The following is a 57425-nucleotide window of genomic DNA, read 5'->3' on the forward strand; positions in this document are numbered from 1 at the left end:
CCACCCTCGAGGCGAGTTCCGCACAAGTGAGCGGCCGCAGGCCACATAAGACACGCCGCGAAGCGGCCTTCCGCACCGAACGCGGAGGACCTGTCTGAGCAGCGAGGGTGGGCACCGAAGGCTCTGCGCCGCCACGTCAGCACTCGCCGCGGCACGAGCCGTTGAACCGATGCCCTCGGCCTCACAATCTTTAACTTGAACGCCTAGTCGTACTTAGTCATGAAAAACCCCCGGAGACTGGACGGTCTCCAACGTCCGGGGGTCAGTTCACAGTAGGCCATTTACGAAAGGTTGTAGCCGCGCTCTTCGTGCAGTGCCAGGTCGAGGCCGATCTGCTCCTGCTCCTCGTCGACACGCAAGCCCATCGTTACCGCGATGCCCTTGAAGATGGCATAGCTGAGTACGGCACTGTAGACGACGGTGAAGGACACACCCTTGAACTGGATCCACAGCTGCAGGCCGAGGTCCGTGACGGTGCCGAAGCCGCCGAGTGCCGGTGCGGCGAGTGGTCCGGTAAGCAAGGCGCCGATGATGCCGGCGATCGCGTGCACGCCGAAGACGTCGAGCGAGTCGTCGTAGCCGAACCGGCGCTTGAGGGTCGTGGCGCTGAAGAAGCAGACCACGCCGGCGACCAGACCAAGCACGAGTGCCCCGCCCGGGCCGCAGGTACCCGCAGCCGGGGTGATGGCGACCAGCCCGGCCACGGCGCCCGACGCGATGCCGAGCACGCTGGCCCGGCGGTGGATCATCCACTCGATGGCGGTCCAGCCGATGGCTGCCGCGGCGGTGGCGATCTGCGTCACCAGCATGGCCATCCCTGCGCTGCCATTGGCGGCGACGGCGGAACCGGCATTGAAGCCGAACCAGCCCAGCCACAGCATGCTGGCGCCCACGAGGGTGTAGCCGAGGTTGTGCGGTGGCATGGCGGTCGTCGGGTAGCCGCGACGCTTGCCGATGACCAGGCAGCCGATCAGGCCGGCGATGCCCGCATTGATGTGCACCACGGTGCCGCCGGCGAAGTCGAGCACGCCGAGATCGCCGAGGAAGGAGCCCGGGCCACCCCAGACCATATGCGCAACGGGCAGGTAGACGACGGTGAACCACAGCGCGGTGAAGACGAGCAGGGCGGAAAACTTCATTCGTTCGGCGATCGCGCCGACGATCAGCGCGGGCGTGATGATGGCGAAGGTCATCTGGAACATCACGAAGACGGCTTCGGGAACGGTCTGGTAGAGACTGCCGGGCGTGAGGCCGGCCAGCATGCCGTGTCCGAGACCGCCGATGAAGGAATGCAGGTTGGTCGTGCCGGCCGTCATGCCGGTGTTGTCGAAGGCCAGGGAGTAGCCGTAGACCACCCACAGGATGGTGACCAGGGCGGTGATCGCGAAACACTGCATGAGGACGGAGAGCAGGTTCTTGGCGCGCACCATGCCACCGTAGAACAGGGCCAGGCCAGGGATGGTCATCAGCAGCACGAGCATCGTCGCGGTGAGCATCCAGGCGGTGTCGCCGGAGTCGAGTCTCGCCGGAACGGTCGCCTGGGCGAAGGCGCTGCAGGGGATGAGCGCGAAGGCGGATGTGGCGGCGAAAAGGCGTGCGAAGTTAGAGCGCATCGGCGTCGACCTCCTGCGTGCGGATCCGGATGGCCTGTTCGAGGTCGATGACGAAGATCTTGCCGTCGCCGATTTTTCCCGTGCGTGCGGCTGTGCTGATCGCCTCCACGGCGCGTTCGAGCTGCTCGTCGGTCACGGCGATCTCGATCTTCAGCTTGGGCAGGAAATCGACGACGTACTCGGCGCCGCGATAAAGCTCGGTGTGTCCGTGCTGCCGGCCGAAGCCCTTGACCTCGGTCACGGTCATTCCCTGCACCCCCGCCTCGGCGAGGGCCTCCCGAACGTCGTCCAGCGTGAACGGCTTGATGATCGCGTTGATCCACTTCACTACCGTTGCTCCCCATGGTTGGACTGGGGGAGAGGGAGCAGGATGCGTGCCAGCGTGCATGGAGACGCCGGAAGCCTTGTGCGGTGCGGCATAAGGGAGAAAACGTCGGCGGGGATACTTCACCTATGCACCGAATTGGTCGATACATTTCCCCATAATGGGGCTAATGTTGTGAAGCTCCTTGTGGGAGCCGATTCATCGGCGATGGTTGTAGGAGCCGATTCATCGGCGATAGATGTGGGAGCCGATTCATCGGCGATAGGGTGCTCGCGACACGCTGGCCCGCTGCCGCGGGATCGCCGATGAATCGGCTCCCACAAGATCCCTTGGCCTCCAAAGATCCATTGGCCTCCACAAGATCCCTTGGCCTCCACAAGATCCATTGGCCTCCACAAGATCCATTGGCCTCCCACAAAGGGCCTTCGGATTGCACAGTCGGGCGGAAAACAGTACCATTTTGGTCCGGTATTGAATGTCCCCCTTCCTCGATGCTCCGTGTCAGCCGATTGACCGATTACGCGACCGTGGTGATGACCTGCATCGCCGCGCACCCTGCCGACGTTCTGAGCACCGCCCAGATCGCCGATGAGGCGCGCCTGGAGTTGCCCACGGTGTCGAAGCTGCTCAAGCTGCTCGGCCACGCGGGGTTGGTGGAATCGTTTCGCGGGGTCAACGGCGGCTACCGGCTGGCGCGGCCGGCCGAGGCGATCAGCCTCGCCGACATCGTCGAGGCGATGGAGGGGCCGATCGGGATGACGGAATGCAGCGTGGCCCAGGGCCAGTGCGACCGTCAGTCCCAATGTGGCGTCAGCGACAGCTGGCGCTCGGTTTCCGGGGCTATCGGCGGCGTGCTGCGCGCCATGACCCTGGCTCAGATGCTGGCCGGGCGCCCGACGGCGCCGGCAAAGGACGCGGCCCCGGTCGCGCAGGCGAACGCATGAACGAGAGTGAGAACATGACACGCGACGTGGCAGCCCCGGTACGCGACAACGCCGAAGTGGTAGAGGCGCTCAATCGTCGCTACGAAGCCGGCTTCGTCACCGATATCGAATCCGACAGCCTTCCGCCCGGCCTGAGCGAGGACATCGTCCGCCAGCTCTCCGCGATCAAGGGCGAGCCGGAGTGGATGACCGAGTGGCGCCTTTCCGCCTACCGGCACTGGCTCACCATGCCCGAACCGGATTGGGCCAAGCTCGACATCGCGCCGATCGACTATCAGTCGGTCAGCTACTACTCGGCGCCGAAGGCCGGCCCGAAGTCGCTCGACGAGGTCGATCCCAAGCTGCTTGAAACCTACGAGAAGCTCGGCGTGCCGCTGCACGAGCGAGCGCGGCTGGCCGGCGTGGCCGTCGATGCGGTCTTCGACTCGGTCTCGGTCGGCACCACCTTCCGCAAGGAACTGGCCGAAGCCGGCGTGATCTTCTGCTCGATGTCCGAGGCGATCCGCGAACACGGCGATCTCGTGCGCCAGTACCTCGGTAGCGTGGTTCCCACCGGCGACAACTACTTCGCCGCGCTCAACTCGGCCGTGTTCTCCGACGGCAGCTTCGTCTTCATTCCCAAGGGCGTGCGTTGCCCGATGGAACTGTCGACCTACTTCCGTATCAACGCGATCAACACCGGGCAGTTCGAGCGCACGCTGATCGTCGTCGAGGACGACGCCTACGTGTCCTACCTCGAAGGCTGCACGGCGCCGATGCGCGACGAGAACCAGCTGCATGCGGCGGTGGTCGAGCTGGTCGCGCTCGAACGCGCGCAGATCAAGTACTCCACGGTGCAGAACTGGTACCCGGGCGACGAGAACGGCGTCGGCGGCATCTACAATTTCGTGACCAAGCGCGGCGACTGCCGCGGTGCGGATTCGAAGATATCCTGGACCCAGGTCGAGACCGGTTCGGCGATCACCTGGAAGTACCCCAGCTGCGTGCTGCGCGGCGACCGATCGGTGGGCGAGTTCTACTCGGTGGCGCTTACGCATCACCGCCAGCAGGCCGATACCGGCACCAAGATGATCCACATCGGCAAGGGTACCAAGTCGAAGATCGTCGCCAAGGGCATCAGCGCCGGGCGCAGCTCGAACAGCTATCGCGGCCTGGTGAAGATCGAGAAGGGCGCCGATGGCGCACGCAATTACACGCAGTGCGATTCCCTCCTCATTGGCAAGAAATGCGGCGCGCACACCTTCCCGTACATGGAAGTGAAGAACCCGAGCGCGATCGTCGAGCACGAGGCCACCACCTCGAAGATCTCCGACGATCAGCTGTTCTACTGCCTCTCCCGCGGCATCGGCGAGGAAGACGCCGTATCGATGATTGTCGACGGCTTCTGCAAGCAGGTGTTCCGCGAGCTGCCGATGGAGTTCGCCGTGGAAGCCAAGAAGCTGCTCGAGGTCTCCCTCGAAGGCGCGGTGGGCTGAGCATGGGCATCGCCGGCTCCGCCCCGGGCCTGACCGATCTGCGCGCGCTGCTGGCCGCGCTGGATCCCGAACTCGACCCGGTGCCCAAGCGTTTCCTGCACGCCTCTCATGAGAAGGCGCGCGAGCGCATGGCCGACGCCCTGATGATGTTTCGCGAGGCCGAGGGCACCACGCTCATCGTCGATGTCGACGAAGAGACCCTCGGCAACGAGCGCATGCTCTGGGCGCGCATCACCCTGCGCGTGCAATCGAGTCTTACCGCGGTGGGCCTGATGGCCGCCGTTTCCGCCGCGCTGGCCAAGCGCGGCATTCCCTGCAACCCCGTATCCGCGTTCCTGCACGATCACCTCTTCGTGCCCTGGGATCGCCGCGACGACGCGCTCGACGCGCTGTCGCACCTCACGCCCTGACGGACAGCACCATGCACATGCTTACGATCGACAACCTCCATGCCCGCGTCGAAGGCAAGGAGATCCTCAAAGGCCTCTCGCTCACCGTGAAGCCCGGTGAAGTGCACGCGATCATGGGACCGAACGGCGCGGGTAAATCGACCCTGGCCAACGTGCTTTCCGGGCGTGACGGTTACGAGGTCACCGAAGGCTCGGTGCATTTCGACGGGCGTGACCTGCTTACGCTGGAGCCGGAAGAACGCGCCGCGGTCGGCATGTTCCTGGCCTTCCAGTACCCCGTGGAAATTCCGGGCGTGAACAACACCTACTTCCTGCGTGCCGCGCTCAACGCGCAGCGGAAGTACCGGGGCGAGGAAGAGCTGGATTCGATGCGCTTCCTCAAGCTGGTGCGCGAGAAGCTCAAGGTGATGCAGATCTCCGACGACCTGCTCCACCGCGCGGTGAACGAAGGCTTCTCCGGTGGCGAGAAGAAGCGCAACGAGATATTCCAGATGGCCGTGCTCGAGCCGAAGCTGGCGATCCTCGACGAGACCGATTCCGGTCTCGACATCGACGCGCTGAAGCAGGTCGCCGAGGGCGTCAACGCGCTGCGCTCGCCGCAGCGCTCCTTCCTCATCGTCACCCATTACCAGCGCCTGCTCGACTACATCGAGCCGGACTTCGTTCACGTGCTCGCCGGCGGCCGCATCGTCGAGAGCGGCGACAAGAGCCTCGCCCTGAAGCTCGAAGAACAAGGCTATGCCTGGCTCGCCGACACGCACCCGGAGCTGCGCAAGGCCGATCTCGCCGGAGCGCCGGCATGACTCCCGTGCCGTCCCCGTTCGTGCGGGCGGCGCTGGATGCCGCCGCGACCGTTCCGTCCAGCGGCATCGCCTGGCTCGATGCCGCGCGTCGCGAGAACCTGGCGTCGCTCGCCGAGGCCGGCCTGCCCGAGTCGCGCAACGAGTCCTGGAAGTACACGCCGCTTCGCGCGCTGTCGCAGCGCGCGTTCTCGCTTGCCGATGCCGGCGTGGCAAACGGGATCGCGGTGGATTCCGCGGCCTACGCGTTGCCGGGTGTCGACGGCGCGCGTGCCGTCTTCGTCGACGGCGCGTTCCGTGCCGACCTTTCTTCGCTCGACGCCGGGACGGGCGTTTCGCTGGCACCGCTGGGCGTGGCACTGGCCACGCAGCCGGAACCAGTGCGCTTCGCGCTGGCCAATCGTTACCGTCGTGGCGCCGCCGATGCGTTCGCTCACATGAATGCGGCGCTGGCCCTCGACGGCCTGGTGCTGCGCATCGCCGACGACACGGTCGTCGCGAAGCCGGTGCACCTCGTGCACGTTTCGAGCGGCGCACAGGCGGACACCGCGTGGCATGTGCGCGTGCTGATCGACGTGGGCCAGGGTGCCCGCGTCGAGGTCGTCGAGCATTTCGTCTCCCTGGGCGAGGCCACCCAGCTGGGTACGGTCGTTTCCGATGTCGTGGTGCGTGAAGGTGCCACCCTCGGGCTGGCCGTGTTGCAGGATGCTTCTGCCGGGACGACCCTGGTCCGTCGCGGCCACGTGCGCGTCGAGGCGAAGGGCACCGCGACCGTCCACGCGCTGGAGCTTGGCGGAACGCTGGTGCGCCACGAACTCACCGGCGAACTCGTCGGCGATGGTGCCCGTTTCGATTCGCGCGGCGTGTTCGCCCTGGGCGCCCGTCAGCACGTCGACACCCAGCTCGAGGTGCGCCACAACGCGCGTGACACCACATCGGACGCGCTCTGGCGCGGTATCGCCGATGGCCGCTCGCGCGGGGTGTTCCGTGGTGCCATCGTCGTGGCGCAAGGTGCCGACGGCAGCGACGCCGCGCTGAGCAACAAGAACCTGCTGCTTTCGGCGCAGGCCGAAATCGACACCAAGCCGGAACTCGAGATCTACGCCGACGAGGTCAAGGCCGCGCATGGCGCGACCATCGGCCAGCTCGACGAGCGTTCGCTGTTCTACCTGCGTTCGCGCGGGATTCCGCTGGCGCAGGCACGCAGCCTGCTGACCCTGGCGTTTTGCCGTGCGGCGCTCGAATCGCTGCCGAACGAGGCCTTGCGCGAGCATTTGGGCGAGCTGCTGGTCGCACACCTGCCCAGCGGCCCGTCCGCCCCGTAACCCCGATACCCGACACCGAATACCGGAGCCAAGCCATGAACGCCAAGCCCGAGCCAGCGGTGTTGCCGCTCGACATCGAGCGCATCCGCGCCGACTTCCCGCTGCTGTCGCGCACCGTCCACGGCAAGCCGCTGATCTACTTCGATAACGCCAACACGAGCCAGAAGCCCGTGTCGGTGATCGAGGCGGTGGATCGCCACTACCGCCAGCACAATGCCAACGTGGCGCGTGCCGTTCACCAGCTTGGCGAAGAAGCGACGGCCTCCTACGAAGGCGCACGCGATGCCCTGGCGCGTTTCGTCAACGCAACCTCGCGCGACGAGGTGATCCTCACCTCGGGCACCACGCAGGCGATCAACCTGGTCGCGTACAGCTATGCGCTGCCTCGCCTGAAGCCCGGCGACGCGATCCTCACCACGGTGATGGAGCATCACGCGAACATCGTGCCCTGGCAGCTCGTCGCCGAACGCACGGGCGCGACCGTGAAAGCGGCGCCCATCGACGCCAATGGCGACCTGATCGTCGAGAAGTACGTCGAGATGCTCACGCCCGAGGTCAAGCTGGCCTGCGTCGGCCACGTCTCCAACGTGCTGGGCACGGTCAATCCCATCCGCGAGATCGCCCGCGAGTGCCGCAAGCGCGGCATCCCGTTGCTCGTCGACGGTTCGCAGGCAGCGCCGCATCGTCGCATCGACGTGCAGGCGCTGGGCTGCGATTTCTACGCCATCACCGGGCACAAGATGCTCGCGCCCACCGGCACCGGAGCGCTCTGGGCGAAGCGTGAGCACCTGATGGCGATGCCCCCGTTCTTCGGCGGCGGCGAGATGATCCGCGAGGTGCGTTTCGACGGCACGGTGTTCGCCGATCCGCCGCATCGCTTCGAGGCCGGTACGCCCAATATCGCCGGTTTCGCGGGTATGGCCGCGGCGATCCGCTACATCGAGGACATCGGCTTCGACCGCCTCAAGGCGTACGAGCAGGATCTCCTGGCCTATGCCACGAACGCGATCGAGAACCTGCCGGGCGTGCGGATCTTCGGTCGCGCGAAGGAGAAGGAGCCGGTCGTTTCGTTCCTGCTCGAGGGCGCGCACGCGAACGACATGGCGACGCTGCTCGACCTGCAGGGCGTGGCCGTTCGCTCGGGTCATCATTGCGCGCATCCGCTGATGCACTTCTTCGGCGTCCCCGCGACGCTGCGCGCCTCGCTGGCTTTCTACAACACGAAGGCCGAGGTCGACGGCTTCATCGAGGCGATCGGCAAGGTGCGCAAGCTCCTTGTCTAGACAGAATAAGCCCCTTTGCTCATGACCCCGACACACACCTTCCGCACCGCCACCGTCGCCGACGCCTCGTCGATCGCCGCCCTGGTCGAGTCCGCCTATCGCGGCGACGCCAGTCGCGCCGGATGGACCACCGAGGCCGATTTCCTGCATGGCCGGCGCACCGATATCACCGAGATCGAGGAACTGTTGACCGGCGAAAACGGCCGCTTCGTCCTGTTCGAGCGCGACGGTGCGATCGGGGCCTCCTGTTATATCGAGCGCCAGGGGCGGGTCTGCTATTTCGGCATGTTCTCCGTGCATCCACCCCTGCAGGGCTCCGGTATCGGTCGGCAGGTGATCGAGGAAGTCGAACGTATCGCCCGCGAGGAATGGGCCTGCGAGCGCATCGAGATGACCGTCATCGACATCCGCGCGGAACTCATTGCCTGGTACGAACGCCGTGGCTATCGCCGCACCGGTCGCACCAAACCCTTTCCCTACGGCGACGAACGTTTTGGCCTGCCGCAGCGCGACGACCTTCGCTTCGAGTACCTGGTAAAGGAATTGCACCGATGAGCGCATGGATCCGTGTCGGCACGCGCAGCGAACTCCTGCCGGGCGAGTTCAAGGTGGTATGGGATGGCGATACGGCCATCGCCGTCTACAACATCGACGGTGCGCTCTACGCCATCGAGGATGTCTGCACGCACGACGGCGGCGAGCTGGCCGGTGGCCCGGTGGTCGGCTTCGAGGTGGAGTGCGTGCGCCACGGCGCGCGATTCGACTTGCGCACGGGCGAGGTCACCTGTCCTCCGGCCTACGAGCCGGTCACGGTGTTCCCGGTCGACGAGCGCGATGGCGCCATCTGGACCCGCGACGATCGCTGAGCGGGCCCGCGTAGTCTGGCTTCAGCCTATGGCGCGCAACGCATTCACGCCCTAAGCTTGCCGCGGCGACACTCGTACTGGGGAATCCATGCTTTCGACCGACCGTCGGCGCACCGCGCTCGCGTTCGCGCTCCTGTTCGTTCTGTACCAGGCGGCCGAAGGCATCGGCGCGCGCCTGCTCGGCAGTGTGTCCGTCCAGGCCGTCTTTCTTCTCGCCATGGTCGTCGGTGCCTGGCCGTTGGGTCGCTGGCTGGGCTTTCGCGGCTACGAGGCCTATGCGCTGGAATGGCGACGTGGGGCGCCGCTGCTGTTGGTCGGTGGCCTCGCGCTCGCGTTGCTCATGAAGTACGTCGCTGTCTGCGTTGGCATGGCACTGAACGTCTATGCGGCGCGCGCGCCCGAGTCGACGCCGGCGGCCGCCGTGTCTTTCCTCTCGTCCATTCCCTGGGCGCTCGTGGTGACCTTCGTGCCCTCATTGGCCGAGGACATCCTCACGCGAGGGTTCCCGTATCGCGCCGTTCGCGTCCGTTGGCAGCCCTGGGTGTTCGTTCTCGCATCCAGTGCGCTTTATGCCCTGAACCCTATCTACCGTTGGGGACAGGGGCCTTCCGAGTGGGCGATGCTCTTCTGCTACGGCCTGGCCTACGCCACGGCCGTGGCACGTACGGGCTCGTTATGGCTGGCTGTCGGTTTGCACTGGGGATGGAACCTGGCCAACGTGCTGATCGGGGACATCCTGCCGTACGAGGCGCTGTCGACGTCGTGGTCGCCGTTCCTCTCGGCGGCGGCGCACCTGGTCATGATGGGCGTCTTGTTCGCGATCCCGACATCGTTCGAGCGCGACGGAATGGATGCCGACCTGGCCTGACCCTCGGCTCAGAAGTGGTACACGAAGGCCAGGGTCTCGGTGACCTGGCGGGTCGACCCGAAGTGGCTCACCAGGGGGCTCGAGGCAGCACCGCCGAACAGCTTTCCGTAGGTCACCGCCAGAGCGAAGCCGGTCTGCCGGGAGGTGGGAATGAACGCGTCGTACTCGATGTCCGCGGCTTGGCCGCCAGCGCCCGGGCGCCATGCGCGCGTGCCCAGATTGGCTGCCTCGGTGGGCGTGACGCCGAAGAAGCGACGCATGGCCGGACCGTTCATGCCTTCCACCTGCAGCTCGATGGAATGCTGGATGTACCAGATGTCGGGCAGTTTATAGTCGGCGTAAAGCGCCACGTACGCACCGGCGCCGTTGGTGTCGTGCGCCACGTGGCCGCCTACGCTGAAAGCCTTCGTGAAGGCGTATTCGAGATAGCCGCCGCCCTGGAACCGTGGCGACAGGGATGCCACCTTGCCACCCAGGGAGCCCAGGTCGTTACGCGTACGGCCCCATAGCCAGTTGGCGTACAGGCCGCCGTGCCAATGCTCGGCGTGGATCAGGTCGACCGTGAGGCCATCCGCCGTCGAAAGTTCGCCGAGACCGGGCATATCGATGTCGACATACGGCATACCCTGGTTGCGCCGGTCCTTCGAGCCCTGCCAGGCGGGCATGCGCTGTGCGCCTGCGCCGAACGCGTAAGTCGGCGTGGTTTCGTCGTCGGCGTGGACGGCTGCGGAGGCTGCCAGCAGGAGCAGGGCGGCGAAACACGAACGTCGCATGTGAAGAGCCGGGAACAGGATGGCCAGAGCATGCCACAATTCGGCTTAGCTCACGCTTTCATCACCGGGAAAGGGGTTCGAAAGGGAGTAGACGTAGCCTGCGCAGCATCCTGAAAAAAGGACGAATACGTCGTGCTGAGCTCAACCAAATGGAACATCCTCTGCGACTTCGACGGCACGATCGCCGTCGAGGACGTCATCGACTCATTACTGGACCGTTTCGGTCGCCCGGGTTGGGAAATCCTTGAGCGCGACTGGCGTGCAGGCGTGATCGGTTCGGCCGTGTGCATGGCCGGGCAGGTGGCCCTGCTCGACATGAGCCGCGCCGAACTGGAACGTCATCTCGCCGGTCTGCACATCGACCACGGTTTTGCCGGATTCGTCAAGGCGACCAGGGAGCGCGGCATCCCCATGGAGATCGTCAGCGACGGTCTGGACCACGCCATCCACGCGATCCTCGCCAGTCACGGCATCGACAGCCTGCCGACCGTGGCCAATCACCTGAACCAGACGGACACCCGGGCGTGGAATCTCACCTCGCCGTACAGCGTGGCCGGTTGCCGCAGCGGCACCTGCAAGTGCGCTCGCGCCGAAGTGGCCAAGGCGCGTGGCGGCAAGACCCTGCTGATCGGCGACGGCGCGTCCGACTTCTGCGCCGCCGATCGCGTGGACTTCGTCTTCGCCAAGAACCGTCTGATCGAGCACTGCCGTGCCGCCGGCATTCCCTACGTGCCGATCGCCAGTTTCGACGAAGCCATCGAACTGCTTCCCGCCCTGATCGACGGCACTCTGCTGCCGCAGACCGTAATGCCCATTATCGCGACGAGCGTCCAGGAAATTTCCGCATGACCATCCTCTCCAAGACCCCGCAGGTCGTCATCGACGACGCCACCCTGCTCGCCGACGAGGCGAAGTACTGCTCCTTCGGCGACACCGTGCACTATGTCGATCCGCCGAAGATCTTCCGTCACGCGGAAGGCAGCTACATCTACGACAGCGAGAACATCCCGTTCCTCGACCTGCAGATGTGGTACTCGGCCGTGAATTTCGGCTACGGCAACAAGCGCCTCAACGACACCCTGAAGGCGCAGATCGACCTGCTGCCGCAGGTTGCCAGCCAGTACCTGCACCAGGGCAAGATCGAACTGGCCAAGACCATCGCGGTCGACGCCAAGGAGAAGTTCGGTCTCGACGGTCGCTGCCATTTCAACGTCGGCGGTGCGCAGGCGGTGGAGGATTCGCTCAAGCTCGTGCGCAACGCGCGCGGCGGCAAGAGCCTGATGTTCGCCTTCGAAGGCGGCTACCACGGGCGCACGCTCGGCGCCTCGTCGATCACCTCCAGCTACCGCTACCGCCGCCGCTTCGGCCACTTCGGCGAGCGCGCGCAGTTCATCCCGTTCCCGTATCCGTTCCGCCGCCCGAAGGGCATGACGCCGGAAGAGTACTCGGACGCCTGCGTGCGCCAGTTCGCTCGCCTGTTCGAAACCGAATACAACGGCGTGTGGGATCCAAAAGTGGGCGAGGCCGAATACGCCGCGTTCTACGTCGAACCGATCCAGGGCACCGGCGGCTACGTGATCCCGCCGAAGAACTTCTTCATCGACCTGAAGAAGGTGCTCGACAAGTACGGCATCCTGATGGTGGTCGACGAAATCCAGATGGGTTTCTGGCGCACGGGCAAGCTCTGGTCGATCGAGCACTTCGGCGTGCAGCCCGACGTGCTCGTGTTCGGCAAGGCGCTGACCAACGGCCTCAACCCGCTGTCGGGTATCTGGGCGCGCGAAGAGCTGATCAACCCGGAGATCTTCCCGCCGGGCTCCACCCACTCCACGTTCAATTCCAATCCGCTCGGCACCGCGCTGGGCCTGGAAGTGATCAAGATGGGCTACGAGCTCGACTACGGCACGCGCGTGGCCGAGAAGGGCAAGCACTTCCTCGACGGTCTCCGCGACCTGCAGAAGCGTCACAAGGAAATCGGTGACGTCGACGGCCTGGGCCTCGCCCTGCGCGCCGAGATCTGCACCGACGACGGGTTCACGCCGAACAAGGCGCTGCTTGACCGCATGGTCGACATCGGCCTCGCCGGCGGGCTCACCCACAATGGCAAGAAGATCGGTCTCGTGCTCGATGTAGGCGGCTGGTACAAGAACGTGATCACGTTCGCCCCGTCGCTCGATATCTCGCACGACGAAATCGACCTGGCCATCGCGTTGCTCGACCAGCTGTTGACGCTGGCCAAGCGCGGCTGATAACCGGCAGCCTTGCGGTGGCGTTTGTGAACCAGCTCGAGCCGGATGCACTGCTCGGGCATTTCCAGCGCCATCCGCCGCGGGGGTTCACCCCATTCCCCGCGGCGGATGGCGCGCCACTTTTCGTGGCGCCCTTCGATCTACTCACCACCGCCGACGCCGACTTGCGCCGGCGCGTGGCGCGCCTGCCGTTGCAGGCCATGCTCAAGCGCCTGCTCACCCCGCGTACCTGTTTCGCGGGCACGACGGTGTCGGAATACTCCCTGTTCGTCGCCGCCAGCGATCCGGCCGCGGTCGCCGCAGACTGGGCACGCGGGCCCGGACGCACCTATCCCTTATTGATCGTGAAGGACCTCGCGCTCGACTCGCCGCTGACCAGTGCGAGCGATCGAGCGTGGACCGCACGCTTCGTCGACGCCGCGCGCGAGAGCGGCTACCTGATCGTCGAAGGCCAGGCGCTGGCCTATGTGCCGATCGACTTCACCTCGACGGACGACTACCTGTCGCGACTGTCGTCGTCGCGTCGGAAGAATCTTCGTCGCAAGCTGCGTTCGCGCGACCGGCTGCAAGTGGACGTCGTGCCGACCGGCGATGCTTTTGCCGAGGAGAGCGTGGTCGATGCGTACTACGCGCTGTTCGAGAACGTGTATGCGCAGAGCGAGGTGCATTTCGACAAGCTCACACGCGAGTTCTTCGCCGCTGCGCTGCGCGAGCCCGGTGGAGTGGTCTTCACCTACCGCGCGGACGGCGAACTGATCGGCTGGAACCTTTGCTACGAGCACGCGGGCAAGCTGCTCGACAAATACGTGGGGTTTGTCTACCCCGCCGCGCGTGAGCTCGACCTGTACTTCGTCAGTTGGTTCGTCAATCTCGAGTACGCGCTGTCGCGTGGGCTCACGCACTACGTGGCTGGGTGGACCGATCCCGAAGTGAAGGCCTCGCTGGGTGCGCGGTTCCATGTGACGCGACATGCGGTCTTCGTGCGCAACCCTGTCCTGCGCGCTATCCTTCGCCGCCTCGCTCATCGTTTCGAGCCAGACAGCCAGTGGGAGGCTCGCCATGATGCGGCAACCGATCGTTCTTGATGTAGACGGTTCCGTCGGGCCGCTGGCCGGACGCCTCGTGCTTCCGCTGCGTGACTGGGAGGAATCGATTCGCTTCGGCTGCTCGCTCGGACGCCTGCGTCGCTTCGGCACCATGCTGGATGAAACGATGCCGCAGGTTCACGGCACCGTCTTCCTCGGTAGCGGCGACTTCCACCACCTGACCTGGCCCCTCGTGGCGCGCGTGCGCGGGAGCGAGCGTTTCCAGGTCGTGGTCCTGGACAACCATCCGGACAACATGCGTTTCCCGTTCGGGGTGCATTGCGGTTCCTGGGTGCGCCGCGTAGCCATGCTTCCGCGTGTGAGTCACGTTCACGTGATTGGCATCACCTCGGCCGACATCGGGCGTGGTCATGCGTGGGAGAACTACCTGGGCCCGCTGCGCGCCGGCAAGCTGACCTACTGGTCGACGGGCGTGGACACCGGCTGGGCCGCGAAGGTCGGTCTCGGTCACGCGTTCCGCTCGCACGCGACGTCGGCGGAGATGGTCGATGCCTTCGTCGCCATGCAGGCGAACAGCTCCGAGCCCGTCTATCTTTCGATCGACAAGGACGCCTACGCCGCCGACGTGGCCCGGACGAACTGGGACCAGGGCACGCTGAGCGAAGCGGGTGGCGCGGCAATCCTCGACGCGGTGCGCGGTCGGGTCGTCGCCAGCGACGTTACCGGCGAGATCTCCCGGTACCGATACACGTCATGGTGGAAGCGTCGCCTGAGCGCGATGGATGGCCAGGAAGAGATCGACGCGATGCGTCTGGCCGAATGGCAGGCCGAGCAGCATGCGTTGAACGAGCGGCTTCTCGCGTTGATCTGAGCGCGCCGCGCCCGGCGCTCACCAGCGCCGTAACGCCAGCACCGCATTCAGCCCACCGAACGCGAACGAATTCGAAAGGGCAGCGCGTACGTCCAGGCGGCGTGCGCTGTTCGCCACCACGTCGAGGTCGCACTGCGGGTCCGCTTCGGTGAAGTTGATCGTCGGCGGTACGAGGCTCTCGCGCAACGCGCCGATCGTCGCCACCAGTTCGAGCGCACCCGCCGCGCCTAGCGCGTGGCCGTGCATGGATTTGGTCGATGTGATCGCGATGCGAGAGGCATGCTCGCCGAAAACCCGATGAATGGCCTGGGTCTCCGTGACGTCGTTGGCCACGGTGCCGGTGCCGTGCGCATTGATGTGGTCGATATCCCCGGGCTCGAGGCCTGCGTCGTTCAGGGCCGCGGTCATGGCCGCGGCGGCGCCTTCGGCCGAGGGTGCGACGATGTCGCCCGCATCGGAGCTCATCCCGACACCTGCCAGCTCGGCAAGCGGCTGCTCGCCACGCGCCATGGCATGCGCCAGCGATTCGAGCACGAAGATGCCCGCACCTTCACCCAGGACGAGTCCGCGTCGCTGAAGGCAGAACGGCCGGCAGGTGTCGTCGGCCAGCACGCGCATCGCCTCCCATGCCTTCAGCACGCTGAAGCTGAGGCAGGCTTCGGCACCGCCCGCTATAGCCAGGTCGACGACGCCGGCGCGGATCAACAGGGCTGCCTGGGCGATCGCATGGTTGGACGAAGCGCAGGCGCTGGTGACGCCGAAGGTTGGACCGGTGCTCTGGAAGGCGATGGCGATGTGACTGGCCGGTGCGCTGGACATGGTCCGCACGATGCTCAGGGGATGAACGCGTGCGGCGCCTTCCGCGTACAGCTTGCGACTTTCTTCATCCCGACTGGTTTCGCCGCCGACGCCCGTGCCGATGATGACCGCGACGCGCGCGCCCCTCGCCCGCAAGGTCGGCAATTGCGCCTGTGACGCCGCTTCCCGGGCAGCCACCACGGCAAACTGCGAGACCCGGTCCATCAGGCTGATGGCGCGGTCGTCGAGGTAGTCGTGGGGATCGAAGCCTTTCACCTGGGCGGCGACCTTCACGCGCAGGTCGTCCCGCCGGGGGTGGACGAGCGCTTCGATGCCGGGGCGGCCTGCGGCAAGGGCGCGCCACATCACGTCGGCATCGTTGCCGAGGGCACTGACCGCGCCCATGCCGGTAACGACGACGCGCGACGCTTCCGGGTGCGGCATGGGCGGTCAGGAGGCCGCGGCGGAACGGCCGGGCTCGGCGAGCGCCGCGTTCACGGCGTCGACCAGGCTCTGTAGCGTTTCGGTGTCGAGGCGCCCCTGTTCCTGGGCGAGCTGGATACCGAACGCTTCCTCGATTTCGAACACGATCTCGATCGCCTCGAGGGAGTCCACTTCCAGCTCTTTCAGCGTGGACGCGGTTGTCAGCGTAGCGCGATCTTTGCCGCTCTGCGCCGCGACGATATCCAGAACTCTTGATTCGGCATCAGCAGTCATGACGATAGCCTCCCGGTGTTAGTGGACCGCGTGAGTCAATCTAGGCCCTCATGCTGTGCTAGACCTTTGGAACCGAGGTTACCACCGCCCGATCAGATGCTGTACCAGCAGGCTGGTCAGGGCAACCGCAGCCCAGACGCCCAGGCCGAGCAGGATGGGGCGCGGACCGGTGGAAGCCATTCGCCGCAGGTCCGCCGAAAGACCGATCGCGGTCAGGGCGACGATGATCAGGCACTCGGCCGCGAAGTGGATGATCGGCAGGACGATGTCGGGAACGAGGCCGGCCGTGCGAATGCCCGATGCCACGAGAAACCAGAGAATGAACCAGGGGAAGATCCTCGCCAGGCTGAAATCGCCGCTGCCACTGCGTTTCTCGCGCCAGGCGACGATCAGCGCGATCCCGAGACTGATCGGAATGATCAGCGTGGCGCGGGTGAGCTTCACGATGGTGGCGAAATCGCCGGCGGCGTGGCTGTAGCTGTAGCCGGCGGCGACCACCGACGACGTGTCGTTGATGGCCGTGCCCGCCCAGAGGCCGAAACCGAGATCGGAGAGACCCAGCCCATGGCCGATCGCGGGAAAGAGCAGCACGGCGACGAGGTTGAACAGGAAGATCGTCGAGATGGCGAACGCCGTGTCGTGCTCGTCGGGCTTGATGATGGGAACCACCGCCGCGATGGCCGAACCGCCGCAGATGGCGGTGCCTACACCGATCAGCAGCTTCAGCTTGTCGTGCACGCCGAGCACGCGGCCGAGGATCCATGCGGCCAGGCCTGCTGCCGCGACCGTGGCCAGCGTCACCGAAAGCGATTCCATGCCGGTATGAGCCACCTGGGAAAGGCTGAGGCCGAAGCCCAGCGCGATGATGGACCACTGCAGGACCTGCTTCGAGGCGAAGCGAATGCCCGGCTGGAAACGCTCCTCCGGTGGGGCGAAATGGCGTACCAGGATGCCAAGGACGATGCCGCAGACGGCGCCGCCGATGAGCGGCACCAGGCGGCCAAGACCAAAGGCCACGGCGGCGACGGACAGGGCCAGGAGAATCCCCGGCAGGCGAGACGCGGAAGAGGGCGGAACGGCGACAGTGGACACGGGGGCGATCCTTGGGGCGACGGCCTATTGTCCGGTGCTGCCGGGAATAAGAATATTGAAAAAGCCTGATGAACTGTATAAGAGATACTTATGCATGCGATCAGTCCGCGCCAGCTCGAAGTCTTTGTTGCCGTCGCCACGGCCGGCAGCGTGCGCGCGGCAAGCGAGCGCCTGTTCCTGAGCCAGCCCGCGGCGAGCATGGCCCTCGCCGAGATGGAGCGACAACTCGGATCGCCGCTGTTCGCCCGCGAGCGCGGCCGCCTCCGGCTGAACGACCGCGGTCGTGAACTCCTGCCGCTCGCGCGGGAGCTGATCGAACGCCACGCCGAGTTCGGTCGCCGCGCCGAGGGCTCGGTGGCCGGCCTGGCCGGCGATATCGGTATCGGGGCGAGCAACACGGTGGGCAACTACCTCGTGGGTGACCTGCTCGGACCCTTCGCCAGCGAGCATCCCGGCGTGGCGTTACGGCTGGGCGTCGCCAACACGGCGCGCATCGCCCAGGGCGTTCTCGATCACGATTTCGATATCGGCTGTGTCGAAGGACCGGTCAATCACCCTGCGATCGAAGCCCGTCCATGGCGCCAGGATCGTCTCGTCGTCTGTGCCCGGCCCGACCACCCGCTCGCCGGCAAGGTCCGGCTCAAGCGTGAGCAATTCGCCGGCTCGCGCTGGGTGTTGCGCGAGCGTGGATCGGCCACGCGTGCGCTCAGCGAGCAGGCGCTGGCGGCATTGCCCGAAAGCAGGGTGGTCCTGGAACTGGACCAGTCCGAGGCCATCAAGCAGGCGGTGATCGCGGGACTGGGAATCGCCTGTTTGCCCGAGGTGGCGATCGCGGACGCGGTGAAAACCGGTCGCCTGGCCGTCTTGCCGACGCCGTTCCTGGACCTGACGCGGACCCTGTCCATCCTGTTGCATCGGCAGCGCTATCGCGGCGCGGTGATGGAAGCCTTTCTGGCCAGCCTCCGATGAGTCAGCCGAGGACGCAACGGTTCTTGCCGGATCGCTTCGCCTCGTACATGGCCGAGTCGGCGGCGGCGACGACGCGATCGTACGCGTCGCCAGGAAGGACGAGCGTCACGCCGATGCTGGCACCGATGGTGACGCCCGTTCGCGACCCGTTGACTTCCAGCGTGTAGGGTTCGGCGATCGCATCGCACAGGGTCTGGCAACGGGCGAGGGCGGCCTGTGCATCGGCGGCGTCGTTCAACAGCACCGCGAACTCGTCGCCACCCAGGCGCGCGACAGTATCCGAGTCGCGCGTGCGGCCGTCGAGGCGCCCCGCGATCGCCTTCAGCAGGGCGTCGCCGGCCGCGTGCCCGTGACCGTCGTTGACGCCCTTGAAGCCGTCGATGTCGATGTAGGCCAAAGCGAACGAACCGCCGTCCGTATCGCCGAAGTCGATGGCTTCCTCCAGGCGGTCACGGAAGAGGCTGCGATTGGGTAGGCCGGTAAGCGCATCGTGCGTCGCCTGGTGGCGCACCAGTTGCTCCATGCGCGCGCGCTCGGCCACCTCGGTGGTGAGCTGCTCGTTGCGCAACGACAGTTCGTCCAGCGCCTGTTGGAGCAGTGCGCGGGAACGATAGAGCTCGAGGAAGATCTTCACCTTCGATTGCAAGATCACATCGTTGATCGGCTTGGCGATGTAATCGACCGCACCGGCCGTATAGCCCTTGATGCGGTTGATGTCATCGGCGTACGCCGCCGTCACGAAGATGATCGGCGTCTCGCTGAGGTGATCGGTTTCGGAGATGAACTGCGCCACCTCGAAGCCGTCCATCTCAGGCATGTTGACGTCGAGCAGAACGAGTGCGAACTCGTGGTCCAGGCACAGCGCCAGCGCTTCGTTGCCACTGGCGGCCTCGAAGATGTCGGCATCGGCGCGCGCGAGCAGCCGGCGCATGGCGACAAGGTTGGCGTGGGTGTCGTCGACGACGAGGATCTTGGGGCGATTCGTATTCATGGCAGACACAGTTCGTTTAGCTTGGCCGCGATGGCGTCCAGCGGCAGGCACGCGTCGGCGCCTGCCGCTTGCAGCCCGGCGAGGGGCATGGCGTCCGCTTCCGCGGTGAGGGGATCCTGCACGATGGCATAGCCGCCGGCGCGGCGTACGGCGACCAGACCCTGGGCACCGTCGGAGTTGGCGCCGGTCAGCAACACGGCGATCAGTCCGTCCTGCCAGGCATCCGCCGCCGTCTCGAAAAGCACATCGATCGAAGGTCGCGCATAGGCGACCTTCGCATCGACGCTCAGCGAGAAATGGAAGTTCGGCTCGACCAGCAGGTGATAACCGCTCGGTGCCACATGAATCACGCCGGGATCGGCGGGCGCGCGTTCGCTGGCCTCGACCACGGGGAGGCTGGCGTAACGGTCGAGCAGGGAGACCAGGATGGACACGTCGGCCGAGCCGGTATGGCAACAGATGACCACCGGCACGCCCAGGCGTGTATCGAGGCCGGGCAGCAGGCGTTGCAGGGCGGTGAGTCCCCCGGCGCTGCAGCCGATCACGATGGCCCGTCGCGCCGTCATCGCGCCAATGCCCTCGCGCCGTTGCCGCCGACCTGATAGATGCGCAGTGCGTGGTCGATGTCGGCGAAACCGGCGGCGGCCGGCGAGAAGTCGATATTCTCGCGCGTGCCCAGGCAGAGGAAGCCACCGCGCACCAGGCTGTCGCGGAACAACCCGAGCGTGCGGTCCTGCAAGGGGTTGCTGAAATAGATCAGTACGTTCCGGCAAAGGATGAGGTGTGCTTCGCAGAACACTTCGTCGGTGACCAGGTTGTGGTTGAAGAAGGTGACGTTGCGACGCAGCCGATGGTCGAGCTTGATGAAGTCGTAGCGGGCGCTGTAATAGTCGCTCAGCGAACGGCCACCGCCGGCTTCCATGTAGTTGCGCGACCAGTCGCGTGCCTCGCGCGTGGCATAGATGCCTTCGCCGGCGACGGCCAGCGCGGCGTCGTTGAAATCCGTCGCGTAGATGCGCGAGCGCTCGTACAGGCCGGCCTCCTCGAGCAGGATGGCCAGCGAGTAGACCTCCTGGCCATGCGCGCAGCCGGCCTGCCAGATGTTGATCTCTGGATAGGAGGCCAGCACCGGAAAGACCTTGTCACGCAGGGCACGGAAGACCGGCGGATCGCGGAACATCTCCGAAACCGGTACGGAAAGGCCCTCGATCACGCGTGCGACGAAACCTTCCTCGTGGAGCAGCCGGCTGTTGAGTTCGCTGATCGAGGCCGCGTGGTGGGTGCGGACCAGTTGCTGCACGCGACGCTTCAGCGACGCCGGCGCGTACTCGCTGAAATCGTAGCCGTGGCGCAACTGCATGGCGCGCACGAAGAGCTGTACCTCGATGTCTTCGACGTCCACCTCAGCTCCTGGTCGGCAGCCAAACGCGGATCATCGACAGCAGGCGGTCGACATCGATCGGCTTGGAGAGATAGTCGTTCGCACCGGCCTCCAGGCACTTCTCGCGGTCGCCGCGCATGGCCTTGGCGGTGAGCGCGATGATCGGCACCTTCGCGACCCCGGGACGCGAGCGGATCGCGCGCATGGTGTCGTAGCCGTCCATGACCGGCATCATGATGTCCATGAGCACCAGCTCGATGCCCTTGTCGGTGTCGATGGTATCGAGCGCCTTCTGCCCGTCCTGGGCCATGACCACATCGATACCCTTGGCCCGCAGCACCTTCGACAGGGCGAACAGGTTGCGCATGTCGTCGTCGACCAGGAGCAGGCGACGACCGCGCAGGCTGGCTTCGTCCACGCCGCCGGCCGCGGTGGCGGCTTCGTCGCGTGCTCCGCCGCCATGGCGGATCGAATGCAGGAACAGGCTGACCTCGTCGAGGAGACGATCCGGCGAGCGGGCGCCCTTGACCACGATACTGTCCGTGTACTGGCGGATCTTCATGCTCTCTTCGCGGCTCAGGTCGCGTCCCGAGTAGACGACGACCGGTGGCGTGTGGTCGCCGCGCGAGAGATGTTCGAGAAACTCGATGCCGGACATGCCCGGCAGGCCGAGATCGAGCACGATGCAGTCGAAGGCGGTGTGGGTGGCCTTCTCGAGGGCTTCCTCGCCCGAAGCGGCCTCCTCGATCACCACCGAGTCGTCCTTCAGCAGGGTGCGCACGGCGGTACGCGCGCTGGCGTCGTCGTCGACCACGAGGAGTTGGCGCGTCCGGCCGGTCGCGAAATGCAGCATGCGGTCGAAGGCGGTCGCGATGGCCTCGCGGCTGACCGGCTTGGTCAGGAAGCCGACGGCACCGAGTTCGAGGCCGCGGGTGGCGTCGTCGGTCGCCGAGATGAAGTGCACCGGGATGTGTCGCGTGGCGACGTCGTTCTTCAGGCGCTCGATCACGGTCCAGCCATCCATGCCGGGCAGCATGACGTCGAGCAGGATGCCGGTGGGGCGATAGCGCCTGGCCAGGGCGAGGCCGGATTCGCCATCCGCCGCGGCGAGCACGCGATGGCCCTTGCGGTGGACCATGTCGGCGAGGATCCGGGCGAAGGCCGGGTCGTCCTCGACCACGAGGATGATCGTGTCCCCTGGGCCGATGGACGCGCGGTCGTCGTCGATGGTGTCGGCGAGAAGACCCGGGGAAAGTGGCAGGGTCGCTTCGGCCGCCGCCTGTTGCAGCGGCACGACCTCGGCCGTGCGGCCCATGTCGGGCGCCTCTTCCGGCAAGTAGACGGTGAACGTGCTGCCACGTCCGGGCTCGCTGGCGAGAACGATATCGCCGCCGAGGAGCATCGCGATGCGTCGCGAAATGGCCAGCCCGAGCCCGGTGCCGCCGTACTGCCGGCTGGTGCTGGCATCCACCTGTTCGAAGGCGTGGAAAACGCGCTGCATCTTGTCGGCCGGAATACCGATGCCGGTGTCGCTCACGGCGATGGCGACGGAGGTCCCCGGGACGAGCCCGGCAGGCAGCGTGGCGTCCGCCGGCGGGCGGGAAACACGGAGGCCTACCGTTCCGGTGGCGGTGAATTTGAAGGCATTGCTGAGAAGGTTGTTGGCGACCTGTTCGAGCTTGGCGCCGTCCGTGCGGATCGATTCCGGCAGGCCCGGTTCCACCTCCACCGAGAACGCCAGCTTCTTCTCCTGGGCGACGTGGTTGAACGTCCGGGCCAGCGTGCGCGCGAGGTCGGCGAGGGGGAAGGTGTCGACCACCAGCTCCATCTTGCCGGCCTCGACCTTGGACAGATCGAGGATGTCGTTGATCAGGCGCAGCAGGTTGGAGCCGGCGTCGTGGATGATCCGCGCCGATTCCACCTGATCGCCGGAGAGGTTTTCCTCGTCGTTGTCGGCCAGGCTGCGCGAAAGGATGAGCAGGCTGTTCAACGGCGTACGCAACTCGTGCGACATGTTGGCGAGGAATTCGGACTTGTACTGGCTTGCACGAGCCAGTTCCTCGGCCTTGTCCTGGGTGTCCCGCTGGAGTGCCTCGAGCGCCTCCTTCTGCTCGTGGAGGGTGACGCTCTTTTCGCGGAGTTCCTCGTTCGAGGCATGCAGCTCCTCGGTCTGCACGCGCAGTTCTTCTTCGGAGGCGACCAGACGCTGCGACTGCTCCTGCAGTTCGCCGGTCTTTCTCTTGAGTTCGTCGTTGGTCGCGCGCAGGTCTTCCTGCTGGCTGCGCAGGGCCTCTTCGGAGGCACGCAGTTCGTCGGCCTGGCTCTGGGTTCGCTCGAGCAGCGCGCGGGTGCTGATGGCGCGACCGAGATTCTCCAGGGAAAGGGCGACGATGGGCATCAGCTCCTCGAGCAGGCGATCCTCGATCGGGGTGAGGTGCGCGAAGCTGCCGATCTCCACCACGCCCAGCAGGCGATCGCGCGAGGTCACCGGCAATACCACGATGCTCCGCGGCGCGCCTTCGCCCGTCCCCGAATGAATGCGGGTGTAGTCGTCGGGAACATCCTGCAGGACGATCGTGCGCCGCTCGATCGCCGCCTGGCCGACCAGGCCTTCGCCCAGCTGGTATTCCGGGGTGAGATGGCGGCGCTCCTTGAAACCATAGGTGCCGAGCCGTTCGAGGCGGCCGGTCTCTTCGTGGAACAGATAGAAAACGCCGAGGCCAGCCTTCATCACCGGGACCAGCTCGGTCACCAATGCATTGGCGAACTCGCGATAGGTGTTGGCACCCTGCAACGTGTTCGAGATCGCCGTGACCGTCGACTTCAGCCAGGTCTGGCCCGCCGTCTCGACCGACATTTCCTTGAATACCTGCAGGGCGCGCGCGATCTCGCCGATCTCGTCGCGACGGGTGAGCTGGCGTACCTCGATATCGTGGTCGTGTGCGGCGAGGCGCGTCATCAGTTCGGTCATGCGCACGATCGGGCGGGTGATCAGGCGGAAGGTCATGCCGATGATGAAAAAGCCGAACGCCAGGCAGGCGACCAGCGAAACGATATCGATGTATTTCGTCGCGGCCAGCACGTTGTCCAGCGCGCTGTTGCGCTTGTCGAGCAGCACGCGCTCGGTGGTCGACATCTCGTCGATCAGCTTGCCTACGTCGCTCATCAGGACGGTGCGATGCGCCAGGTATTCGTGACGTATCGACTCGCGTGCGAGCGCGCCTTCGGGCGTGGCGGCATTGCCGATGGCACGGGTCGGCGCCAGCGCGTACTTGACGACTTCATCCTTCCAGCGGTCGAGCATGTCCTGCAGCCGGTCGATGCGCGACTGCTGCAGCGGATTGTCGGCGGTCATCTGGCGCAGGCTGGCGAGGCTTCGGGCCAGGCCGCGGTCGGCTGTCTCGAAGTCGGCGTACTCGCTATCGGACTGGTTGAGCAGGAATCCGCGCGCGGCGACCTGGCGAGCCTGGGCGTCGTCGTTCACGTCGGCCAGGGTGATGAGCACCACGTAGGTGTGCGTGGTCCATGCCCGGGTATCGTTTTCCCGCCATAGCGAGGCGAGGTTGGCCACGCAGGCGGCGACGAAAAGGGCCAGCAATGCGCCGATCGCGATCAGGATCTTGCGCTGCAGGGGTTGGTCTGCGAGCCAGCTGCGTTTCTTTTCGTTCGATGACATGCCGTGACCGTTCAGGGATTCAGGGAGGAACAATGCCACCGTTACGTAGCGTTCTGCACTTTAACGGCCTTTGCTCAGCCGGGTTGAGTGCCAGGTCTCCCCCAGGGAGGCGGAACCAGGCTGCCGCGGCGGACCGCCACGGCAAGACATACGGATGTGACGAGCGAACAGATGCACAGGGCGACCACGGAGGCTTCGGCGCCGAACGCCCCGCCGGTGAGCCAGTCCGGCCCCTGCATGTGCGAGGCGAGCAGGCCGCGCTGTTCGAAGCCGGAGACGGGGATACCGTAGACCGGGCCCTGGGCGATGTTCCAGGCGGCATGGGCGCCCATGCAGATCCAGAGCGAGCGGGTGACGTGGTAGAGCAACCCGAACAACAGCCCCGCCTCGAGTGCGATGGCCAGGGCGCTCCACGCCGTCGCGTGCGGATTCCATGCGTGGAGGCCGCCGAACACGCCGGCCGATATCAGCAGGGCGGCCCAGGTGCCCAGGCCCTCCTCGACGATACGGAAGAGTACGCCGCGGCTGATGATCTCCTCACCGACCCCCGCGCCCACGCCCATGACGAGGACGGGGCCGAGCCAGTCGACATCGCGATGGATGCCGTCGACGGCGAAGACGCCCAGTGCCCAGAGGGCGGCGACGACCAGCGAGAAGCAGAGCGCGCCGCCGGCCAGGCCCAGCAGAATATGAGGGATCGCTTTGGCGGGGGGCAGTTCGTCCAGCTTGCGCCGCTCCAGAAATCGGACCAGCAGCCCATACGCCAGGACGATCGGTGCCAGGCGCAGCGCCTCCATCGGCAGGGTGGTATCGCGGAAGGGAACGAATCCCGCGGGGAAGCCGAGAGCGGTCCAGGCCTGCCCCTCGAGCCACTGGAACGTCTTCAGCAAGGCGAAGAACGCGAACAGCCTGCCAAGCGGCGAGTGCAGCAGGCGGGCGGCGCGGCGCAGTGGTGTAGCGACGATCTCGGCGGCGGACATGGATCTCTCGGGCGGGGGCTTGCGGCCGCAGTCTACGCAGGCATGATGGTGCTCCGATACAAGAAGGCCGGCGGCACGTCCGCTAACGTGGCAGCCGCGGGCTGTCGCGCCCGATACCTACTGGAATTGCACGATGGCCATACCGTCCGAAAACGATCCTTCGAGCCCGATGAACCGCCGTGAGCAGACCTTCCCCCACCTCAACGAGGAGATGTCCGCGCGGCTGGTGAAATACGGGGTCGAGGAGGTCGTTCCCGCCGGCACTATGCTATTCCGGCGCGGCGAGCGCCGGGTCGACTACTTCTTCGTGATCGAGGGCTCCATCGAGGTCTACGACACCGCCGAGGACGGCACGCCGAACATCTTCGTGGTGCACGGACCCAACCAGTTCACCGGCGAGGTGGACCTCTTCAGCGAACGCAAGATCATGGTCAACGGGCGTACCGGCATGGAGACCCGCCTGGTCCGCATGAACCCGACCAGTTTCCGCAAGCTGGTCTCGGGCGAGCCGGACATCGGCGAGATCATCATGCGCGCCTTCATCCTGCGCCGCGTGGGGCTCATCCAGAGCGGTCAGGGCGGCGTGATCCTCGCGGGCTCGGCGCACGCCGCGGACACCGTACGGCTGCGCAGCTTCCTGATTCGCAACGGCTATCCCTATCGGCTGCTCGATACGGACATCGACGAGGACGCCCGGCACCTGCTCGACGGCTTCGGGCTCGACCCCGGCGAATGCCCGGTGGTGATCATGCCCGACCGGCGCGTGCTGCGCTGTCCGACCAATGGCGAGCTTGCCGACGACCTCGGCATCAGCATCGAACTGGACAAGGACCACGTGCATGACGTGGTGGTGGTCGGCGCGGGTCCGGCCGGCCTGGCCGCCGCCGTGTACGCCGCCTCCGAAGGGCTGGACACCCTGGTCATCGAGGCGCTGGCGCCGGGCGGACAGGCGGGCACCAGCTCGAAGATCGAAAACTACCTGGGCTTTCCCACGGGCATTTCAGGGCAGGCGCTGTCCGGTCGCGCACAGGTCCAGGCGATGAAGTTCGGCGCGCACATGGCTATCGCGCGCACCGTGGAAAGCGTGGACTGCGGTCGCCATCCCTATCGGCTGAGCCTGGACGACGGCAGCGTGGCGTCGGCACGGGCGATCGTCATCGCCACGGGGGCCCGCTACCGCAAGCTCGAGCATGTCGACTACGAACGCTTCGAAGGCCAGGGCATTCACTATGCCGCGACCGCCATGGAGGCGCAGCTTTGCGCCGGCGAGGAAGTGGCCGTGGTCGGTGGAGGCAACAGCGCGGGCCAGGCGGCGATGTTTCTCGCCCGTACCGTCGCTCACGTACACATCCTGGTGCGTGGTGGGGGGCTGGCCGCGACCATGTCCGATTATCTCGTGCAGCGCATCCAGCAGTCGCCGCGCATCACGTTGCACACGCACTGCCAGATCGATCACCTCGATGGCGATACCTATCTGCGCGAGGTCGGCTGGGCGTGCCAGGTCGATGGCAAGCAGGTGCGCAAGAAAATCGGCGCCCTGTTCGTCATGATCGGTGCCGAGCCGAATACCGCCTGGTTGCAGGGCTGCCTGGACCTGGACAAGAAGGGTTTCGTGCTCACCGGTCGCGACGCGGACGGCTATGCGACGCCCTCACCGTATGCGACGACCTTGCGCGGCGTGTTCGCGGTGGGCGACGTTCGCTCGGGATCGGTGAAACGCGTGGCGTCCGGCGTGGGCGAGGGCTCGGTGGTGGTCCAGGCGATCCACCGGTTCCTCAACCCCGCCCCCCTGTAATTCGTGGGAAGCGATCAGACGTCGACCGAGGCGGCGTGTTCTCGGGTGGCGGCGAAGCGTACGGTCGGCCAGCGTTCCTGGGCGAGCTGCAGGTTCACGCGCGTCGGCGCGAGGTAGACGAGTTCGCCCGCGCCGTCGATCGCCAGATTGCCGGCGTTCTTCTCGCGGAATTCCTCAAGCTTCTTCGGATCGTCGCAGTGGATCCAGCGCGCGGTGGCGACGCCGACCTGTTCGAAGGCCGAATCCACGTTGTACTCGTCCTTCAGGCGATACGCGACGACGTCGAACTGCAGCACGCCGACGGCACCCAGGATCAGGTCGTTCGACATCAGTGGGCGGAAGAACTGGGTCGCGCCCTCTTCGGACAGCTGCGCGAGACCCTTCTGCAGGGCCTTCATCTTCATCGGGTCGCGCAAGCGCGCGCGACGGAACAGTTCCGGCGCGAAGTTGGGGATGCCGGTGAACGAGAGCGCCTCGCCTTCGGTGAAGGTGTCGCCGATGGTGATGCTGCCATGGTTGTGCAGGCCGATCACGTCACCCGGATAGGCGCGCTCGACGATCTCGCGGTCGGAGGCCATGAAGGTGAGCGCGTTGGCGATGCGTACTTCCTTGCCCGTGCGCGTCTGCTGCATCTTCATGCCTGCGGTATACGTGCCCGAGCAGACGCGCATGAAGGCGACGCGGTCGCGGTGCGCCGGATCCATGTTCGCCTGGATCTTGAAGACGAAGCCGGTGAGCTTCTCTTCCTCCGGCTTCACTTCGCGTGTGAGCGTGTCGCGCGGGCGTGGCGACGGCGCGTGTTCGACGAAGAAGTCGAGCAGCAGCTGCACGCCGAAGTTGTTCACCGCCGAACCGAAGAACACGGGCGTCTGCTTGCCGGCGAGATACGCATCGATGTCGAACGGATTCGACGCGCCGATCACCAGTTCCAGTTCCTCGCGCAGTTCGTCCAGCGCGGCCTGGCCGATACGCCCGGCGAGATCCGGATGGTCGAGGCCCTTGAAGATCGTGGAGTCCTGCCGGGTGAAGTTCTTGCCCGGTTCGAACACGTGCACTTCGTCGAGCAGCACGTGGTACACGCCCTTCAGGCGCGAGCCCATGCCGATCGGCCAGGTGAGCGGGGCGCAGGCGATGCCCAGCACCGACTCGACCTCGTCGAGCAGTTCGATCGGCGAGCGGCCTTCGCGGTCGAGCTTGTTGATGAAGGTCATGATCGGCGTGTCGCGCAACCGGCAGACTTCCATCAGCTTGATGGTGCGTTCCTCGACGCCCTTGGCGCAGTCGATCACCATCAGCGCCGAGTCGACGGCCGTGAGCACGCGGTAGGTATCTTCGGAGAAGTCCGCATGACCCGGGGTGTCGAGCAGGTTCACGATGGCATCGTCGTACGGGAACTGCATGACCGACGAGGTCACCGAGATACCGCGTTCCTTTTCCAGCGCCATCCAGTCCGAGGTCGCGTGGCGCGCGGCCTTGCGGCTCTTCACCGAGCCGGCCATCTGGATCGCGCCGCCGAACAGCAGCAGCTTTTCGGTCAGCGTGGTCTTGCCCGCATCGGGGTGGCTGACAATGGCGAAGCTGCGCCGACGGCGGGTTTCGGTGAGGTGTGAGGACATGTCTTCAGGCCGGGATCGATAGGCTAACCGCTTATTCTATCAGCGAATTGAACGGCAAGAGCCGTCTACCCCGCGGGAGCCGCCCCAGCGGCGACGTGTACTCGCCCCAGCCCCGTGTGGGAGCCGCTCCAGCGGCGATGTGCACTTGCCCCAGTCGTTGTGGGAGCCGCTTCAGCGGCGACGGGGGGGCTTGCCCCGGTTTGGCCCGCTGCCGCGGGATCGCCGATGAATCGGCTCCCACACAGGTGCTCCATTCGGCTCCCACACAGGTGCCCGCTCGGCTCCCACACAGGTGCTTCACTCGGCTCCCACACAGGTGCTCCAATCAGCTGCGGAATGCCTCGTCCAGCCAGCTCGGCACCGGAATGCCCTTGCTGCGCAGGAACACCGGGTTGAACAGCTTCGCCTGGTAGCGCATGCCCCCGTCGCATAGCACCGTGACGATCGTATGGCCGGGCCCCAGCTCCCGGGCGAGCCGGAGGGCGCCGGCTACGTTCACACCGCTGGAACCGCCCACGCAATAGCCCTCGCGGTGGAGAAGGTCGTGTAACAGTGGGACCGATTCATCGTCCGGGATGGACCAGGCGATGTCGATCGGTGCACCCTCGAAGTTGGCGGTGATCCGGCTGTTGCCGATGCCTTCGCTGATCGAGCTGCCTTCACCGACGAGTTCGCCGGCCTGGACGTAGCGGGCGAAAATGGAGCCCGCCGGGTCGGCCAGTGCGATACGGACGCCGGGGTGGCGGCTCTTCAGGGCCCGCCCGACGCCGGCCAGCGTGCCGCCCGTGCCCGCGGCGCAGACGAAGCCATCGATCCTGCCCCCGGTCTGCTCCCAGATCTCGCGCCCGGTATGGGCCTCGTGCCAGTCCCGGTTGGCGGTGTTGTCGAACTGGTTGGCGAACCAGGCGCTGCCGGGGTTCGCGGCGTTCATCTCATCGGCCAGGCGGCGGGCGGTCCGCGCGTAGTGGCCGGGATCCGTGAACGGCACGACCGGGACCAGGTGGACACGGGCGCCGGCGACGTGCAGCGCGTCGATCTTTTCCCGGCTCTGCGTATCCGGCATGACCACCAGGGTGCGGTAGCCACGGCTGGCGCCCAACAGGGCCAGCCCGATGCCGGTATTGCCCGCCGTGCCTTCGACCAGGGTGGCACCGGGCCGGAGCAGGCCCTGCCGCTCGGCGTCGTCGAGCAGGCCGAGTGCCGTGCGGTCCTTCACCGAGCCTCCCGGGTTCAGGAATTCGGCCTTGGCGAGGATCTCGCAGCCGGTGGCATCCGAGGCGTCCCGAAGGCGCAGGAGGGGGGTGTTGCCGACGGCGGCGGCGAAGCTGGCATGGGTGGTCATGGAGCAATGCTAACGCCTTCGTATGGCCTCTGTGGGAGCCGCTTCAGCGGCGATTCGGTCAGGCTTCGTAGTCATGTCTGTTTCGCCGCTGAAGCGGCTCCCACACGGGCTATGGCTTCGCGCAAGGGTTATGGGTTCTCGCGAAACAAAGAGACATCTGGACATCTGGACGTCTAAACGGCTGTTGACACCCATGGGATCCGGGCGTATCGTCGGTTTCACTCATCGAGACCGGCTGAGGGACAGGCCCTTTGAAGCCGGGGCAACCTGCGGATTTCCGCGACGGTGCCAACTCCTGCGGGGCGTGTCTTCACGTCAGCCGATAGATGGGATGTCCTTTGCGGGCATGCGTTCGCGCATCCGCTTCAGGGCACTCCGACTGCCGGTTCCCCGCGGGGCTCGATCCCGAATGCAGGAACCCGGATATGTCAGCAGAGCCCCTCACTGTGATCTCCCTCCCCGAAACGGTCGTTTCCACGGCGTCGCGTAGTGCAGCCGATCTCACCGAGCAGCGCGGCACGCGCCGGGTGTCGTTCACGCCGAAGTACGGCAGCGGTGCCGTCGACGTGGATGTCCATTACCTGTGGTGCGGTGCGCCGCACGCGCCGACCGTCATCGTCCAGGGCGGCATCTCCGCCGACCGCGACGTATGCACCGGCCGCGAGCGTTCCTCGGGTTGGTGGCAGGAACTGGTCGGCAGCGGGGCGGCGATCGATCTCGACCATTGCCGCGTGCTGTCGATCGACTGGCTGGTACCAGCCGACCTCGGCGAAGCCGAGTCGGTATCGAGCGAAGACCAGGCGGCCGCGTTGGCCGCGCTCGTCGACGAACTGGGTATCGGTCGCGTGCACGCCTTCGTCGGTTCGTCTTACGGCGCGATGACCGGTCTGGCTTTCGCGGCGAATCACCCGGACAAACTGAAGTCGCTGATCCTCATCGCCGGCGCGCACCGTCCGCATCCGCTGTCCACGGCCCAACGTTCGATCCAGCGCGGCATCGTCCGGCTCGGCGTGGACTCGGGCCGCACGGACGAAGCCCTCGCCCTTGCACGTCAACTGGCCATGACCACGTATCGCGGCAGCGAAGAGTTCTCCCGTCGTTTTGCCGCGGGTCCGGAACTGCGAGAGGGCCGTTTCCGTTTCCCGGTGGAGGATTACCTCGAACACGCCGGCCGTCGTTTCGTCGAGCGCTTCGAAGCCGAACGCTTCCTTGCGCTGTCCGAGTCGATCGACCTGCACGACGTGTCGCCGGAGCGTGTCTGCGCGCCGACGACCCTGGTCGGCTTCCCTTCCGATCGCCTTGTGCCGCTGGCCGACCTCTGCGAATTGCAGCGTCGCCTCGCCGGTACCGCCACCCTCGAAGTCGTGGAGTCGCCCTATGGCCACGACGCTTTCCTCAAAGAAACCGTGCAGCTCGCTCCCGTGCTGCGTCACGCACTCAACGACTGTCGCGGAGACCACTAAGTCATGACCGATTCCCGTCTTTGTACCCGCGCCGTGCGCGCCGGCATCGAATCCGATACGCAGCATGGCGCCGTCGTGCCACCGTTGCATCTTTCCACCAACTACGCCTTCGAGGGCTTTGGTCGCAAGCGCGCTTACGACTATTCGCGCAGCGGCAATCCCACGCGCGACCTGCTCGGTGAGGCGCTCACGGAACTGGAAGAGGGTGCGGGCGCGGTCGTCACCGGCAGCGGTATGTCCGCGGTCGCCCTCGCGCTCGAACTCGTGCCCGCCGGTGCGCTGGTGCTCGCCGCCCACGACTGCTACGGCGGTACGTGGCGCCTGCTCGATGCCTGGCAGAAGAAGGGTCGTTTCACCGTCCGTTTCGTCGACTTCACCGACCCGACCGCACTCGCCGAGGGCCTTGCCGAACGACCGGCGCTGGTCTGGATCGAAACCCCGTCCAATCCGCTGCTGCGTATCACCGACGTTCGCCACGTCGCACAGGCCGCGCACGCGGTGGGAGCGCTGGTTGTCGTCGACAACACCTTCCTGTCCCCGGCCTTGCAGCAGCCGCTGAAGCTCGGTGCCGACATCGTCGTGCACTCGACGACCAAGTACATCAACGGTCATAGCGACGTGGTCGGCGGCGCCGTCATCGCGGGCGACCAGGCGGTTGCCGAACAGCTGAAGTGGTGGGGCAACTGCAATGGTCTGACCGGTTCGCCGTTCGACAGCTTCCTCACCCTTCGCGGCGTGCGTACGCTCGCCGTCCGCCTGCGCGCGCATGAAGAGAATGCGCACCGTATCGCCGAGCGTCTCGACAATCACGATGCGGTATCCCGCGTGTACTATCCCGGTCTCGCTTCCCACGCCGGGCACGCGCTGGCGCAGCGCCAGCAGAAGGGCTTCGGTGCCATGCTGAGCTTCGAGATCGCCGGTGGCAACGATGCGATCGAGGCCTTCGTCGATGGCTTGCGCTACTTCTCGCTGGCGGAATCGCTGGGCGGCGTCGAAAGCCTGGTCGCCCATCCGGCAACGATGACGCATGCATCCATGGCACCGGAGGCCCGTCTGGTCGCCGGCATCTCGGATAGCCTGCTGCGTCTCTCGGTCGGTATCGAAGATGGCGACGACTTGCTGGCCGACCTCGATGCGGCGCTCGCCCGCGCTTCGGCCGTCGCGTCGGTCACGTCGAAACGCAAGGTCGGCGCATGAGCGCGGTGGTCGTCGCCCCCCTCGTCGAGGATTCTCCGCGTACGGCCGTCGTGCTCCTCGGCACGGGTGTCGTCGGCCAGGCGCTACTGACGCTACTGGCGACGCCGGCGGCGCGATCGGTGCGCCTCGTCGGCGTCGCTAATTCGCGTCGCCAGCACGCTTTCGCGGGCGGCGTCGTTCCCGCAGAGGTTGTCGAGCGTCTGGGCAAGGGCAGGGACGGTCGCGAGAACGCGCCGCTCCTGGCGGCGTTGGACGAGACCGGGGCGACGCGCAAGGTGGTGATCGACGCCACCGCCTGCGCGATCGAGGCGAGTCGCCATGCCGAATGGCTGGCCGCCGGCTATCACGTGGTCACCGCCAACAAGGCCCTCGCCGGTGGACAGCTTTCCGGTTGGCGCGCGCTGCAGGCCGCTTCGGCCCGTGGGAGCGTCTACGGCGACGCCGCCACGGTCGGTGCGGGGCTGCCGGTATTGTCCACCCTGCGTCGCCTGCGCCAATGCGGCGACAGCCTGCTTACGTTGGAGGGCGTGTTCTCCGGCTCGCTATCCTGGCTATTCAACCAGTACGACGGCAGTCGCCCCTTCTCCGCGTTGCTGCGAGACGCCCGTCGCCTAGGTTTCACCGAGCCGGACCCGCGCTCCGATCTTTCGGGCGAAGACGTGGCGCGTAAGCTGCTGATAATCGCGCGCAACGCAGGCTTCTCGTTGGGTAGCGAGGAAGTGGAGATCGAAAGTCTCGTGCCTGACGCGCTTCGTACGCTGGATACGAAAACATTTCTCGACCGCCTTGACGAGCTAGACAAGCCGTTACGTCAGCGCCAGGCCGCAGCCAAGGCGAATGGTAAGGTGCTGCGTTATCTCGCACGCCTGAACCAGCGAGGCCGTGCTCGCGTCGGCTTGTTCGAAGTAGGCCCCGAGCATCCGGCATCGCGTCTATCGGGTACGGATAACCAGTTTGCGCTGACCACAACGAGGTATCACGCGACGCCGCTGGTGATTCAAGGCCCAGGCGCTGGTCCTGAGATTACCGCGCAAGCGCTGCTGGGAGATGTGCTCGCTCTGTAGTAGCACACCCTTGTCCAGTGTTGGAAAGCGCGTACGCCGAGACCGTGCGTTTATGTCAGATTGCGTGCCAAAAGCTTGCGACGACCTTGCAAGGAATCGCTTGCGAGAGTAATTTCGATTCCAACATCTGACCGGTGGCTGGTCCACCCGCTAGGATGTCTCCAGGGCGCTTTCGAGCGCCCCTTTTTTGTATTCATGCAGAAAAGCTTCGCGGACGTTGATCTTGGGGCGTCCGCGCCACTGCATCACACAGTGAACGTCTTATCGTTCTTAGTCAGGCTCCACGCGCCCTGCGTGATACCACCCAGTCCGCCATCGATTTTTTGCTTGTGGTACTTCCACTGAACGGTGGCATACCTCAACGACATCGTCTCGATAGGCATTGGACCGTCACCGACGCCCAGCGTGACCTGTGATATCAGAACGCTCTTGAGTTGAATCTCAAGATACTTGACCCGTTTGCCATCGCCGGCGTCGCGAAAAAAATCGATCTGTGCTGACTGAAAAGTCGTGCCACCGGACAGGGCTGGTAGAGCATTGGGCTGGATGAGTCGACCTCTTTGCGCACAGATATGTCGCCGTGCTCGGCGCGTCCCGTCGTGTGGCCGCCCGCAGTGGAGGCGGATGAGGATGCCGGCTGGTGCATTTGGTGACGCAATGAATTTAGCTCGATCCACCCGCTGTGATCTTTGTCGGTGGATTCGCCGGTCAGATCGGGTCCGGACAGTTTCAGATATATGCTTTTCATCGAATTCCTTTCTTGATCTTTGAGGCAATGCGTCGTGGACGACGGTGTCAGAGTCCGAGTGAACTTTCTAAATGATTTCTCATTCGAATGTTTGAGAAAAACGGATGGCAATGTTCGTCGTAGTGCAGCCGTTCACTCTACGAATCGCGCTTGCGTGGACGCAGTCCAATCGTCTATGAACGAGGGGAAATTCACTAGCTTTCGCGCACGAAACGGTGCGACTACCATCCGCGCCGGAGTTCGCTCGACCAGCCGCACGGAAACGGCGAGTGCGTTCACCTTCAAACAAGGAGCATCACCATGAATGGGAATCCGTCGTTGTGCGAGAACGGTACGGCCGTCAAACAGAAGATCGAAGCCATTCCCGGCGCGATGCGTCAGATGGGATGGACCGTCTCTGCCGAGTTGATGGAGCGGTGGCTGCAATCGCCGCCTTGGGTGTTGCCGCCTGAGTGGAAGTCGAACAATCCGCCCGATCCTGTGAGCTTGTCCTCGCTGCACGTGGATCAACGGATCGTGCGCATGAGCTGGGCGATGTCGCATCCGCGTGTACGTATTGCGATGCGAGAGCTGAGGGCGAAGATGGCTAATACTCCGGCTCGGGGCATCCTGCGCTCGCGTCTCGCTGACATGTCATGGGGGACGCAGAACCGGATTGCCTTCGGTAGCCTGCAAGACCCGGCGGTCTTGCTCGACAAGACCTGCCAATCGAACTACGAAACGTTCGGGGCAAAGCTCGATACGATGGACGATCTTTACGGAAGTCTCGGGATGGCCACATTGAAGGTAGCGGTCATTGGTGAGGCGGTGCGCGACGAGCGCACCCAACGACCTGCCCTAAAGGTCACTCATGCGGGTTTCTACAATCGCGACACCTATGACTTCAACGATTTTCAGTTCCTGGGCACGTGGACGAGAGACGGTGTGCTGAGCAAGGCGCAGATGCTGATGAACACGGCGCTCGACGGGATGGCATTCCGTTGGGGTGGCGAGCCAATCGGCAACGTGTTCAACCACGACTTCAATGCCTACCGATGCACGGCCGGCTTCGGTGGCGACTTCGTCATCTACTCCGATGTGCACTGGGAGCGCGCGGACCTGACGCTGGATCTCGGCTGATGGGCGTGAAGGCCGCTCTCGTCGGGGTCGTAGTGGTAGTCGGTGTCGTGGCCTTCTTTGAAGTTTCGAACTGGTGGGAGCGCGCGTATGCGAAGTACGAATCGTCGGAGTTGAGTCCCGACGGGTGCATTCGCATTGATACCTACGAGCCATTTTGGGTGCTGCCGTCGGTTTTCCACCGGATTCCTCGTCCCGAAGGAACACATTACGGACTGGGCAGGGTGTGGAACGCCGCCGTTTTCAAACGAGCCTACGAAGTCAGGACTGGCGATTTGCTTGGTGAAACGGTGGTTTTCGACCCGGTTGGCCCAGCGTCCTTCGTTGATTGGGGCGATACCGCGAAACCTGGCCGGCGTGTCGTTGTCGCGAACCAGTTTCCAATCGTCGATTCCATGAGGTGCGCTGACGAAGCGACGCTAGCGAAGCTAGAGGCATATCACGTGCGGAGGCGAGAAGAGAACCGGCCGATCCAAGAGGCTTGGGAGGAGGCGCGACGGCGGGCGTTTGCTCCAAAGGATGCGAGGCGGTGAACCGCAGCATTCATGAGTTTGCCTACTGAACTCAAATGCGACACTTGTGTATGCACCGCTCGCCCGATACGGGCGGTGTTCGGCCCCCGGGGACTTACAAAAAAACCGCCCCGAAGGGCGGTTTCATTTTGCTCAACGCTGGCCAGTCGCCCTGGCCGCTTCGTCCGCACTTGGCGGAATCACCGGGTCATCCCCATGCATCTCGTCGTGGTTGAAGCGGGCGGCTTCGACCATCGGCGTACGCCAGCCGGCGGAGATGCCCCAGAAGTAGAAAACCACGCCGATCACGGCCACTACGGCGAGGTCGTATCCATACGGGATGTAGTTGTGGCCGCCGAACGTGGTGCTGCCCGCGTAGGACACCAGCGCGATCGTCGGCAGGTAGGCGATCAGCCACCACGCACCGGACATGTGGCGACGGAAGTCTTCCCAGCCACTCTTGGCGGTGTAGTAGAAATACAGCGGCAGGGCCACGACCACCAGCAGGATGATCTCGCCGGTGAGGGGCCACTTCGCCCAGTAAAGCAGTTCGGTAGCGAAGATGAAGGCGAGCGCGGCGAGCAGGGGCAGGCCAGGGATGCGCAGCGGTCGTTTCATTTCCGGCGCCGTGCGACGCAGGGTCATGACGCTGACCGGGCCGGTGAGGTAGGAGATGATCGTCGCCACCGAGATCACCGCCGCCAGCGTGCCCCAGCCGCGGAAGAAGAACAGGAACAGGAAGCTCACCACCAGGTTCAGCCACATGGCCGGGCGCGGGATGCCGAAGCGTGGGTGGATGTGGCCGAAGATCTTCGGTAGCTGGCCGTTGCGCTCCATGGCGTAGATCATGCGCGCGGTGGTCGCCGTGTACGTTGCGCCGGTACCGCTGGGGCTGACGAAGGCGTCGGCATAGAGCAGGATCGCCATCCAGTTGATCATCAGCGCGGTGGCCAGCTGGGCGAAGGGCGAGGCGTATTCGAGGCCGGCCCAGCCCTTGCCGAGCTGGTCGGGCGGCACGGCGCCGATAAAGGCCACCTGCAACAGCACGTAGACCACGGTGGCCAGCAGGATCGAGCCGATCACCGCGAACGGTACGTTGCGGCCGGGATTGCGCGCTTCGCCGGCCAGGTTCACCGGACTCTGGAAGCCGTTGAAGCTGAAAACGATGCCGGAGATGGCGACGGCGGTGAGGATCGACGAGATGTCGATGGCGTGCGCGCCGCCGTGGGCGCCGATGTGGAAGTTGCCCGGGTTGTAGCTGGTGCAGATGAGCGCGATGCCCGTGGCCGCCGGAACGACGAGCTTGAACACGGTGATCGCCGTATTGCTCTTGGCGAACAGCTTCACGCTCCAGAAGTTCAGGAAGAAATAGACCAGGACCAGTACCGCGGCGATGGCCAGGCCGGGCGTCGTCAGCTCGCCGTGGCCGGCGGTCACTACGTAGAGGCCCTTGGTCCACTGCGCCCATTCCCACGGCCACGAGGCCATGTACTGGACGGAGGCTTCGGCTTCGACCGGGATGACCGAGACGATGGCGATCCAGTTGGCCCAGCCGGCGATGAAGCCGACCAGCGAGCCGTGCGAATAGTGGCCGTAGCGCACCATGCCGCCGGATTCGGGAAACATCGCACCCAGTTCCGCATAGGTGAGGGCGATGAACAGGATGATGACGGCGCCGATGATCCAGGCGTAGACGGCACCCGGGCCGGCAAGCTGGGCGGCGTGCCAGGCGCCGAACAGCCAGCCTGAGCCGATGATCGAGCCCAGGCCGGTCAGCATCAGGGCGAAAGCGCCGACGTCGCGGCGGATAGCGTGGTGGGACATGGTGACTCCGGTCGGACGGGACGGGGGGAACCCGGCCCATGGCGGCACAAGGGCGGGATAATGACAGCCCCGGCCCCGCATGTCAGCCAGCGAACGCCTTCGCCAAACCGGGCTCGCGTCGATATACACTGGCCGACGCGGTAGGGATAAAGGGGTTCGGATGCGTTCGAAGGTGGTCGCCAGCGGCGTGTTGTTCATTGCGATTTCGGTATGCGGCGTTGCCGCAGCCGAAGAGCAATGGAACGACCAAGGCCGGCTGATCGATTCAGAGTCCTACGACCGCACCGCCAAGGGTTTCTACTTCACTCTCTACCCTGGCGAGGACCCGGTCGAATCCGTGCGGCGCTGCGCCATTACGATGCGCGAGCTGGGCCATCTCGCCTCGGTCTCGTGCTTCGCGTATACCAGCAAGCAGCGCTTCGACACTCGTCGCGGCAAGCTCCGGATCTGCTACACGGCGGTGGCCAACTGGTGGGGCCAGGACGAACCGGTCCGCGTGGAGACGGTCGACCGCCTCCCGCGGATGTGCCCGACCCGGTAGCTGGCCTTTGCTCGGTAGGAGCCGATTCATCGGCGAGCTCTTCCTTCGAGGGGGGGCTGAAGCTAGTAACCTGAAGGAGCGCTGCTGCGCAGCGGGGTTATTTACTATTCGCCGATGAATCGGCTCCCACAGCAGCCGGTTTTGCCGTTAGTTGTCAGCACTCGATAACGTTGACGGCTAATCCGCCGCGCGAGGTTTCCTTGTACTTGTCCTTCATGTCGCGGCCGGTGTCGCGCATGGTGGCGATGACCTTGTCCAGCGACACATGGTGCTTGCCGTCGCTCTTGAGCGACATGCGGCTGGCGTTGATCGCCTTGACCGCGCCCATGGCGTTGCGCTCGATGCAGGGAATCTGCACCAGACCGCCGATCGGGTCGCAGGTGAGGCCGAGGTTGTGTTCCATACCGATCTCGGCGGCATTCTCGACCTGGCGCACGCTGCCGCCAAGGGCGGCGGTCAGGCCGCCGGCGGCCATCGAGCACGCCACGCCGACTTCACCCTGGCAGCCGACCTCGGCACCGGAGATCGAGGCGTTCTCCTTGTAGAGGATGCCGATGGCGCCCGCCGTGAGGAGAAACTCAATGACACCCTCTTCGGAGGCGTTCGGGCAGAAGTGCCGGTAGTAGTGCAGGACCGCGGGGACGATGCCGGCCGCGCCGTTGGTCGGCGCCGTGACCACGCTGCCGCCGGCGGCGTTCTCTTCGTTGACCGCCAGGGCGTAGAGGTTGACCCAGTCGAGGATGGTGAGTGGATCGCGCAGGCCGGCTTCCGGCTGCGAGCGAAGTTCGGCGACCATCGACGGCGCGCGACGCTGGACCTTCAGGCCGCCCGGAAGCGTGCCTGGCGAACGCAGGCCGCGCGACACGCAGTCCTGCATGGCCTTCCAGATCACCAGCAGGCCGGCGCGGGTTTCCGCTTCGGAGCGCCAGATGCTTTCGTTGCGCATCATCAGCTGCGCGATGCTCAGCCCGTGCTCTTCGCACAGGCTAAGCATCTGGTCGCCGCTGCTGAACGGGAAGGGCTGTTCGCTGGTGTCCGCCACGATGCGATCTTCGGCCGCTTCGTCCGGGTTGACGACGAAACCGCCGCCGACCGAGTAGTAGTCGCGCGTGGCCAGTTCGTTGCCTTCGGCGTCGTAAGCCGAGAAACGCATCCCGTTGGTATGGAACGGCAGCTTCTGGCGCTTGTTGAAGACCAGGTCGGCCTTTTCGTCGAAGTCGATTTCATGACGGCCGAGGATGCGAATGCGCTTGCTCGAGCGGATCCGCTCGAGTGTCGCTGGGATCGCGTCCGGGTCGACCTTGTCCGGCCACTCGCCTTCGAAGCCGAGCAGCACGGCCTTGTCGGTACCGTGTCCGCGGCCGGTCATGGCCAGCGAGCCGAACAGTTCGCAGCGCACGCGCGCGACCCGCTCGAGCACGCCCTTTTCGGCCAGCCAGTGCTCGGCGAAGCGGGCGCCGGCACGCATCGGCCCCACGGTATGCGACGAAGAGGGACCGATACCGATCTTGAAGAGGTCGAAAACGCTGACTGCCATGGCTTAGGGGAGTTGGCTACGGGGAGTAGCCGGCTATTCTACGCCTGCCCGCCACTCACCCCATACACCCGCGCATGTCCGAGTTCACTTTGTTCCAGCGAGACGACTGTCATCTGTGCGACCTGGCGCTGGCTGTCCTGGCCGACGCGCGCCTGCCGGATTTCGCCTCGCAATGGATCGATGACGACGACCTGCTCGAAGCGGCTTACGGCGCGCGCGTGCCGGTGCTGCGGCGGGGCGATGGGGCGGAGCTGGACTGGCCTTTCGATGTCGATGGCGTGAAGGCGTTCGTGGGCGACCGATAGCCCTGTGCAGGGCTCCTACAAGGGCTATTTGCGCAGGCGCTTGAGGATTTCCTCGCGCGCTTCGCGCAGGATGGAATCGCGGTCGAGGCTGGCGACGATATCGGCTACCGCGCGCTTGGCACCCTGTTCGCCCCAGGACTTGCCCGTGATGAGGTAATGTTCGGCGGCGCGGCCGATCAATACGGTGGCATACCAGCCCAGCGCACCCTGCGCTGCGGCCGTGACGACCACGGAGAGCCCGCCGCTGAGACCTTTCAGGGCGGATGCCACCAACTGCACGCCCCAGACGGCACCCATCAGCGCGGCGAGCTGGGTGGTGATCACGGCAACCAGGCGACCCGATTCGCTGCGCGTGAGCGGCAGTCCGTACACCCGGCCCAGCTGCACGACCATGGCCGCATCCAGTCCGCCCGCGAGCAGCAGGTCGGCCACGGGAAGGGGGTTGAGAGCCACCGCCACGGATTTGGCGATGCAGTACTGACGAATGACCCCGGAGGCCACATCGCGCCTCGTGGCGGCGACGCGTTCGGTCACCTGGTCGGTAAGCCGCCCGGCGAACAGGCCGGCGTTGATCGCCGACAAGGTCTTGCCTTCCCGTTCGGCGATCGCGAGCAGGCGCGACTTCAACGCCCCCACATCGGCAGCCACGTGTTCGGAGGTCCGTCGTTCGTGACCCTGCGCGTCCACGCCGATCACCTCGCGTGCCGCCGGTCGCGCGGCGACGGCGATCACGTCTTCGCGGCGAACGAGACCGCTGCCGTGCTGGCGCAGTTGTTCGAGCAGACCTGCGCGTTCGTCGTCGGCATAGCGGTCGGCCTTGTTCAGCACGAGCAAGAGGGGACGTCGTGTCGACGCCAGCGTACGAAGCGCGTCGCGCTCGTCGCGGGTGAGGTCGCCGTCGGCGACGAATACGATCAGGTCGCTGACCTCGGCGACCTCGAAAGCGAGCTTCTCGCGGGCTTCGCCGCCGAGTTCGTTGATGCCCGGCGTATCGATCAGTACCAGGCCGGCGCTGCTCGCCTCGTCCAGTCGGGCGGCGTCCGCCTCGGTGGTCGTGCCGTGCAGCACGCCGACCGCGAAGGCGTCGCGACCGAGCAGGGCATTGCCCAGCGCGGACTTGCCGGCGGAGACGCGCCCGAACACGGCGACATGGAGTTCTTCGCGCTCGAGGCGGTCGAGCATCGTTTCCACGCGGCGGAAATCCGCCGCCATCGCCTCGCGCACGTTAGCCGGAATGGAAGGATCGTCCAGCAGCCCGCGCAGGCTTGCCGCCACGGGCCCTCCGCGCGCTTGCGCCGCGGATGCGTGCGGCGCATCGCGGCGGAAGCGGTCGGCGAGACCGCGAAAGCGTTCGCGGAAACCCGCCACGGCCGTGCTTACTTCGGCAGCAGGTTCAGCGAACCGTTGATCAGCACGTCGTCGGCAATGGTCGAGGTGTCCTTGTACTCGCCGCTGCCGACGCCGAAGTCGAGGCGTTTCACCGAGCCCGTGACGGACAGACGGGCGCCCCCGGCATTCGGCGAAAAGGCGACCTTGAGTGCGAGCGGCCTGGTCACGCCGTGAAGCGTGAGGTTGCCGTTGGCGATGATGTCGCCCTTGGCACTCTTGCTGAAACCGGTGGTGACGTAATGCGCGGTCGCGAACTTCTTGGTATCGAAGAAATCCGGGCCGGGCAGTGCCGCGTCGCGGTCGCCGTCGCCGGTCTTCGCCGTCGACATGTCGACGGTCACATCGAATTTCGACGTGGCCAGGTTCGCGGCGTCATAGCTGAGGGTGCTGGCATCGAACTTGCCGAACGTGCCGTCGAACTGCTGGCCCTGGAACTTGCCGCTGAAACCGAGCGTGCTGCCGGGGCCCACCTTGTAATCCGCGGCGGCCGCGGCGAAGGGCAGGGCGAGCGCGAGGGCAAGAACCGACAGGCGGCGGGTGGTCAGGATCATGGCGTGTCTCCGGGAGGTGTGGGGGGAGTTCGCTTGGCACGGCCGAACGGCAGCATGCGGCGGAGCGTGTCGTCGCGATCGATGAAGTGATGCTTGGCCGCGCCGCCGACATGGGCGACGAGGACGAGCAGCAGGAACCAGAACAGGTAGACGTGGACCGCGCCCAGCGTATCGGACAGGCCGGGGTTCTTATCCACCAGTGCCGGAAGGTTGAACTGCTTGAAATACTGCAGCGGGAAACCGTGGGCGGAATTGAATGCCCAGCCCGACAGCGGAATGGCCGCGATCAGCACATAGAGAAAACCGTGCACCGTCTTCGCGGCGAGGTGCTGCCACCGCGGCGCCGGTACATCGGGCGGCCGCCGGTCGATGGCGCGCCAGAGCACACGCAGCAGGAACAGGGCGAGGACGGTCAGACCGATCGACTTGTGCAGGGCGAACATGTTGATCTTCTGCAGGGACGGCTTGAGGTCGTCCATCCAGAAGGCAAACGCGCCATTGCCGAGAATCAGCAGCGCCATCGTCCAGTGAAAGGTCTTGGCCGCCGTGCTCCAGCGGGTGTGGTCACTGCGCAGGGGCATCGGTGTTTTCCTTGTGGTTGGTGGTTGTATTTTCGCCGCCGCGGATCGCTTCGATCTCGAGCCAGACCGAAACGTCGGTGCCGATCGAGTTGCGATTGGATGTCATGCCATAGGCCGTGCGATCGATGGATACCTGGGCGGAAAAGCCGGCCACGGTATGCAGTCCATAGATCGTCCTGCCGACGCGATTGACCCGGAAGGGGATGTCCAGGGGAAGGGTGACGCCACGCAGGGTCAGCCTGCCGTGAGCGACGCCCTCGTCGTCGCTCTTCTTCTCCACCGAGTCGCTGACGTAGCGTGCCGTACGGCCCCGGTCGGCATCGAGCAGGTCGCTGCCGCGGACGACTTTGTCCCAGGCGGCGTCGCCCATGTCGACCGAGGCGAGATCGATCGTGGCGTCGACGGAGGACTTCGACCAGTCGTCGCGATCGAAGCGGACGGTACCGTCGGTGATGCGCAGCCGTCCGAACGACCGGGAGAATCCGTTGTGCTCGACGTTGAACAGCAACTGGCTGTGGACGGGATCGATGCGGTAGCTGAGCGCCTCGGCGCTCGCCGCGGCCGGCACGAGCGCCAGGCCAACGAGGAGGAAGAAACCGGCAAGACGCATGCGTAGGGGCCTGTTCCGAGGGCGCGGTCGGGCGCCAATGAGGGGCAGTGTGGCCGACGGAGGGCGGCTTGTCAGCCCATTCAATTGGAACGCATCGTTCACTCAACGATCCCGTAACGCATCGCCCGTCAACTCGGCGAGTCGGCGCAGGCGGGAGGTTCCGGCATCGGCAAGCAACTCGCGCATCCGCGCGCCGGCGTCGGCCTGGTCCAGCGCCTGTCGCTCCGCGAGGCTTGCGGCGAGGGCTCGCCCCAGGCTGTCGAAGACCAGCGCGTAGGCAAAGGCATGCAGCACGCCGCCGCCCAGGGTGCCCAGGCCGGGGAAGGCCTTGAGCCCGTTGCCGGCGACAGCGAGAACCACCGACGTGCCCGTGCGCAGGGTCAGCCGGGCTTGGCGCAGGAGCGCTTCGATCTCCACCTCGTTCACGCTCACCCCATACAGGGTGGCCAGCGCGCGGACGAGCCCGACCGCCAACGCACCCTGGATAACGAGGTCGGTGCCCGGTGCCACGGCGGCCATGGCCCCGACGATGGCACGCCGCGCGTACCGGCGCACGATGCGCTCGGCTTCCGTGGCTCGCCAGGTCGCTTCGATATCGCTGGTGCGTTCGTGCAAACCTGCGAGCACCGCGTTTTCGCGCTGCGCCTCGAGCGCCGACGCCCCCGGCGCGAGCAGCCGGCGGAGTGCATCGGTCAGCGTGCCCAGGTCGGCGCGCCGCGTTCGACGAACCTCTTCGCGCGATCCGTCGGCGAGCAGGCGGGTGAAACGCTCTTCGCCGCCCGCACTGACCGTGACGATCGCGTCGGGAATGCCTTCGCTCCGTTCGCGCAGGCGCGCAACCAGTTGCCCGCGCTCCGCGTCGGTCCACTGGTCTGCCTTGTTCACGACGAGCAGCAACGGTTTGCCGAAATCACCCAGCCAGCGCAACTCGTCGGCCTGGCTCCGGGTAAGGTCGCCCGCGCAGACGTAGAGCACGGCGTGCGCGCGCAATGCCTCGTCCCGGGCCAGCCGCTCGTGATGTTCGCCGTCTGCCTCGGCCGAGCCAGGCACATCGGCGATGATCCAGCGTTCCCCTGCAGGCGTGTCGCCTTCGTAATGAGCGACCTCACGCGTGGTCCCGCCACGTACATCGCTGGCGGGCGCCGAGCCGGGAACGAGCGCGGCGATCAGCGTGGACTTCCCCGTGGATATCTCGCCGAACACGGCGAGGAAGAGGGACGCGGAAGCCCGGCGGCGGTCGAGTTCACCGAGTTCGTTACGAAGTTCCTCAACGTTGGTGTCGGATTCGCGCAGGGCGGCGATGCGCGATTCGAGCGTGGCGCGATCGGGCGCGACGATCGGTGCACGCGCCCGGCGCGGACGCAGGAGCCAGACGGCCGCGACCCCGCCGAGGACGACGAGCAGCGCGAGGACGCCGCCGATCAGCCAGCGAAAGCCCGTCGGCAGGCTCATGAAGCGCTGCGCCAGGGAAAGGGCGCGCTCCAGCGCCGCGAAGAGCAGCCAGGCAAGGGCGGCGATGCCGATGGCCGCGATCAGGAGACGAAGTCGGCGTGACATGCCTCGCATTCTAGAGGCAAGTGTCGTGGCACATGCCTACAGGTCGTCGGGAGGGATGCGGCTGTCATGCCCTGACGACGCTATGGCATGATCGGGATCGAACAAGGGATAAAGCGTATGCACCACACGCTCTTCACGAGATGGATTCTCGTGGCGACGGTCTTTCTGGCCGTTGTCACTCCTGCCAAGGGCGATACGCCCCTGCCGCCGGTGCCCACGCCGCAGTTTCGCGGCTTCGGGCTGCACGAAGGCCTGCCCAGCAGCAAGGTGAAAGCGGTCGCGCAGGATGCCCGCGGCTTCATCTGGGTGGCGACGGCGATGGGCCTGGCCCGCTTCGATGGCGTCGAATTCGTCGTGCCGGGCATCGGCGCCGAGCGAAACCACAAGATGCCGGCAGGTGAGCTCTCCGCGCTCTATATCGACCGCGACGATCGCGTCTGGATCGGTGGCCCGGACATCGGTCTTGCGCGTTACGACCCCGCCACCGGTGGCTTCGTGCAATGGCGCGACGGCCTCTCCGACGACGATGTGCGCGCGGTCACGCAGTCGAAGGACGGGGCGATCTGGGTGGGCACGTCGAGCGGGCTCGACCGGATGCGACCGGACGGCAGCGGCTTCGAGCACCTTTCCGGTCGACCGGGCGGATTGTCCTCGTCGATCATCCGCGCCCTCTACGCCGCGGACGACGGCCGCGTGTGGGCGGCCGGCGAGCAAGGCGTGGAAGTGATCGATGGCGATGGTCGTGTCACGCCGGTCCCGTTCGTCGGAGGCGTCTTGCCGAAGGTCATCGGCATCGACGGCAGCGGCGGGGAATTGCACTTCGCGACCGACGCCGGTCTTTACAGTCTTGCGGACGACGGCAGCATCCGTCGCGACACGCGCGTCGCGGCGCAGCATGTGCGCGGCTCACTGGTCGACAGCCATGGCATCGTGTGGATCGCCACGCTGGATGGGCTGTCGATGATCGATCGCCATGGCCGGCCGTATGCCGTGGCCGAGTCCTGGACCGCACCCGGCGGTCTGCCCGGCCGCAGCGTGAGCGACATGATCGAAGATCGAGAGCACGGCTTGTGGTTTGCCCTCAGCGACGGCGGACTGGCCTACCTGGGACCCGGCTGGGAGGACTTCACGCGCTTCGCCCACGTGGCGACCGATCGCTGGAGCTTTCCGGGACGTGCGGTGACAGCGGCCGCGGCACACGGCGACCACGAGTTGTGGGTAGGTGGTTTTCGCGGCTGGATCCGGCGGTTCGATCCCGCCACCGGTCGGGCGTCCAGCGGCTACGAGCTGGGTGCGGCCCGGGTGCAGAGCCTGCTCGAGACAGCGGACGGCCGCCTCCTGGCCGGCACCGTGGAAGGCTTGTCGATCGCCGCGGGACACGTCGCGCGCCCGCTGTTCCGTCAGGTGATCGATCATGCCGTCACGTCGATGGCGGCCTCGGTCGATGGCACGGTCTACGTCGCCGCGGTCGGTCAGGGCCTCTTCGCACTGGATCGGACGCTGGCCACGGCCAGCCCGATGGGATTCGCCGAGGTGCGGCGAGGCGCGGCCGACACGCGGCAGATCGAGATGGTCGACGGCGTCCTCTGGCAGGCCAGCGTGGCGGGACTGGCCCGTTTCGACCGCGTGACCGGACAAATGCACTACGTCGAGGGTGTGGCGCCGGGCCGGGTCAGCGCCTTCGAACCCGACGGCGACGGCTTCTGGGTGGTCCGGCCCGCTGCGCTGGAACACTACACATGGGAGGGCAGCCGGGCGCGGTTGGAGCGAAGCATCGGCGGCGCACAGGGCTTTCCCTCGGCGGACATCCTCAACGTACGCAAGGATGTCATGGGACGCCTGTGGCTCTACGGGCAGACCGGTGTCTGGCGTTTCGATCCCGGCCCGGGGACGTTCCGTCCTTTCGGCCTGGCGGACGGCCTGGCCAACGGCGAGTTCACCAACGCGACGACGGTGCTGTTGGCGGACGGCACGATGTATGGCGCGACGCTGGGAGGACTGGTCGGTTTCCGGCCCGACTACCAGCGCGATCACCCCCGCCGACCGGTCATCGTGGTACTCGGCGCCAGTGCGTCACGCGCGGGCACCCGGCACCCGGTGCCCATCGTCGGCAACACGCTTTACCTCGGCTGGAACGATCGCGACCTGACCGTTCGCACACGTGCGCTCTCGTACGTCAATCCCGAACGGAACCACATCGAATTCGCCATCGATCACGAGGGCATGGGCGCGGTGTTGCGGACAGGCAAGATGGGTGAACGTACGTTCGGTCCGCTCGACCCCGGCACGCATCGCCTGGTGATCTCCGGCGCGGCACACGACGCGGTGGATGGTCCGCCGGTGCCACTGACCATCATCGTCGATGCGCCGCCCTGGCTGCGCTGGTGGGCGTGGTCGATCTACATCGTGCTGGTGGTCGCGGCGGCGGGCGGCACCATCGTCGCCGCACGGCGTCGCGTGCGGCAGGCGCTCCGGCTCCGGCTTGCCGAACAACAGCAGCGACTGGCCGAGGAAGCCAATGCCGCGAAAACCGAATTCATGGCGACGCTTGGTCATGAGATACGCACGCCCATGACCGGTGTGCTCGGCATGGCCGAGCTGATGGCGCAGACCTCGCTCGATGCCACGCAACGCGGTTACATCGACGCGGTGCGTCGTTCCGGCACCACCCTGTTGCGTCTGGTCAATGACGCACTCGACATCACCCGGATCGAGTCGCGTCGCCTGCTCCTCGAGGTGGAGTGTGTCGCCGTGCACGCACTCGCCGACGAGGTGATCGCGTTGGCCTCGGGCAACGCGCGGGAAAAAGGCCTCACGCTTTCGGTGAGTATCGACGCCGATGTGCCGTTCGCGATCCGTGGTGACACGATCCGCCTGCGCCAGATCCTGCAGAACCTGGTCAACAACGCGGTGAAGTTCACGGACAGCGGTTCGGTGAGCCTGCACCTGCGCTGCGACCGCGAAACCCTCTCGATGTCGGTGAGCGATACGGGGCCGGGCATTCCCGAAGAGCTGCGTGGTCGCCTTTTTTCTCGGTTCGAGCAGGGTGGTTCGCCGCAACGCTCGCAGGGCACCGGACTCGGGCTGGCGATCTGCCACGAGCTATGCGCGCTCATGGGTGGGAACATCGCGGTGGAAAGCCATGCCGGTGTGGGTACCGCGTTCATCGTCACGCTGCCGCTGCGGGTCTGTGCCTGTGAGGGACGTCCGTGCGCCGTGTCGCCGACGACGGAACGGGCAAGCACGGGACGACGCTTGCTCCTGGTCGAGGACGACCCCGTTATCGCCCACGTCATGGCCGGTCTGCTCGGCCAACGTGGCCATCGGGTGACGGTCGTCGGCGACGGTCTCGCGGCGATGGCCGAAGTGTCGCGCGATGCCTACGACGTGCTTCTCCTGGACCTCGATCTCCCGCTGGTCGATGGCTTCCAGGTGGCGCGCATGATTCGCCGCATGGAGCGACTCGCCGATCTTCCGATCGTGGCGGTGACGGCGCGATCGGCGGGCGACGAGACGAACGCGACCCGCGCGGCCGGCATGAATGCGCTGCTGCGAAAACCCATGAGCGGCGAGGAACTCGAGGCGGTGCTCGAAGCGGTGGCGAGACCGGCGCAGGAACCGCCTAGCCGAATCGCCTGAAGTAGGTGAGCGCGCCGACGACCAGCAGGCTGGTCGGCAACAGGTTGGCCAGCAGGGGTGGCATGCCGTACACCGTGCCGAAGTTGACCATGGCGCCCTGGAGGAAGTACCAGCCGATGGCCATGATCACGCCAAGGAAGAGGCGTTTGCCGAACCCGCCCGAACGCAGCGAGCCGAAGGCGAACGGCATCGCGCAAAGCACCAGGATCAGGGTGTTCACGGCGAACAGTGCGCGTCCCCAGAAGGCGACCGCATAAGCGCCCGGGTTCTGCCCGTTGGCCTCGAGGTAGCGCATGTTCCGGCGCAGATCGGCCATCGAGAGATACTCGGGATGGATCACCGATTGCTCGAGGACATGGGGATTGAGGTGCGAGGCCCAGGTCTGGGTCGCCGACTGGGTGGCATGCGTGCCCTTGTCGTCCAGCGTGGTCGTGCGGACATTGGACATCACCCAGCGGTTGCCGTCATGGATGGCGCTGTCGCCGTGCGAGAATTCCTTGACCTGGCCGTCGTCGGTGAAGGTGTACACGCGCACGTCGACCAGCTTGACCGTGGTGCGATCGTCCTGCTGTAGCGCGATGGCCGACTTGGCATTGATGATCTTGCCGCCATCGCGCGCCCATAGGCCGCTGGCCGTCGCGCCGAGGTTGCTCGAGCGCATGCGCACCTGGATCGCCTGCGCATGCTGGTCGCCATACGGGCCGGCGGTTTCACCCATCACCACCACGGCGAGGGTGAGGATGGCGATGACGCCGGCCGCCGAGGCGGCGATGCGCAGCTTCGACATGCCGGCGGCGCGCAATGCCGTCAGCTCGCCCGTGGCGGCGAGGCTGCCCAGGCCGAGCAGTCCGCCGATGAGGGCGGCGTTGCTGAACATCTGGTAGAGACGCCGCGGCACCGTCAGCATGATGTAGGCGATGGCGTCGTAGAGCGTGAAGCCGTTCTTGCCGATGTTGCCAAGCTGGCGCACGAACTGGGTCAGCGCGTCGAAGCCGGTGAGTACCAGCCAGACCAGGAGCAGGGTGCCGAGCACGGTCATGCCGATGAGGCGGTCGGCCCGCTTGATGGTCAGTGCCATTACGCGGTTCCCTTCACTTGGCGTGGCGAGTTCTGGCGCCAGAAGAACCACGCCGCCACGCCGAACACGACGACGTGGAGGACCCAGACCGGGGCCGATGTGTGCAGGTGCCCCTTGATGATCTGGGCACGGGCGATGAGCTGCCAGATGACGTAGATGAAGTAGGCCAGCACCGCGATCAGCAGGCGGCCGTAGCGGGCATCGCGTGGCGCCTGCCGTGACATCGGCAGCACCATCATCATCAGCACCAGGGTGCTGACCGGTGCGGCGAAGCGCGAGACCAGTTCGCCCAGGCCGTCGGCCGTGGGCTTCCTGAACAGGTCGGTCGTCGTCGACTCGTGGGCCGGATCGGTGTCGTCGTCGTCATCGGAGATGTTCGACAGCGAGAGGTCGTTGCGCTCGTACTTCATGCGGCGCCAGTTGTCCGTCCCCAGGGGGATCTCGAACTGCCAGCCGTCGAACAGGGCGAGGAAACGGCTCTGGCCGTCGCTTTCCTGGTACATGCGGCCGCTGCGGGCATTGACCACGCGCACCTGCGGTTGATTGTCGCTGTCCACCCGGTCGGTGGCGATGAAGGTCTTGCCCAGCACCGTGCCGTCGCGGCTGAGCGTGTCGACGAAGATGATGCCGCCCTTACCCGGGAGTTCGGTGAAGCGTCCGGCGTCGAGGCCGGCGGCGATCACGGACTTGTTCGCCGCCGCGATGACGGTGTCGGCGGTACGCGCCGAGAGGGGCCCCAGCCAGAGGGAGACCAGGCCGACCACGATCGTCGCGATCACGGCGAGCAGGGTGACGGGCCGCAGCAGGCCGCGCGGGCCCATGCCCGACGATGCCAGCACGTGCATCTCGCTCTCGCGGTACATCCGGCCCAGGGCGGTCAGCGTGCCCAGAAAGACGGACATGGGCAGCAGGGTGGAGAGCAGGTCGACCATCTGCAGGCCGAGCACCTCGAACATGACGCTGGGCTGGATACTGCCGTTGGCCACCTTCTGAAGCACGGTGGCGAAGGCGCCGCCCGCGAAGATGACGAGCAGGACCACGGCGGTCGCAATGACACCGTAGGCAAGTTCGCGCAGGAAGTATCGGTCGAGGATGCTGAGCATTTGATAGAATTGGCGGTTCGTGCCGCGTCAGTCCTGGCCGGCAAACCACAAGTCTAGCCTGTCCGGGCCCCGGCGGGCTTTTGCAGGACAGTTAGCTATGACGGTTCAGTTCAGCCTCGGTTCCAACGCTCCCGAATCCACCGCGACCCCGGTCGCCGTGGTCGGTGTCTACGAGAACGGTGTCCTGACCAGCGCCGCCGCACGGATCGATACCGCCGCCGGCGGAGCGATCAAGCGCCTGGTCGAGGCGGGCGACATCACCGGCAAGGTCGGCAACCTCGTCACCCTGCTGCATCCGGCCGGGGTCGCCGCCGCCCGCGTGCTGGTCGTTGGCCTCGGTGCCCAGAAGACCTTCGATGCCGCGCGCTACCAGCGGGTGACCCTGGAGGCGGCCCGCGCCGTGGGCCGGCTGCCGGTGACCGAAGCGGTCAACTGGCTGCCCGAGGTCGAGGTACCCGGTCGCGATGCCGCCTGGCGCCTGCGCGTGGCCGCCCTGGCCACGGACCACGCCGCCTACCGGTACACCGCCACGGTGAAGCCGCGCGACAAAGCCCAGCCCGAGCTCGCCGCGATGACCTTCGCCGGTCCCGCCGAAGGCGAATCCGGCCTGGCCCAGGCTCGCGCGATCGCCGAGGGCGTGCGCTACGCCAAGGAACTCGGCAACCTGCCGCCGAACATCTGCAACCCCGACTACATCGCCGACCAGGCCAAGGCCTTCGCCGATGCCAACGAGGGCGTGACCTTCGAAGCCCTCGATCGCGCCGACATGGAGCGGGAAGGATTCGGCTCCCTGCTGGCCGTGGCCCGGGGTTCCGCCAACGCGCCGCGCCTGGTCATCCTGCAATGGCATGGCGGCAAGGACGGCGAGCGTCCCTATGCCTTCGTCGGCAAGGGCATCACGTTCGACACCGGTGGCGTCAGCCTCAAGCCCGGCCCGGGCATGGAGGAGATGAAGTTCGACATGTGCGGCGCGGCCGGCGTGCTCGGCGCCTTCGTGGCGGCCGTCAGGCTCAAGCTGCCGGTCAACCTGGTCTGCGTGGTACCGGCCGTGGAAAACATGCCGGACGGTGACAGCTACCGTCCGGGCGATGTCCTTACCAGCCTGTCGGGCATCACGATCGAGGTGCTCAACACCGACGCCGAAGGCCGCCTCATCCTGTGCGACGCGCTGACCTATACCGGCAAGCGTTTCGACCCGCACACCATGATCGACGCCGCTACCCTCACCGGCGCCTGCGTCGTCGCCCTCGGCAAGCACGCCAGCGGCCTGATGACCAAGGACGAATCCCTCTCGGCCGAGCTCCTCGCGGCCGGCGAATCCACGCTCGATCGCGCGTGGCGCCTGCCGCTCTGGGACGACTACCAGAGCCAGCTCGACTCGGGCTTCGCCGACGTGGCCAACATCGGTGGCAAGTACGCCGGCGCCATCACGGCCGGCTGCTTCCTGGCTCGTTTCACCGAAGGGCGCCGCTGGGCGCACCTGGACATCGCCGGCACGGCCTGGGACGAGGGTCGCAAGGGCATGGCTACCGGTCGCCCGGTCCCGCTGCTGACGCAGTGGCTGCTCGACCGCGTCGCCGCCGGCTGATTCCGCCCGTATGCCGCGCGCCGACTTCTACCTGATCGACAAACCGCGGTTTCGCGAGGATCCCCTGCTGCTGGTCTGCGAGCTGGCCAAGCGCGCCTTCGGAGCCCAGCAGCCGACCCTGATCCTCACCCGCGATTTCGAGCAGGCCGAGGCCATCGACGAATATCTGTGGTCGTTCGACGAAGACAGCTTCATTCCGCACCAGCTCGCCGGCGACGACGACGACGCGAACACGGCGGTGCTGATCGTGCCGCCCGGTGTCGAGGTGGCGGACCGCCCCATGGTCATCAATCTGCGCGAGGTGTGCGCGCCGGGGCGCTTCGATCGCGTGCTTGAAGTGGTCGCGGCGGATCCTGCGGAGCGCGAGGGGTCGCGCAGCCGGTGGACCGAGTACAAGAAGGGCGGCTTCGAAGTAAACAAGCACGACATGTGAAGCGAGGTGAGGCCTTCGGCCTCGGTGCCTTGATTCACCGATGAGTCGGCTCCCACAGGGAGCACCTTGTGGGAGCCGGCTAGGCCGGTGTGAGAGCCGGCGTAGCCAGTGTGGGAGCCGGCTAGGCCAGTGTGGGAGCCGGCTATGCCGGTGTGGGAGCCGGCTATGCCGGTGTGGGAGCCGGCTATGCCGGCGATTGCGGCGGCGGGTCAGTCAACGGCGACCTGGTTATCGCCGCTGAAGCGGCTCCCACAGGGAGCGCCTTGTGGGAGCCTTCTAGGCCGCTGTGGGGGCCGGCTATGCCGGTGTGGGAGCCGGCTGTGCCAATGTGGGAGCCGGCTATGCCGGCGATTGCGGCGGCGGGTCAGTCAACGGCGACCTGGTTATCGCCGCTGAAGCGGCTCCCACATGCTCCTACATGCTGAAGCCGCTCCTACATGCTTAAGCGGCTCCCACATGCTGAAGCGGCTCCTACATGCTTAAGCGGCTCCTACATCAGCCGCCGAGTTTCAGGGCCTGCTCGCGCATGGCCTGCGCCTGGTGGGTCCAGTCGGCGATGCGCTGGCGCTCCTGCTCGACCACCTCCGCAGGGGCATTGGCGACGAAGTTGGCGTTGCCCAGCTTTGCCTCGCACTTGCGAACCTCGCCCTCGATACGGGCGATTTCCTTGGCCAGGCGGGCCTTCTCCGCGCCTACGTCGATCAGACCTTCCAATGGAATCAGCACGCGGAGGCTACCCACCACGCCGACGGCGGCAGCGGGCTCCTCGCCGTCGACCCACACCGGCGTTTCCACGCGGCCGAGGAAGGCGATCTGCGCGGCAAACTTGCCGGCGCGTCCGCGATCGGCGGCATCGCCATCGGCGAACAGCAGCGGGATGACCTTGCCCGGCGCGATATTCATCTCGGCGCGGATGCGACGCACGCCGGTGAGCACACCCTTGACCCATTCGATCTCGGCCGTGGCCGTGGCGTCGCCTTCGATATCGGCCGCCTCCGGATAGGGGCGCAGCATGATCGTCTCGCCCTCGATACCGAGCACCGGCCGCACGTTCTGCCAGATCTCCTCGGTGACGAAGGGAATGATCGGATGCAATGCGCGCAGCAGGGTTTCCAGGACGTGGACCAGCGTGTAGCGCGTCGAGGCCGCCGCCGCCGCATCGTCGCCGCCGAGCGCGGGCTTGGACAGTTCGAGGAACCAGTCGCAGAACTCGTTCCAAGTGAACTCGTACAGCGCCTGCGCGGCGAGATCGAAACGATAGCCCGCGAGCTGTTCCTTCACCGTGGCCAGCGTGTCGCGCAGGCGGGTGAGGATCCAGCGCTCGGCTTCGGTCGTCGGCTTCGTGGGCGCGAGCCTGGCGTCCTCGCCGAGGTTCATCAGGACGAAGCGCGAGGCATTCCAGAGCTTGTTGACGAAAGCCTTGTAGCCGGCGGCACGCTCGAGGTCGAACTTGATGTCGCGGCCGTGCGTGGCGAGCGAGGCGAAGGTGAAGCGCAAGGCGTCGGCGCCGAAGGCGGGGATGCCCTCTGCGTACTCCTTGCGTGTGGCCTTTTCGATCTTTTCGGCCATCTTCGGCTGCATCAGGCCGCGCGTGCGCTTGGCGAGAAGGTCGTCCAGCGTGATGCCGTCGATCAGGTCGAGCGGGTCGAGCACGTTGCCCTTGGACTTCGACATCTTCTGGCCGTCCTTGTCGCGGATCAGCCCCGTGACATAGACGTCCTTGAACGGCACCTCGCCGGTGAAGTGGTCGGTCATCATGATCATCCGGGCGACCCAGAAAAAGATGATGTCGAAACCGGTGACCAGCACATTGGTCGGCAGGTAGCGGTCGAAGCCGCGCTCGGCCTGCGCCTGCGGGTCGGGCCAGCCGAGCGTGGAGTGGCTCCACAGCGACGACGAGAACCAGGTCTCGAGCACGTCGTGGTCGCGACGCAGCATGCCGGTAAAACCAAGCGCCGCCGCTTTCGCCTGCGCCTCGGTCTCGTCCCGGGCAACGATGATGCTGCCGTCCGCCGTGTACCACGCCGGGATCTGGTGACCCCAGGTGAGCTGGCGGCTGATGCACCAGTCCTGGATGTTGCCCAGCCAGTGGCGATAGGTGTTGATCCAGTTCTCAGGGACGAACTTCACCTGGCCCTGTTCGACCAGTTCCATGCCGCGCGCGGCCAGCGTGTCCATTTTCACGAACCACTGCCACGTGAGGTAGGGCTCGATGACCTGGCCGGTACGGTCGCCACGCGGCACCTGCAGCTTGTGCTTCTTCGTCTCGACCAGCAGTCCGGCGGCTTCGAGATCGGCGAGCACGGCCTTACGCGCGACGTAACGGTCCATGCCGCGGTAGGTTTCCGGCGCCGCGTCGTTGATCTTCGCGTCGTCGGTGAGGATGTTGATCATCGGCAGGTTGTGGCGCTGGCCGATGGCGTAGTCGTTGAAGTCGTGTGCCGGGGTGATCTTCACGCAGCCGGTGCCGAAGTCCTTCTCGACGTAGTCGTCGCCGACGATCGGGATCTGGCGATCGGACAGCGGCAGGTTCAGCATCTTGCCGATCAAGTGCGCGTAACGCTCGTCTTCCGGGTGCACGGCGACGGCGACATCGCCCAGCATGGTTTCCGGGCGCGTGGTGGCGACGATCAGGTCCCCCGAGCCATCGGCCAGCGGGTAGCGGATCGACCACATGGACCCGTCTTCCTCCTCGCTGACCACTTCGAGGTCGGAGATGGCGGTCTTCAGCACCGGGTCCCAGTTGACCAGCTTCTGGCCGCGATAGATCAGGCCTTCCTCGTGCAGGCGAACGAAGGTCTCGACGACGGCCTTCGACGGGCCGGGGTCCATGGTGAAGACTTCGCGGCTCCAGTCGCCCGAGACGCCCATGCGGCGCATCTGGCGGCCGATGGTGTCGCCGGACTCGGCCTTCCATTCCCACACGCGGCTGATAAAGGCCTCGCGGTCGAAATCAGAGCGCTGCTTGCCTTCGGCGTTGAGCTGGCGGGTCACGACCATTTCGGTGGCGATGCCGGCGTGGTCGGTGCCCAGTTGCCACAGGGTGTCGTAGCCACGCATGCGGTGGTAACGGACCAGGGTGTCCATGATGGTGTGCTGGAACGCGTGGCCCATGTGCAGCGTGCCCGTCACATTGGGAGGCGGCAGCATGATCGTGTAGGGCGTGCCCTTGCCCGACGGCTTGAAGTAGCCGTTGGACTCCCACCGGGCGTACCACTTCGACTCGATCTGGCTGGGCTCGAAACTCTTATCCATGCGTGGGCTCTCGGCTCGCGCCGCGTAGGGGCGCGCTTTGGAAGACGAAAAGACCGCCATTGTAGGCGATACTTGAGGGATGACTGCATCCGATGTGGCCGCGATCCTCGGCGCGGAGGGCCCGTTCGCCCGTGAAGTACCCGGTTTCGCGCCCCGCGAGGCGCAGGAGCGCATGGCCGGCGCGGTGGCCACGGCCATCGACGATCGCGATGTACTGATTGCCGAGGCCGGGACCGGCACAGGCAAGACCTTCGCCTACCTGGTTCCTGCCTTGATGTCGGGGCGCAAGGTCATTGTTTCCACGGGCACCAAGGCCTTGCAGGACCAACTGTTCTTCCGCGACCTGCCGCGCGTGCACGCGGTCCTGGGTAGCCGGGCCAAGACGAGCCTGCTCAAGGGCCGGGCCAATTACCTGTGCCTGTACCGGCTCGACCAGGCGGTTCGCGAGGGCAACCCCGATCGCCAGCTGGCCAGCCAGCTCTCGGCGATCCGGGCCTGGTCGGCGCGTACGCGTCGCGGCGACCGCATGGAAATGATCGACATCCCGGAGGATTCCCCGGTGTGGCCGCGCGTCACGTCCACGCCTGAGAATTGCCTGGGAACCGAGTGCCCCTTCTTCGACGACTGCCATGTGGTCAAGGCACGCCGGGAAGCGATGGAGGCCGATATCGTCGTGGTCAACCATCACCTGCTGATGGCCGACCTGGCCCTGAAGCAGGAGGGCTTCGGCGAGATCCTGCCGGGCGCGGATGCCTTCATCCTGGACGAGGCGCACCAGATTCCCGAGCTGGCCGGCCAGTTCTTCTCGCAGAGTGTCAGTGCGCGGCAGATGGTCGATCTCGCCCACGATGCGCTCGCCGAAGCGCAGGGCGTCACCGGCGCGACAAGCCAGTTGCTCGAACCGGTCGAGGTGGTGCAGGACCTGGTCAAGCGCCTGCGCCTGGCCATGGATCCGCTTCCCTCACGCGGGCCCTTCGGTGCGCTCGACCGCGACGAAGGGGTGCACGACCTCCTTGGCGAGCTACGCGAGGTGATGGCCGCGCTCGCCGATCTGCTGTCCTCGCTGGGCGAGCGCTCACGCGGATTGGCCAACGTGTTCGAGCGCGCCCAGATGCTCAGCTTGCGACTG

General features: G+C 66.0%; 48 protein-coding genes, 1 pseudogene and 1 riboswitch (1 of these 50 running past the window's edge). Of the genes and pseudogenes, 25 read left to right on the plus strand and 24 right to left on the minus strand.

Annotated elements, in window-relative coordinates; all coding sequences use genetic code 11:
• Positions 1–281 precede the first annotated feature (281 nt).
• Together VM621_RS15250 and VM621_RS15255 are read right to left on the minus strand one after the other, a co-directional pair.
• Positions 282–1613 (minus strand): ammonium transporter, encoded by a 1332-nt coding sequence (locus VM621_RS15250; protein WP_325469818.1) that lies wholly within the window; start codon positions 1611–1613, stop codon positions 282–284.
• Positions 1603–1941 carry a P-II family nitrogen regulator gene (locus VM621_RS15255; RefSeq protein ID WP_107914437.1) on the minus strand — a complete coding sequence of 113 codons (339 nt, stop codon included), beginning with the start codon at positions 1939–1941 and terminating at the stop codon, positions 1603–1605. The genes VM621_RS15250 and VM621_RS15255 overlap by 11 nt, the downstream gene beginning before the upstream one ends.
• 488 nt (positions 1942–2429) lie before the next feature.
• Between VM621_RS15255 and VM621_RS15260 the strand changes: the two genes are divergently transcribed.
• From VM621_RS15260 to VM621_RS15300, 9 genes are all read left to right on the plus strand, one after another.
• Entirely contained in the window at positions 2430–2882 is a 453-nt protein-coding gene (locus VM621_RS15260) for an SUF system Fe-S cluster assembly regulator (protein ID WP_325469819.1), read from the plus strand.
• A 14-nt stretch (positions 2883–2896) separates the two neighbouring features.
• A complete protein-coding gene (gene sufB, locus VM621_RS15265) occupies positions 2897–4357 on the plus strand; it encodes a Fe-S cluster assembly protein SufB (protein WP_325469876.1) in 1461 nt (486 codons plus the stop codon).
• 2 nt (positions 4358–4359) lie between these two features.
• Positions 4360–4767: an ACT domain-containing protein gene (locus VM621_RS15270; protein ID WP_325469820.1), complete on the plus strand. Its 408-nt coding sequence runs from the start codon at positions 4360–4362 to the stop codon at positions 4765–4767.
• Positions 4768–4784: 17 nt separating this feature from the next.
• A complete protein-coding gene (gene sufC / locus VM621_RS15275) occupies positions 4785–5570 on the plus strand; it encodes a Fe-S cluster assembly ATPase SufC (protein ID WP_325469877.1) in 786 nt (261 codons plus the stop codon).
• The gene (gene sufD, locus VM621_RS15280; RefSeq protein WP_325469821.1) at positions 5567–6892 is read left to right on the plus strand and encodes a Fe-S cluster assembly protein SufD; all 1326 of its coding nucleotides are present in this window, start codon (positions 5567–5569) and stop codon (positions 6890–6892) included. Before sufC ends, sufD begins: the two co-directional genes overlap by 4 nt.
• Positions 6893–6927: 35 nt before the next feature.
• Entirely contained in the window at positions 6928–8175 is a 1248-nt protein-coding gene (locus VM621_RS15285) for a cysteine desulfurase (protein WP_325469822.1), read from the plus strand.
• Between the two features lie 21 nt (positions 8176–8196).
• Entirely contained in the window at positions 8197–8730 is a 534-nt protein-coding gene (locus VM621_RS15290; RefSeq protein WP_325469823.1) for a GNAT family N-acetyltransferase, read from the plus strand.
• On the plus strand, positions 8727–9041 hold the full coding sequence (locus VM621_RS15295) for a non-heme iron oxygenase ferredoxin subunit (RefSeq protein WP_325469824.1): 315 nt from the start codon (positions 8727–8729) through the stop codon (positions 9039–9041). Before VM621_RS15290 ends, VM621_RS15295 begins: the two co-directional genes overlap by 4 nt.
• A gap of 88 nt (positions 9042–9129) precedes the next feature.
• Complete coding sequence (locus VM621_RS15300) at positions 9130–9909, plus strand: type II CAAX endopeptidase family protein (protein WP_325469825.1); 780 nt, start codon at positions 9130–9132, stop codon at positions 9907–9909.
• 8 nt (positions 9910–9917) lie between these two features.
• Here VM621_RS15300 and VM621_RS15305 read toward each other — a convergent pair whose 3' ends face one another.
• The gene (locus VM621_RS15305; protein ID WP_325469826.1) at positions 9918–10682 is read right to left on the minus strand and encodes a MipA/OmpV family protein; all 765 of its coding nucleotides are present in this window, start codon (positions 10680–10682) and stop codon (positions 9918–9920) included.
• 135 nt (positions 10683–10817) lie between these two features.
• On the opposite strand from VM621_RS15305, the gene VM621_RS15310 reads away from it, so the two are divergent.
• Genes VM621_RS15310 through VM621_RS15325 form a run of 4 tightly spaced genes read left to right on the plus strand, consistent with a single transcriptional unit; the run spans position 10818 to position 14848 of the window.
• Positions 10818–11531 (plus strand): MtnX-like HAD-IB family phosphatase, encoded by a 714-nt coding sequence (locus tag VM621_RS15310; RefSeq protein ID WP_325469878.1) that lies wholly within the window; start codon positions 10818–10820, stop codon positions 11529–11531.
• Positions 11528–12931: an aspartate aminotransferase family protein gene (locus VM621_RS15315; protein ID WP_325469827.1), complete on the plus strand. Its 1404-nt coding sequence runs from the start codon at positions 11528–11530 to the stop codon at positions 12929–12931. Before VM621_RS15310 ends, VM621_RS15315 begins: the two co-directional genes overlap by 4 nt.
• A 17-nt stretch (positions 12932–12948) precedes the next feature.
• Complete coding sequence (locus VM621_RS15320; RefSeq protein ID WP_414674551.1) at positions 12949–14016, plus strand: GNAT family N-acetyltransferase; 1068 nt, start codon at positions 12949–12951, stop codon at positions 14014–14016.
• Positions 13994–14848: a hypothetical protein gene (locus VM621_RS15325; RefSeq protein ID WP_325469879.1), complete on the plus strand. Its 855-nt coding sequence runs from the start codon at positions 13994–13996 to the stop codon at positions 14846–14848. The genes VM621_RS15320 and VM621_RS15325 overlap by 23 nt, the downstream gene beginning before the upstream one ends.
• 18 nt (positions 14849–14866) lie before the next feature.
• Here VM621_RS15325 and VM621_RS15330 read toward each other — a convergent pair whose 3' ends face one another.
• The 3 genes from VM621_RS15330 to VM621_RS15340 all read right to left on the minus strand — a co-directional run bounded on the left by VM621_RS15330 (position 14867) and on the right by VM621_RS15340 (position 17455).
• Positions 14867–16090 carry a beta-ketoacyl-[acyl-carrier-protein] synthase family protein gene (locus VM621_RS15330; protein WP_325469829.1) on the minus strand — a complete coding sequence of 408 codons (1224 nt, stop codon included), beginning with the start codon at positions 16088–16090 and terminating at the stop codon, positions 14867–14869.
• A gap of 6 nt (positions 16091–16096) precedes the next feature.
• A complete protein-coding gene (locus VM621_RS15335) occupies positions 16097–16363 on the minus strand; it encodes a phosphopantetheine-binding protein (protein WP_325469830.1) in 267 nt (88 codons plus the stop codon).
• Positions 16364–16441: 78 nt separating this feature from the next.
• Positions 16442–17455: a YeiH family protein gene (locus VM621_RS15340; RefSeq protein WP_325469831.1), complete on the minus strand. Its 1014-nt coding sequence runs from the start codon at positions 17453–17455 to the stop codon at positions 16442–16444.
• A 90-nt stretch (positions 17456–17545) separates the two neighbouring features.
• Between VM621_RS15340 and VM621_RS15345 the strand changes: the two genes are divergently transcribed.
• Positions 17546–18424, plus strand: a complete 879-nt coding sequence (locus VM621_RS15345; protein WP_325469832.1) for a LysR substrate-binding domain-containing protein — start codon at positions 17546–17548, stop codon at positions 18422–18424.
• 1 nt (position 18425) lies between these two features.
• Here the strand turns inward: VM621_RS15345 and VM621_RS15350 are convergent, their stop codons facing one another.
• The 5 genes from VM621_RS15350 to VM621_RS15370 all read right to left on the minus strand — a co-directional run bounded on the left by VM621_RS15350 (position 18426) and on the right by VM621_RS15370 (position 25452).
• The gene (locus VM621_RS15350) at positions 18426–19415 is read right to left on the minus strand and encodes a diguanylate cyclase domain-containing protein (RefSeq protein ID WP_325469833.1); all 990 of its coding nucleotides are present in this window, start codon (positions 19413–19415) and stop codon (positions 18426–18428) included.
• Positions 19412–19981 (minus strand): chemotaxis protein CheB, encoded by a 570-nt coding sequence (locus VM621_RS15355; RefSeq protein WP_325469834.1) that lies wholly within the window; start codon positions 19979–19981, stop codon positions 19412–19414. The genes VM621_RS15350 and VM621_RS15355 overlap by 4 nt, the downstream gene beginning before the upstream one ends.
• Positions 19978–20817 (minus strand): CheR family methyltransferase, encoded by an 840-nt coding sequence (locus VM621_RS15360; protein WP_325469835.1) that lies wholly within the window; start codon positions 20815–20817, stop codon positions 19978–19980. The genes VM621_RS15355 and VM621_RS15360 overlap by 4 nt, the downstream gene beginning before the upstream one ends.
• Position 20818: 1 nt before the next feature.
• Entirely contained in the window at positions 20819–24472 is a 3654-nt protein-coding gene (locus VM621_RS15365) for a response regulator (RefSeq protein WP_325469836.1), read from the minus strand.
• A gap of 74 nt (positions 24473–24546) precedes the next feature.
• Complete coding sequence (locus VM621_RS15370; RefSeq protein ID WP_325469837.1) at positions 24547–25452, minus strand: type II CAAX endopeptidase family protein; 906 nt, start codon at positions 25450–25452, stop codon at positions 24547–24549.
• Positions 25453–25585: 133 nt separating this feature from the next.
• Here VM621_RS15370 and VM621_RS15375 point away from each other — a divergent pair, with 133 nt between their 5' ends.
• Positions 25586–27247 carry an FAD-dependent oxidoreductase gene (locus tag VM621_RS15375; RefSeq protein ID WP_325469838.1) on the plus strand — a complete coding sequence of 554 codons (1662 nt, stop codon included), beginning with the start codon at positions 25586–25588 and terminating at the stop codon, positions 27245–27247.
• A 14-nt stretch (positions 27248–27261) separates the two neighbouring features.
• Here the strand turns inward: VM621_RS15375 and VM621_RS15380 are convergent, their stop codons facing one another.
• Positions 27262–28863 (minus strand): peptide chain release factor 3, encoded by a 1602-nt coding sequence (locus tag VM621_RS15380; protein ID WP_325469839.1) that lies wholly within the window; start codon positions 28861–28863, stop codon positions 27262–27264.
• 325 nt (positions 28864–29188) lie between these two features.
• Positions 29189–30205 (minus strand): cysteine synthase A, encoded by a 1017-nt coding sequence (locus VM621_RS15385; protein ID WP_325469840.1) that lies wholly within the window; start codon positions 30203–30205, stop codon positions 29189–29191.
• A 219-nt stretch (positions 30206–30424) separates the two neighbouring features.
• Positions 30425–30538: riboswitch (SAM riboswitch) on the plus strand.
• Between the two features lie 92 nt (positions 30539–30630).
• Here VM621_RS15385 and metX point away from each other — a divergent pair.
• The 3 genes from metX to VM621_RS15400 are packed head-to-tail and all read left to right on the plus strand — an operon-like array spanning position 30631 to position 33929.
• Positions 30631–31668: a homoserine O-succinyltransferase MetX gene (gene metX / locus VM621_RS15390; protein ID WP_325469841.1), complete on the plus strand. Its 1038-nt coding sequence runs from the start codon at positions 30631–30633 to the stop codon at positions 31666–31668.
• Positions 31669–31671: 3 nt separating this feature from the next.
• Entirely contained in the window at positions 31672–32865 is a 1194-nt protein-coding gene (gene metB / locus VM621_RS15395) for a cystathionine gamma-synthase (RefSeq protein ID WP_325469842.1), read from the plus strand.
• Positions 32862–33929 carry a homoserine dehydrogenase gene (locus VM621_RS15400; protein WP_325469843.1) on the plus strand — a complete coding sequence of 356 codons (1068 nt, stop codon included), beginning with the start codon at positions 32862–32864 and terminating at the stop codon, positions 33927–33929. The genes metB and VM621_RS15400 overlap by 4 nt, the downstream gene beginning before the upstream one ends.
• A 245-nt stretch (positions 33930–34174) precedes the next feature.
• On the opposite strand, the pseudogene VM621_RS19640 reads toward VM621_RS15400, so the two are convergent.
• Positions 34175–34677: pseudogene (locus VM621_RS19640) on the minus strand (Hcp family type VI secretion system effector).
• A 300-nt stretch (positions 34678–34977) separates the two neighbouring features.
• Between VM621_RS19640 and VM621_RS15405 the strand changes: the two are divergent.
• Positions 34978–35796, plus strand: a complete 819-nt coding sequence (locus VM621_RS15405) for a DUF6402 family protein (RefSeq protein ID WP_325469844.1) — start codon at positions 34978–34980, stop codon at positions 35794–35796.
• Positions 35797–36458: 662 nt separating this feature from the next.
• On the opposite strand, the gene VM621_RS15410 is transcribed toward VM621_RS15405, so the two are convergent.
• The gene (locus VM621_RS15410; RefSeq protein WP_325469845.1) at positions 36459–38129 is read right to left on the minus strand and encodes an APC family permease; all 1671 of its coding nucleotides are present in this window, start codon (positions 38127–38129) and stop codon (positions 36459–36461) included.
• A gap of 160 nt (positions 38130–38289) precedes the next feature.
• Between VM621_RS15410 and VM621_RS15415 the strand changes: the two genes are divergently transcribed.
• A complete protein-coding gene (locus VM621_RS15415; RefSeq protein WP_325469846.1) occupies positions 38290–38670 on the plus strand; it encodes a hypothetical protein in 381 nt (126 codons plus the stop codon).
• Positions 38671–38824: 154 nt separating this feature from the next.
• Here VM621_RS15415 and VM621_RS15420 read toward each other — a convergent pair whose 3' ends face one another.
• The gene (locus tag VM621_RS15420; RefSeq protein WP_325469847.1) at positions 38825–40207 is read right to left on the minus strand and encodes an L-serine ammonia-lyase; all 1383 of its coding nucleotides are present in this window, start codon (positions 40205–40207) and stop codon (positions 38825–38827) included.
• 74 nt (positions 40208–40281) lie between these two features.
• Between VM621_RS15420 and VM621_RS15425 the strand changes: the two genes are divergently transcribed.
• The gene (locus tag VM621_RS15425; RefSeq protein WP_325469848.1) at positions 40282–40512 is read left to right on the plus strand and encodes a glutaredoxin family protein; all 231 of its coding nucleotides are present in this window, start codon (positions 40282–40284) and stop codon (positions 40510–40512) included.
• A gap of 24 nt (positions 40513–40536) precedes the next feature.
• On the opposite strand, the gene VM621_RS15430 is transcribed toward VM621_RS15425, so the two are convergent.
• The 5 genes from VM621_RS15430 to VM621_RS15450 all read right to left on the minus strand — a co-directional run bounded on the left by VM621_RS15430 (position 40537) and on the right by VM621_RS15450 (position 45200).
• Complete coding sequence (locus VM621_RS15430; RefSeq protein WP_325469849.1) at positions 40537–41880, minus strand: GTP-binding protein; 1344 nt, start codon at positions 41878–41880, stop codon at positions 40537–40539.
• A gap of 8 nt (positions 41881–41888) precedes the next feature.
• A complete protein-coding gene (locus VM621_RS15435; protein ID WP_325469850.1) occupies positions 41889–42452 on the minus strand; it encodes a YceI family protein in 564 nt (187 codons plus the stop codon).
• Complete coding sequence (locus VM621_RS15440) at positions 42449–43033, minus strand: cytochrome b (protein ID WP_325469851.1); 585 nt, start codon at positions 43031–43033, stop codon at positions 42449–42451. The genes VM621_RS15435 and VM621_RS15440 overlap by 4 nt, the downstream gene beginning before the upstream one ends.
• Positions 43017–43643 carry a YceI family protein gene (locus tag VM621_RS15445; protein ID WP_325469852.1) on the minus strand — a complete coding sequence of 209 codons (627 nt, stop codon included), beginning with the start codon at positions 43641–43643 and terminating at the stop codon, positions 43017–43019. The genes VM621_RS15440 and VM621_RS15445 overlap by 17 nt, the downstream gene beginning before the upstream one ends.
• 102 nt (positions 43644–43745) lie before the next feature.
• On the minus strand, positions 43746–45200 hold the full coding sequence (locus tag VM621_RS15450) for a GTPase (RefSeq protein ID WP_325469853.1): 1455 nt from the start codon (positions 45198–45200) through the stop codon (positions 43746–43748).
• 150 nt (positions 45201–45350) lie between these two features.
• Between VM621_RS15450 and VM621_RS15455 the strand changes: the two genes are divergently transcribed.
• Positions 45351–48839 (plus strand): hybrid sensor histidine kinase/response regulator, encoded by a 3489-nt coding sequence (locus VM621_RS15455; RefSeq protein WP_325469854.1) that lies wholly within the window; start codon positions 45351–45353, stop codon positions 48837–48839.
• On the opposite strand, the gene lptG is transcribed toward VM621_RS15455, so the two are convergent.
• Positions 48823–49917 carry an LPS export ABC transporter permease LptG gene (gene lptG, locus VM621_RS15460; RefSeq protein ID WP_325469855.1) on the minus strand — a complete coding sequence of 365 codons (1095 nt, stop codon included), beginning with the start codon at positions 49915–49917 and terminating at the stop codon, positions 48823–48825. The two genes, VM621_RS15455 and lptG, sit on opposite strands and share 17 nt — an antisense overlap.
• Positions 49917–51020 carry an LPS export ABC transporter permease LptF gene (gene lptF / locus VM621_RS15465; RefSeq protein WP_325469856.1) on the minus strand — a complete coding sequence of 368 codons (1104 nt, stop codon included), beginning with the start codon at positions 51018–51020 and terminating at the stop codon, positions 49917–49919. The genes lptG and lptF overlap by 1 nt, the downstream gene beginning before the upstream one ends.
• Before the next feature lie 97 nt (positions 51021–51117).
• On the opposite strand from lptF, the gene VM621_RS15470 reads away from it, so the two are divergent.
• Positions 51118–52608: a leucyl aminopeptidase gene (locus VM621_RS15470; RefSeq protein ID WP_325469857.1), complete on the plus strand. Its 1491-nt coding sequence runs from the start codon at positions 51118–51120 to the stop codon at positions 52606–52608.
• 10 nt (positions 52609–52618) lie between these two features.
• Positions 52619–53041: a DNA polymerase III subunit chi gene (locus tag VM621_RS15475; RefSeq protein ID WP_325469858.1), complete on the plus strand. Its 423-nt coding sequence runs from the start codon at positions 52619–52621 to the stop codon at positions 53039–53041.
• A gap of 495 nt (positions 53042–53536) precedes the next feature.
• Here VM621_RS15475 and VM621_RS15480 read toward each other — a convergent pair whose 3' ends face one another.
• Positions 53537–56296, minus strand: coding sequence for a valine--tRNA ligase (locus VM621_RS15480; protein ID WP_325469859.1), 2760 nt, complete (start codon positions 56294–56296; stop codon positions 53537–53539).
• A 79-nt stretch (positions 56297–56375) separates the two neighbouring features.
• Here VM621_RS15480 and VM621_RS15485 point away from each other — a divergent pair, with 79 nt between their 5' ends.
• Positions 56376–57425, plus strand: the 5' portion of a protein-coding gene (locus VM621_RS15485; RefSeq protein WP_325469860.1) for an ATP-dependent DNA helicase. The gene runs 876 nt beyond the window's last position; 1050 of the gene's 1926 nt are visible here — the first part of the coding sequence; the start codon lies at positions 56376–56378; its stop codon lies off the right edge, out of view.

Source organism: Luteibacter sp. (assembly GCF_035539195.1).
Classification (GTDB): domain Bacteria; phylum Pseudomonadota; class Gammaproteobacteria; order Xanthomonadales; family Rhodanobacteraceae; genus Luteibacter.

Excerpts from the sequence above, each read along its gene's own strand:
- VM621_RS15250 (WP_325469818.1), bottom strand. The coding sequence starts at position 1,613 with ATGCGCTCTAACTTCGCACGCCTTTTCGCCGCCACATCCGCCTTCGCG.
- VM621_RS15260 (WP_325469819.1), top strand. The coding sequence starts at position 2,430 with ATGCTCCGTGTCAGCCGATTGACCGATTACGCGACCGTGGTGATGACC.
- sufB (WP_325469876.1), top strand. The coding sequence starts at position 2,897 with ATGACACGCGACGTGGCAGCCCCGGTACGCGACAACGCCGAAGTGGTA.
- VM621_RS15270 (WP_325469820.1), top strand. The coding sequence starts at position 4,360 with ATGGGCATCGCCGGCTCCGCCCCGGGCCTGACCGATCTGCGCGCGCTG.
- sufC (WP_325469877.1), top strand. The coding sequence starts at position 4,785 with ATGCTTACGATCGACAACCTCCATGCCCGCGTCGAAGGCAAGGAGATC.
- sufD (WP_325469821.1), top strand. The coding sequence starts at position 5,567 with ATGACTCCCGTGCCGTCCCCGTTCGTGCGGGCGGCGCTGGATGCCGCC.
- VM621_RS15285 (WP_325469822.1), top strand. The coding sequence starts at position 6,928 with ATGAACGCCAAGCCCGAGCCAGCGGTGTTGCCGCTCGACATCGAGCGC.
- VM621_RS15290 (WP_325469823.1), top strand. The coding sequence starts at position 8,197 with ATGACCCCGACACACACCTTCCGCACCGCCACCGTCGCCGACGCCTCG.
- VM621_RS15295 (WP_325469824.1), top strand. The coding sequence starts at position 8,727 with ATGAGCGCATGGATCCGTGTCGGCACGCGCAGCGAACTCCTGCCGGGC.
- VM621_RS15300 (WP_325469825.1), top strand. The coding sequence starts at position 9,130 with ATGCTTTCGACCGACCGTCGGCGCACCGCGCTCGCGTTCGCGCTCCTG.
- VM621_RS15305 (WP_325469826.1), bottom strand. The coding sequence starts at position 10,682 with ATGCGACGTTCGTGTTTCGCCGCCCTGCTCCTGCTGGCAGCCTCCGCA.
- VM621_RS15315 (WP_325469827.1), top strand. The coding sequence starts at position 11,528 with ATGACCATCCTCTCCAAGACCCCGCAGGTCGTCATCGACGACGCCACC.
- VM621_RS15325 (WP_325469879.1), top strand. The coding sequence starts at position 13,994 with ATGCGGCAACCGATCGTTCTTGATGTAGACGGTTCCGTCGGGCCGCTG.
- VM621_RS15330 (WP_325469829.1), bottom strand. The coding sequence starts at position 16,090 with ATGCCGCACCCGGAAGCGTCGCGCGTCGTCGTTACCGGCATGGGCGCG.
- VM621_RS15335 (WP_325469830.1), bottom strand. The coding sequence starts at position 16,363 with ATGACTGCTGATGCCGAATCAAGAGTTCTGGATATCGTCGCGGCGCAG.
- VM621_RS15345 (WP_325469832.1), top strand. The coding sequence starts at position 17,546 with ATGCATGCGATCAGTCCGCGCCAGCTCGAAGTCTTTGTTGCCGTCGCC.
- VM621_RS15350 (WP_325469833.1), bottom strand. The coding sequence starts at position 19,415 with ATGAATACGAATCGCCCCAAGATCCTCGTCGTCGACGACACCCACGCC.
- VM621_RS15355 (WP_325469834.1), bottom strand. The coding sequence starts at position 19,981 with ATGACGGCGCGACGGGCCATCGTGATCGGCTGCAGCGCCGGGGGACTC.
- VM621_RS15365 (WP_325469836.1), bottom strand. The coding sequence starts at position 24,472 with ATGTCATCGAACGAAAAGAAACGCAGCTGGCTCGCAGACCAACCCCTG.
- VM621_RS15370 (WP_325469837.1), bottom strand. The coding sequence starts at position 25,452 with ATGTCCGCCGCCGAGATCGTCGCTACACCACTGCGCCGCGCCGCCCGC.
- VM621_RS15375 (WP_325469838.1), top strand. The coding sequence starts at position 25,586 with ATGGCCATACCGTCCGAAAACGATCCTTCGAGCCCGATGAACCGCCGT.
- VM621_RS15380 (WP_325469839.1), bottom strand. The coding sequence starts at position 28,863 with ATGTCCTCACACCTCACCGAAACCCGCCGTCGGCGCAGCTTCGCCATT.
- VM621_RS15385 (WP_325469840.1), bottom strand. The coding sequence starts at position 30,205 with ATGACCACCCATGCCAGCTTCGCCGCCGCCGTCGGCAACACCCCCCTC.
- metX (WP_325469841.1), top strand. The coding sequence starts at position 30,631 with ATGTCAGCAGAGCCCCTCACTGTGATCTCCCTCCCCGAAACGGTCGTT.
- metB (WP_325469842.1), top strand. The coding sequence starts at position 31,672 with ATGACCGATTCCCGTCTTTGTACCCGCGCCGTGCGCGCCGGCATCGAA.
- VM621_RS15400 (WP_325469843.1), top strand. The coding sequence starts at position 32,862 with ATGAGCGCGGTGGTCGTCGCCCCCCTCGTCGAGGATTCTCCGCGTACG.
- VM621_RS15405 (WP_325469844.1), top strand. The coding sequence starts at position 34,978 with ATGAATGGGAATCCGTCGTTGTGCGAGAACGGTACGGCCGTCAAACAG.
- VM621_RS15410 (WP_325469845.1), bottom strand. The coding sequence starts at position 38,129 with ATGTCCCACCACGCTATCCGCCGCGACGTCGGCGCTTTCGCCCTGATG.
- VM621_RS15415 (WP_325469846.1), top strand. The coding sequence starts at position 38,290 with ATGCGTTCGAAGGTGGTCGCCAGCGGCGTGTTGTTCATTGCGATTTCG.
- VM621_RS15420 (WP_325469847.1), bottom strand. The coding sequence starts at position 40,207 with ATGGCAGTCAGCGTTTTCGACCTCTTCAAGATCGGTATCGGTCCCTCT.
- VM621_RS15425 (WP_325469848.1), top strand. The coding sequence starts at position 40,282 with ATGTCCGAGTTCACTTTGTTCCAGCGAGACGACTGTCATCTGTGCGAC.
- VM621_RS15435 (WP_325469850.1), bottom strand. The coding sequence starts at position 42,452 with ATGATCCTGACCACCCGCCGCCTGTCGGTTCTTGCCCTCGCGCTCGCC.
- VM621_RS15440 (WP_325469851.1), bottom strand. The coding sequence starts at position 43,033 with ATGCCCCTGCGCAGTGACCACACCCGCTGGAGCACGGCGGCCAAGACC.
- VM621_RS15445 (WP_325469852.1), bottom strand. The coding sequence starts at position 43,643 with ATGCGTCTTGCCGGTTTCTTCCTCCTCGTTGGCCTGGCGCTCGTGCCG.
- VM621_RS15450 (WP_325469853.1), bottom strand. The coding sequence starts at position 45,200 with ATGTCACGCCGACTTCGTCTCCTGATCGCGGCCATCGGCATCGCCGCC.
- lptG (WP_325469855.1), bottom strand. The coding sequence starts at position 49,917 with ATGGCACTGACCATCAAGCGGGCCGACCGCCTCATCGGCATGACCGTG.
- lptF (WP_325469856.1), bottom strand. The coding sequence starts at position 51,020 with ATGCTCAGCATCCTCGACCGATACTTCCTGCGCGAACTTGCCTACGGT.
- VM621_RS15470 (WP_325469857.1), top strand. The coding sequence starts at position 51,118 with ATGACGGTTCAGTTCAGCCTCGGTTCCAACGCTCCCGAATCCACCGCG.
- VM621_RS15475 (WP_325469858.1), top strand. The coding sequence starts at position 52,619 with ATGCCGCGCGCCGACTTCTACCTGATCGACAAACCGCGGTTTCGCGAG.
- VM621_RS15480 (WP_325469859.1), bottom strand. The coding sequence starts at position 56,296 with ATGGATAAGAGTTTCGAGCCCAGCCAGATCGAGTCGAAGTGGTACGCC.